Annotated in this window: 52 protein-coding genes, 1 tRNA gene and 1 pseudogene (1 of these 54 cut by a window edge); 29 read left to right on the plus strand and 25 right to left on the minus strand. The window is 67.9% G+C overall.

Going from position 1 to position 56,908, the window contains the following annotated elements; genetic code table 11:
- Positions 1–279: 279 nt before the first annotated feature.
- A complete protein-coding gene (locus AMD30_RS14925; RefSeq protein WP_055476148.1) occupies positions 280–894 on the minus strand; it encodes a hypothetical protein in 615 nt (204 codons plus the stop codon).
- Between the two features lie 61 nt (positions 895–955).
- Entirely contained in the window at positions 956–1,138 is a 183-nt protein-coding gene (locus tag AMD30_RS14930; RefSeq protein WP_010843691.1) for a hypothetical protein, read from the minus strand.
- Between the two features lie 194 nt (positions 1,139–1,332).
- Between AMD30_RS14930 and AMD30_RS14935 the strand changes: the two genes are divergently transcribed.
- The gene (locus AMD30_RS14935; RefSeq protein ID WP_010843692.1) at positions 1,333–1,752 is read left to right on the plus strand and encodes a DoxX family protein; all 420 of its coding nucleotides are present in this window, start codon (positions 1,333–1,335) and stop codon (positions 1,750–1,752) included.
- Here AMD30_RS14935 and AMD30_RS14940 read toward each other — a convergent pair.
- From AMD30_RS14940 to AMD30_RS14955, 4 genes are all read right to left on the minus strand, one after another.
- On the minus strand, positions 1,749–3,221 hold the full coding sequence (locus AMD30_RS14940) for a DHA2 family efflux MFS transporter permease subunit (protein WP_055476149.1): 1,473 nt from the start codon (positions 3,219–3,221) through the stop codon (positions 1,749–1,751). The two genes, AMD30_RS14935 and AMD30_RS14940, sit on opposite strands and share 4 nt — an antisense overlap.
- A 42-nt stretch (positions 3,222–3,263) precedes the next feature.
- Positions 3,264–3,800 (minus strand): alpha/beta fold hydrolase, encoded by a 537-nt coding sequence (locus tag AMD30_RS14945; RefSeq protein ID WP_055476150.1) that lies wholly within the window; start codon positions 3,798–3,800, stop codon positions 3,264–3,266.
- A 65-nt stretch (positions 3,801–3,865) separates the two neighbouring features.
- Positions 3,866–4,273 (minus strand): SRPBCC family protein, encoded by a 408-nt coding sequence (locus AMD30_RS14950; RefSeq protein WP_156354265.1) that lies wholly within the window; start codon positions 4,271–4,273, stop codon positions 3,866–3,868.
- Positions 4,274–4,335: 62 nt separating this feature from the next.
- The gene (locus AMD30_RS14955; protein ID WP_055476151.1) at positions 4,336–5,061 is read right to left on the minus strand and encodes a GAF and ANTAR domain-containing protein; all 726 of its coding nucleotides are present in this window, start codon (positions 5,059–5,061) and stop codon (positions 4,336–4,338) included.
- Positions 5,062–5,235: 174 nt separating this feature from the next.
- Here AMD30_RS14955 and AMD30_RS14960 point away from each other — a divergent pair, with 174 nt between their 5' ends.
- Positions 5,236–5,958 carry a cutinase family protein gene (locus tag AMD30_RS14960; RefSeq protein WP_010843699.1) on the plus strand — a complete coding sequence of 241 codons (723 nt, stop codon included), beginning with the start codon at positions 5,236–5,238 and terminating at the stop codon, positions 5,956–5,958.
- 19 nt (positions 5,959–5,977) lie between these two features.
- Here AMD30_RS14960 and AMD30_RS14965 read toward each other — a convergent pair whose 3' ends face one another.
- The 7 genes from AMD30_RS14965 to AMD30_RS14995 form a co-directional block, all read right to left on the minus strand.
- A complete protein-coding gene (locus tag AMD30_RS14965) occupies positions 5,978–6,262 on the minus strand; it encodes a hypothetical protein (protein ID WP_014928233.1) in 285 nt (94 codons plus the stop codon).
- A 146-nt stretch (positions 6,263–6,408) separates the two neighbouring features.
- On the minus strand, positions 6,409–7,827 hold the full coding sequence (locus tag AMD30_RS14970; RefSeq protein WP_055476197.1) for a cytochrome P450: 1,419 nt from the start codon (positions 7,825–7,827) through the stop codon (positions 6,409–6,411).
- A 65-nt stretch (positions 7,828–7,892) separates the two neighbouring features.
- Entirely contained in the window at positions 7,893–8,246 is a 354-nt protein-coding gene (locus AMD30_RS14975; protein WP_014928235.1) for a PRC-barrel domain-containing protein, read from the minus strand.
- Entirely contained in the window at positions 8,243–8,611 is a 369-nt protein-coding gene (locus AMD30_RS14980; RefSeq protein WP_010843703.1) for a PRC-barrel domain-containing protein, read from the minus strand. The genes AMD30_RS14975 and AMD30_RS14980 overlap by 4 nt, the downstream gene beginning before the upstream one ends.
- Positions 8,608–9,837: an Nramp family divalent metal transporter gene (locus AMD30_RS14985; RefSeq protein ID WP_055476152.1), complete on the minus strand. Its 1,230-nt coding sequence runs from the start codon at positions 9,835–9,837 to the stop codon at positions 8,608–8,610. The genes AMD30_RS14980 and AMD30_RS14985 overlap by 4 nt, the downstream gene beginning before the upstream one ends.
- 4 nt (positions 9,838–9,841) lie before the next feature.
- Positions 9,842–10,333 carry a hypothetical protein gene (locus AMD30_RS14990; RefSeq protein WP_055476153.1) on the minus strand — a complete coding sequence of 164 codons (492 nt, stop codon included), beginning with the start codon at positions 10,331–10,333 and terminating at the stop codon, positions 9,842–9,844.
- Between the two features lie 125 nt (positions 10,334–10,458).
- Entirely contained in the window at positions 10,459–11,103 is a 645-nt protein-coding gene (locus AMD30_RS14995) for a TetR/AcrR family transcriptional regulator (protein ID WP_055476154.1), read from the minus strand.
- Between the two features lie 128 nt (positions 11,104–11,231).
- On the opposite strand from AMD30_RS14995, the gene AMD30_RS15000 reads away from it, so the two are divergent.
- The 3 genes from AMD30_RS15000 (at position 11,232) to AMD30_RS15010 (ending at position 14,529) form a co-directional block, all read left to right on the plus strand.
- On the plus strand, positions 11,232–12,254 hold the full coding sequence (locus tag AMD30_RS15000) for an alpha/beta fold hydrolase (RefSeq protein ID WP_055476155.1): 1,023 nt from the start codon (positions 11,232–11,234) through the stop codon (positions 12,252–12,254).
- 64 nt (positions 12,255–12,318) lie between these two features.
- Complete coding sequence (locus AMD30_RS15005; protein ID WP_055476156.1) at positions 12,319–13,416, plus strand: Rieske 2Fe-2S domain-containing protein; 1,098 nt, start codon at positions 12,319–12,321, stop codon at positions 13,414–13,416.
- Positions 13,417–13,443: 27 nt separating this feature from the next.
- Complete coding sequence (locus AMD30_RS15010) at positions 13,444–14,529, plus strand: NAD(P)H-dependent amine dehydrogenase family protein (RefSeq protein WP_055476157.1); 1,086 nt, start codon at positions 13,444–13,446, stop codon at positions 14,527–14,529.
- Positions 14,530–14,547: 18 nt separating this feature from the next.
- Here AMD30_RS15010 and AMD30_RS15015 read toward each other — a convergent pair whose 3' ends face one another.
- The 3 genes from AMD30_RS15015 to AMD30_RS15025 all read right to left on the minus strand — a co-directional run bounded on the left by AMD30_RS15015 (position 14,548) and on the right by AMD30_RS15025 (position 17,611).
- Entirely contained in the window at positions 14,548–15,495 is a 948-nt protein-coding gene (locus AMD30_RS15015) for an oxidoreductase (RefSeq protein ID WP_055476198.1), read from the minus strand.
- A 69-nt stretch (positions 15,496–15,564) separates the two neighbouring features.
- Positions 15,565–16,923, minus strand: a complete 1,359-nt coding sequence (locus tag AMD30_RS15020) for a styrene monooxygenase/indole monooxygenase family protein (protein ID WP_010843711.1) — start codon at positions 16,921–16,923, stop codon at positions 15,565–15,567.
- A gap of 130 nt (positions 16,924–17,053) precedes the next feature.
- The gene (locus tag AMD30_RS15025; RefSeq protein ID WP_055476158.1) at positions 17,054–17,611 is read right to left on the minus strand and encodes a dihydrofolate reductase family protein; all 558 of its coding nucleotides are present in this window, start codon (positions 17,609–17,611) and stop codon (positions 17,054–17,056) included.
- Positions 17,612–17,749: 138 nt separating this feature from the next.
- Between AMD30_RS15025 and AMD30_RS15030 the strand changes: the two genes are divergently transcribed.
- Positions 17,750–19,942, plus strand: a complete 2,193-nt coding sequence (locus AMD30_RS15030; protein WP_055476159.1) for an acyltransferase family protein — start codon at positions 17,750–17,752, stop codon at positions 19,940–19,942.
- 22 nt (positions 19,943–19,964) lie between these two features.
- Here AMD30_RS15030 and AMD30_RS15035 read toward each other — a convergent pair whose 3' ends face one another.
- Positions 19,965–20,537, minus strand: a complete 573-nt coding sequence (locus AMD30_RS15035) for a SanA/YdcF family protein (RefSeq protein ID WP_055476160.1) — start codon at positions 20,535–20,537, stop codon at positions 19,965–19,967.
- Between the two features lie 154 nt (positions 20,538–20,691).
- Here AMD30_RS15035 and AMD30_RS15040 point away from each other — a divergent pair, with 154 nt between their 5' ends.
- The 6 genes from AMD30_RS15040 to AMD30_RS15065 all read left to right on the plus strand — a co-directional run bounded on the left by AMD30_RS15040 (position 20,692) and on the right by AMD30_RS15065 (position 31,316).
- Positions 20,692–22,065, plus strand: coding sequence for a WS/DGAT/MGAT family O-acyltransferase (locus AMD30_RS15040; RefSeq protein ID WP_010843715.1), 1,374 nt, complete (start codon positions 20,692–20,694; stop codon positions 22,063–22,065).
- 230 nt (positions 22,066–22,295) lie between these two features.
- Positions 22,296–25,874, plus strand: coding sequence for a (Fe-S)-binding protein (locus AMD30_RS15045; protein WP_055476161.1), 3,579 nt, complete (start codon positions 22,296–22,298; stop codon positions 25,872–25,874).
- A 130-nt stretch (positions 25,875–26,004) separates the two neighbouring features.
- Positions 26,005–27,258 (plus strand): pyridoxal phosphate-dependent aminotransferase, encoded by a 1,254-nt coding sequence (locus AMD30_RS15050; RefSeq protein ID WP_010843717.1) that lies wholly within the window; start codon positions 26,005–26,007, stop codon positions 27,256–27,258.
- A 207-nt stretch (positions 27,259–27,465) separates the two neighbouring features.
- Positions 27,466–29,247, plus strand: coding sequence for an SDR family oxidoreductase (locus tag AMD30_RS15055; protein ID WP_055476199.1), 1,782 nt, complete (start codon positions 27,466–27,468; stop codon positions 29,245–29,247).
- 6 nt (positions 29,248–29,253) lie between these two features.
- The gene (locus tag AMD30_RS15060; protein ID WP_014928249.1) at positions 29,254–30,159 is read left to right on the plus strand and encodes a metal-dependent hydrolase; all 906 of its coding nucleotides are present in this window, start codon (positions 29,254–29,256) and stop codon (positions 30,157–30,159) included.
- Positions 30,160–30,188: 29 nt separating this feature from the next.
- Positions 30,189–31,316 (plus strand): PDR/VanB family oxidoreductase, encoded by a 1,128-nt coding sequence (locus AMD30_RS15065; RefSeq protein ID WP_055476162.1) that lies wholly within the window; start codon positions 30,189–30,191, stop codon positions 31,314–31,316.
- A gap of 68 nt (positions 31,317–31,384) precedes the next feature.
- Here the strand turns inward: AMD30_RS15065 and AMD30_RS15070 are convergent, their stop codons facing one another.
- Positions 31,385–32,965: a DHA2 family efflux MFS transporter permease subunit gene (locus tag AMD30_RS15070; protein WP_055476163.1), complete on the minus strand. Its 1,581-nt coding sequence runs from the start codon at positions 32,963–32,965 to the stop codon at positions 31,385–31,387.
- Positions 32,966–33,098: 133 nt separating this feature from the next.
- Between AMD30_RS15070 and AMD30_RS15075 the strand changes: the two genes are divergently transcribed.
- Positions 33,099–33,689, plus strand: coding sequence for a TetR/AcrR family transcriptional regulator (locus AMD30_RS15075; RefSeq protein WP_055476164.1), 591 nt, complete (start codon positions 33,099–33,101; stop codon positions 33,687–33,689).
- Positions 33,690–33,728: 39 nt separating this feature from the next.
- Here the strand turns inward: AMD30_RS15075 and AMD30_RS15080 are convergent, their stop codons facing one another.
- The 3 genes from AMD30_RS15080 to dcd form a co-directional block, all read right to left on the minus strand.
- Entirely contained in the window at positions 33,729–35,066 is a 1,338-nt protein-coding gene (locus tag AMD30_RS15080) for a hypothetical protein (RefSeq protein ID WP_055476165.1), read from the minus strand.
- A 93-nt stretch (positions 35,067–35,159) separates the two neighbouring features.
- Positions 35,160–36,596 carry a UDP-glucose dehydrogenase family protein gene (locus AMD30_RS15085; RefSeq protein ID WP_055476166.1) on the minus strand — a complete coding sequence of 479 codons (1,437 nt, stop codon included), beginning with the start codon at positions 36,594–36,596 and terminating at the stop codon, positions 35,160–35,162.
- Between the two features lie 88 nt (positions 36,597–36,684).
- Positions 36,685–37,254 (minus strand): dCTP deaminase, encoded by a 570-nt coding sequence (gene dcd / locus AMD30_RS15090; RefSeq protein WP_055476200.1) that lies wholly within the window; start codon positions 37,252–37,254, stop codon positions 36,685–36,687.
- Between the two features lie 186 nt (positions 37,255–37,440).
- Here dcd and AMD30_RS15095 point away from each other — a divergent pair.
- The 3 genes from AMD30_RS15095 to AMD30_RS15105 all read left to right on the plus strand — a co-directional run bounded on the left by AMD30_RS15095 (position 37,441) and on the right by AMD30_RS15105 (position 40,306).
- A tRNA-Gly gene (locus AMD30_RS15095) sits at positions 37,441–37,514 on the plus strand.
- A 150-nt stretch (positions 37,515–37,664) separates the two neighbouring features.
- Complete coding sequence (locus tag AMD30_RS15100; protein ID WP_156354267.1) at positions 37,665–38,732, plus strand: beta-mannosidase; 1,068 nt, start codon at positions 37,665–37,667, stop codon at positions 38,730–38,732.
- A 65-nt stretch (positions 38,733–38,797) separates the two neighbouring features.
- Positions 38,798–40,306 (plus strand): amino acid permease, encoded by a 1,509-nt coding sequence (locus AMD30_RS15105; protein WP_055476168.1) that lies wholly within the window; start codon positions 38,798–38,800, stop codon positions 40,304–40,306.
- Positions 40,307–40,371: 65 nt separating this feature from the next.
- Here the strand turns inward: AMD30_RS15105 and AMD30_RS15110 are convergent, their stop codons facing one another.
- Positions 40,372–40,842, minus strand: coding sequence for an SRPBCC domain-containing protein (locus AMD30_RS15110; RefSeq protein WP_055476169.1), 471 nt, complete (start codon positions 40,840–40,842; stop codon positions 40,372–40,374).
- A gap of 172 nt (positions 40,843–41,014) precedes the next feature.
- Between AMD30_RS15110 and AMD30_RS15115 the strand changes: the two genes are divergently transcribed.
- Together AMD30_RS15115 and AMD30_RS15120 are read left to right on the plus strand one after the other, a co-directional pair.
- Complete coding sequence (locus tag AMD30_RS15115; RefSeq protein ID WP_055476170.1) at positions 41,015–41,431, plus strand: TIGR03668 family PPOX class F420-dependent oxidoreductase; 417 nt, start codon at positions 41,015–41,017, stop codon at positions 41,429–41,431.
- A 127-nt stretch (positions 41,432–41,558) separates the two neighbouring features.
- Positions 41,559–42,260, plus strand: coding sequence for an NADPH-dependent F420 reductase (locus AMD30_RS15120; RefSeq protein ID WP_084817277.1), 702 nt, complete (start codon positions 41,559–41,561; stop codon positions 42,258–42,260).
- A gap of 37 nt (positions 42,261–42,297) precedes the next feature.
- On the opposite strand, the gene AMD30_RS15125 is transcribed toward AMD30_RS15120, so the two are convergent.
- Positions 42,298–43,065 carry a LysR family substrate-binding domain-containing protein gene (locus AMD30_RS15125; protein WP_442902712.1) on the minus strand — a complete coding sequence of 256 codons (768 nt, stop codon included), beginning with the start codon at positions 43,063–43,065 and terminating at the stop codon, positions 42,298–42,300.
- A 41-nt stretch (positions 43,066–43,106) separates the two neighbouring features.
- On the opposite strand from AMD30_RS15125, the gene AMD30_RS15130 reads away from it, so the two are divergent.
- Positions 43,107–43,496 (plus strand): DUF5997 family protein, encoded by a 390-nt coding sequence (locus AMD30_RS15130; protein WP_055476201.1) that lies wholly within the window; start codon positions 43,107–43,109, stop codon positions 43,494–43,496.
- Positions 43,497–43,553: 57 nt separating this feature from the next.
- Here the strand turns inward: AMD30_RS15130 and AMD30_RS15135 are convergent, their stop codons facing one another.
- A complete protein-coding gene (locus AMD30_RS15135; RefSeq protein WP_055476173.1) occupies positions 43,554–44,162 on the minus strand; it encodes a TetR/AcrR family transcriptional regulator in 609 nt (202 codons plus the stop codon).
- Between the two features lie 79 nt (positions 44,163–44,241).
- Here AMD30_RS15135 and AMD30_RS15140 point away from each other — a divergent pair, with 79 nt between their 5' ends.
- From AMD30_RS15140 to AMD30_RS15190, 10 genes and pseudogenes are all read left to right on the plus strand, one after another.
- Complete coding sequence (locus AMD30_RS15140; RefSeq protein ID WP_055476174.1) at positions 44,242–45,417, plus strand: DUF418 domain-containing protein; 1,176 nt, start codon at positions 44,242–44,244, stop codon at positions 45,415–45,417.
- Between the two features lie 98 nt (positions 45,418–45,515).
- Positions 45,516–46,067, plus strand: coding sequence for a hypothetical protein (locus tag AMD30_RS15145; protein ID WP_055476175.1), 552 nt, complete (start codon positions 45,516–45,518; stop codon positions 46,065–46,067).
- A 208-nt stretch (positions 46,068–46,275) separates the two neighbouring features.
- On the plus strand, positions 46,276–48,492 hold the full coding sequence (locus AMD30_RS15150) for an MMPL family transporter (protein WP_055476176.1): 2,217 nt from the start codon (positions 46,276–46,278) through the stop codon (positions 48,490–48,492).
- A 37-nt stretch (positions 48,493–48,529) separates the two neighbouring features.
- Complete coding sequence (locus AMD30_RS15155; protein WP_055476177.1) at positions 48,530–49,174, plus strand: TetR family transcriptional regulator; 645 nt, start codon at positions 48,530–48,532, stop codon at positions 49,172–49,174.
- A gap of 235 nt (positions 49,175–49,409) precedes the next feature.
- Entirely contained in the window at positions 49,410–50,573 is a 1,164-nt protein-coding gene (locus tag AMD30_RS15160) for a phosphatase PAP2 family protein (protein WP_055476178.1), read from the plus strand.
- A gap of 341 nt (positions 50,574–50,914) precedes the next feature.
- Positions 50,915–52,189 (plus strand): ABC transporter substrate-binding protein, encoded by a 1,275-nt coding sequence (locus AMD30_RS15165; RefSeq protein ID WP_197282789.1) that lies wholly within the window; start codon positions 50,915–50,917, stop codon positions 52,187–52,189.
- 127 nt (positions 52,190–52,316) lie between these two features.
- The gene (locus tag AMD30_RS15170; protein ID WP_055476180.1) at positions 52,317–54,320 is read left to right on the plus strand and encodes an ABC transporter permease; all 2,004 of its coding nucleotides are present in this window, start codon (positions 52,317–52,319) and stop codon (positions 54,318–54,320) included.
- Positions 54,313–55,190 (plus strand): annotated as a pseudogene (locus AMD30_RS24605) (ABC transporter ATP-binding protein). Before AMD30_RS15170 ends, AMD30_RS24605 begins: the two are co-directional and overlap by 8 nt.
- A complete protein-coding gene (locus tag AMD30_RS15185; protein ID WP_055476183.1) occupies positions 55,187–55,924 on the plus strand; it encodes an ABC transporter ATP-binding protein in 738 nt (245 codons plus the stop codon). Before AMD30_RS24605 ends, AMD30_RS15185 begins: the two are co-directional and overlap by 4 nt.
- Positions 55,925–55,976: 52 nt before the next feature.
- Positions 55,977–56,654, plus strand: a complete 678-nt coding sequence (locus tag AMD30_RS15190; protein ID WP_010843744.1) for a TetR/AcrR family transcriptional regulator — start codon at positions 55,977–55,979, stop codon at positions 56,652–56,654.
- Positions 56,655–56,666: 12 nt separating this feature from the next.
- On the opposite strand, the gene AMD30_RS15195 is transcribed toward AMD30_RS15190, so the two are convergent.
- A protein-coding gene (locus tag AMD30_RS15195) for a cryptochrome/photolyase family protein (protein ID WP_055476184.1) crosses the window boundary here: on the minus strand, positions 56,667–56,908 show its 3' portion. Its footprint extends 1,246 nt past the window's final position; the window shows 242 of its 1,488 coding nt (coding positions 1,247–1,488); the start codon falls outside the window, past its right edge; its stop codon occupies positions 56,667–56,669.

Below are 56,908 nucleotides of genomic sequence, written 5' to 3' on the forward strand. Positions count from 1 at the left end.
CCCGAGCCCTTACACGTCACATCCGGGAACATCGCCACGACACCGGCCGGCGTTCGATCGCCCTTGTTCAGCCGGTCGGACGGTTCGACCATTCACAAGCCGCAGTTCACGTCGCGTAGCGGTCTCCTAGCAACCCGCCGCTTCAGCACTGCAACCTCGAACTATGACGCGCCGGCCGGGGAGCAGTGCTGGCCTGAGGATTCTGACAAGTTAGTGAGAACCCACAGGTGACAAGATCATGAGAAACCCCAGTTCGCGACTGACAAAGAGGATGAGATCCTACAGGGCCGTGGGCACCCACGCGAACCCGTCCGGATCGGTCAGTTCCCCGGCGTCGCCGCCGATCACCAGCCGATGGGAACCCGAACCGCCCGCGGGAACACCCGCATCCTTGGCCGCGGCCTTGCGGCCGTACAGCGCGAGCTTGATCGAGCCGGGTCCGCTCTCGAACTCCACGTACTTCCGGCCGAAACTCTTGGCCACGGCGAATCCGTGGCTCACGTAGAACTGTTTGGTGGCCGCGACGTCGTCGACGCCGAGCAGCAGGACCAGATCGTCGACCTTACGTTCCGGCGCGCCAGTCGGCTTCTTCGACGAAGTGGCGACCTTCCAGATCGTGCCGTCGGGCGCCTGGACCACGCCGCCATATCCCCAGAAGGACTTCTTGGCCGGTTTGAGGACGGTGGCGCCGGCGTCGAACGCCGGTTGGAGGAAGGAGTCGGCGACCGTCGGATCGGCGACGACGAGCGAGACCACGAAGCCGCGGAAGCCCGTCGTCGGTGAATCTCCCGCGCGAAGGCGCAACCGGTCACCGAGTCCGAAAGCCTTGTCGTAGAACGTCTGTGCCGCCGCAATGTCGGAGACTTCGAGTGTGAGTGCGTTGATGTTCGTCATGCTTCGACGCTAAGACGTCGAGCCGCCCGGATGCTTCTCGATTCCTGACCGGTCGCGAACCTCAGGTGAGGTCGACCGCGGCCCGGGTGACGACGACGACGATCTGGGCGATCACCAGGACCGCGACGGCGACGAGGAACGCCGCGGTGGTGACCACGACGCCGGCCGCACCTCGCACTACGTCGGACATCGAGTGCAGCCACGGGGCGGAAAGTCGGTGCGGCTGTGCGGTGTCGAGTGTCATGGGCGGTCCTCTGCGAGCAACGAGCAACCCCGGTCGGAGTGGCCGGGGTCACAACATGCAATCACAGGTGGGTACTTCTGTGCCAGAAAATCCCCAAGACCCACGACGACGCGAAGTCACCGATGCCGGCCGTCCGAAACCTCTTCCGCCACGAAGTGCGGTAGAACCGAACCCACCCCCATCGAGGAGCCTGCATGTCGATCGTCACGCCGACCACCACTCGTCAGCCGCTGGGCCGGGCCATCGCGCGGATCGCCCTGGGAGCCGTACTGGCGATCGCCGGCGTCGGCCATCTCACCGTCCAGCGCGAAGAATTCCAGGCGCAGGTGCCCGACTGGGTGCCGTTCAGCAAGGACTTCGTGGTGCTGGCTTCCGGCGGGGTCGAGATCGCTCTGGGCGCCGCGCTCATCGCGCTGCCCCGTCACCGCAAGGTGGTGTCGTGGATCGTGGCCGCGTTCTTCGTCGTCATCTTCCCCGGCAACATCAACCAGTACGTCGAGCACATCGACGCCTTCGGCCTCGACACCGACGAGAAGCGACTGACGCGACTGTTCTTCCAGCCCGTCCTCGTACTCTGGGCCATCGCGGCCGGCACCGGCGAACGTCGCGACTAACCCGCCCGGGTCGCCGCATCCTGGCAGGCGGTGTCCATGCCCGCCCGCACCTGGGGCCGCACGTCGGTGCTCGACCTGATCGTGCACGCCGCGACGAGACCGCCGACCGCGCAGAACGCCGCGCAGATGTACATCGCCATACGGAAACCGTCGCCGAGCGGATCCCCGGGCCCGGCATCGATCCCAGCCACGGCCGGCAGCACGGCCACCGCCAGCAGACCCGCGAGCCGCGCCACCGCATTGTTCACGCCCGACGCGGTTCCGGCGAGTTCGTCGTCGACGGCGGCGAGTGCCGCCGAGGTGAGGGGCGCGACGGTCACCGTCATCCCGAGCCCGAACAGCAACACTCCCGGCAGGACGGCATCCACGTATCCCGAGCCGGGCTCGACCCGGGACATCAGCGCGAACCCGCCGGCCGCGATGAGCGGGCCGACCGTCATCGGCAGCCGAGGCCCGGTGCGCTGCGCGAGTCTGCCGACCAGCGGCGACCCGAACAGCATGATGAACGTGCTCGGGAACATCGCCGCGCCGGCCTCCAACGCCGAGTAGCCGAGACTCTGCTGCAGTTGCAGCGCCAGCAGGAACAGCGCACCACCGAGCGCCGCATAGACGAGGAGCGTCGTCAGGTTGGCGCCGGTGAACTGCGACGAGCGGAACAGTCCGAGCGGCAGGAGCGGCGCCTCGACCCGTGACTCGATCACCACGAAACCGACGAGCGACACGACACCGGTCACCCCGGCGGCGAGGGTTGCGCCGCTCCACCCGGTCGACGGCCCCTCGATCAGCGCATAGATCACGCCGGCGAGACCGACGGTCATCGCGATCGCGCCCGCGATGTCGAGCCGGGCGTCGGACGGCGCGCCCCGCGATTCGGGCACGTGCCGGACCGCGATCCACAGCGCGCCCAGGGCGAGCGGCACGCTCAGCAGGAACGTCCATCGCCACGACGCCGCGTCGACGAGCCAGCCGCCGAGGAATGGTCCGAGCGCGGTGGTCGCGCCGGACATCCCGGCCCACAAGCCCACGGCAGCGCCCCGGTCGGACGGCTGGATCTCGGCGTTGATCAGCGCCAGACTTCCGGGGACCACGGCGGCCGCGGCGATCCCCTGCACGATCCGCGCGACGACGAGCAGCTCGACGGTCGGTGCCAGCCCGCACGCGACCGTCGCCACCGCGAACACACCCAGACCACCTGCGAACACCAGCCGGCGCCCGTACCGGTCACCGGCGACGCCACCGATGAGCAACAGCGAGCTCAGCGTCAGCAGATACCCGTCGAGCACCCACTGCTGACCGCGCAAGCCCGTGTCGAGGTCACGCGCGATGGCCGGTAGTGCGACGTTGACGACGGTCCCGTCGATGAAGGCGACGCCCGAACCGAGGACCGCGGCGACGATCAACCATCGACCCGCCGGCGACGCGGCCGGCACCCCTCGGGACCCGGTCTCGGCCGAGCCGTGCTCGCTCATCGGTTGTCGTCCATGTGTGCCCTCCGGACCTGGGTCGCGTACCTACCCAGGGTCGGGGCCACCTCGCCCGCGCGCAAGCACATCGGCGAGCCCGTCGAACTGGTGGCCGCCCATCGGGTGCCGCTGCACCGTCGCCGCCGGGAGGAGCGCCGTGTTCAGATCCAGATGTTCGACGGGCACCACGTCGTCGTCGATGCAGTGGTGGAGGGAGAGAGTCAGCCCTCCGTGGCTCGGGAGCGAGTGGTCGGCCAGTACGTACTGGGGAACATCCCAGCCTTCCGGTCCCCAGTTCGGCATCGCAAGCAGCACAACGTTTCTCGGTTCTGGTACGCCGTCCGCCGTGAGGACGTGCAGCAGTACCGTCGCACCGAAGGAATGCGCGACGACGAGATCGTCGGCACCCAACCCGACGAGGTGCTGTCGGATCGGTCGAGCCCACGCCTCGATCGACATGTCGTCGTCGGAGAACCTCGGCATGTCGAGACACGCGCCAAAGGCAGCCGACAACGAGTCCGCGAGCGGCCCGTCCTCGACGTAACCGCCCGCACCGTGGATGAAGAACAGTCGACGCTGGGGCATGGGATCTCCTCGAAGTCGCGTTCGGTCATCAAGGTTGACTTCGGCGCGTGGCCGTTCTCATCGCCTCACCGTGCAGTCGGACCGCCCGCCTCCAGCAGCGACTTGAGCTGTGCGAGGTCCTTCTCCACCATCTGGGTGTCGCGGTCGAACTCGTCGTCGGACATGGCCAGCTGCCGGATGGTGAAGACCACCTCCGCGCCCTGCGGATGCGCCAGCACGCGCAGCGGGTTGAGCACGGTGTCCCCGGTGGGGAGCACGACCTCGTGGTCGACGACGCCGAGTGTGTTCCGCGGGACGAACCGTACGGTGACGGTGCCCATCGGCGACTCGACGAGGAGTTCGTCACCACGCCGGGTCACCTCCGACGTCGCCAGCCCAGCGGCCCATCGCGGCAGGTTGTCGGGTTCGGCCGCGAAGTCGTAGACCCTCGCGGGCTCGGCGTTGATGACCACGCTCACATGCCGGCTGCGCATGAGCCCAACCTAGCCGGTGCACAGTCGACGTAAAACGGCGCCCAGTCGACGGAAGACCGGGATCAGGACGGCGAGCCGTTTCCCGCCTCGACGGGCTCGGCGAGTTCCCGCTCGATGAGCTGTTCGGCGACCTTGGCCAGCGGCGTGTTGGTGTCCTGGGACAGCCGCCGGAGCAGCGCGAACGCTTGGACCGCGTCGATGCGGAAGCGGTACATGATCATGCCCTTGGCCTGGCCGATCACGTCCCGGCTCGCCAGGGCGCTCTGGAAATGCTGCTGCTGGCGAGCCGCCCGCAGCGCCAGTGCGGCATGGGTCGCGAACAGGAGCCCGATCTCCAGGGATTCCTCCCCGAACACGTCGGTCTCGTCGGAGAAGACGTTGAGCGCACCGATGGTTCCCTTGTCGGTGAACAACTTGAACGACAGGCTCGAGCGCAGCGGCGTCTCGTCGATGACCCGGGCGGAGAACGCCGGGAACCGCTCGTCGCGACGGATGTCGTTGACGAGCACGGTGTGATGGTCCCAGGCGGCCTGCAGGCACGGACCCTCCCCGGTTTCCCGCTGGATCCGGTCGGCCTCGTTCATCAGCGGATCGGTCGGCGCGAGCGTGTCGAAGTTCTTCTTCTGGTCGACCACCAGGACACCTGCGTGCTCCGCGCCGGGCACATACTGGACAGCCCCGGCGGTGATCGACTCCAGGACCCTACCGGTGGTGTCCTCGGTGGTCTCCGGCACCGCATGCATCTGCCGCGCCAGTTCGGCGATCTTGAAATGCACATCTGCGTCCACCGGCACTCACCTCTGCTTCGAGCGGCCGGTCGAGTCCGGCACGTCACGTGATCCTACAAAATCCATGGGCTGGTCATCGGGGTCCTTCGTTGCGCACCCGGTCGCGGATGGGTGTGGACTCCCTCGTTCTTTGAGACGATGAGGCCCTTACCCCGCCGCGCTGTGATCTCTACCATGGGGCGGGTGATCAAACGCCTGAGTGTTTCCGTCCTCTGTGTCATCGCTGCGATCACGGGGGCGGTGGCCGTCGGAACACCGACCGCGCAGGCCGCACCATCGTGCTCCGACGTCGAGGTGGTGTTCGCGCGCGGCACCGTCGAGACGTCTCCGCCGCTGGGTCTCACCGGCATCTCCTTCGTCGAGGCCGTTCGCTCGCAGCTGCCGGGCAAGTCCGTCAGCTCCTACGGCGTCCCCTACCCCGCGAGCGACAAGTTCGACAATCGGCTGAAGTTCGCCCAGACGGTCGCCGACGGCGTCCGCACCACGCAGAACCGCATCAAGTACCTGGCGGCGAAGTGCCCGGGTACCAAGGTCGTCCTCGGCGGTTACTCCCAGGGCGCCGTCGTCGCGGGATACTCCGTCCACGCGGGACTCGACCTGCCGGCGCGGTACGCCACCTACGACCGGTTCGTCCCGCCGCCGCTGCCGGCGAACATGGCCCGCAATGTCGCCGCGATCGTGCTCTACGGCGCCCCGTCGGATCGGTTCATCGACGACATCGGCGCTCCCCCGGTCAAGGTCGCCGCGCCGTACCGCAGCCGCACGGTTCGCTACTGCATCCCCGGTGACACCATCTGCGACGGAGCTCCGGTCGGCGGTCCCAACGCCCTGCACGTGCTGTACTCGGTGAACGGTATGACGCTGGAGGGCGCCCGATACGTCGCCCGGCGCGTCTGACCGGAGAAGTTCACACGGCTCAGAAGTCCGGCGCCGGCACGACTTTCGCGAAAGTCCTGCCGGCGTCGGACTTCTCCGCTTGATAGACGAGAGCGAGCTCGGCACGCTCGAAGTTGCGGAACCACTCGTCCCAGCTGATGTGCTCGAGGCACTCGTCGGCGGTCCGGCCGGTGAAGTCGATACGGAGCACTCCGGTTCCGCCGACGCTTCTGACGTCGCGAACGCGCGCCGGCACACCCTGATGGGTGGTCACCCATTCCCGGATCTCGTCGTGATCGCGCGTCGTCTTGCAGTGAGACCCCATCGGTCGTCTCCTATCGTGCCGCACCGAACCCAGCCTTGGGCACCCCGGTTCTCCCGGTCACGACCAGCCCACTTCTCGGACTCCGGTGTCGTTCCCGCTCGCGAACCGCTCGTCGGTTCGGTGTCCTTACCCAACAAGCGCTTTGGTCAATCGTGCGGACGGGAGATTTCTCGCGTCGACCCCGGCACGGCTCGGAGCTCGATCCTCAGGCCGAAGTGGTCCAGCGAGTGCGGCATGTCCACGACACCGGCTCGCGCCCGTGGCGAGAGCACGTTGTCGTCGAGATCGACGTCGCGGCAGATCGCCGCCAGCACTGCCGTGGCGAACATCAGCACCACATTGCGTCCCGGGCATACGCCCGGCCCGTCGCTGAACGGGACGACGCCGGCGAGTTCCTGAGCTCGTCCATCTGTCCAGGCGTCCGGGGTGAAGCGCTGTGCGAAGTCCATCGCATCGTCGTCGCGCTGGAAGAACTCCCCGATCACGATCGTGGTCGCGCCCTCGGCGACGACGCCGCCGTCCCACGGGACATCCCGGGTCGCCTCCCGCAGGATGGCGAGGGTCGTCGGCCACAGACGCAGGGATTCGAGGACGGTCGCCCGAAGTGTCGGCAGGACCCGAGGCACCGCGGAGTCCACAACCGCGGCCTCCGTTCGGGCGGCGGCCGCGGTCACGGGGTGGGACGCGAGCAGTGCGAGTGCCCGATGGATGGCCACCGCGACGGCGTCGAACGCGAACAGCCAGTGCGGGATCTGACCGATCGGGTCCAACGAGCCGGGCTTGCCCACCGCGTCGCGGACCACTGCGGCCAACGAGTCCTCGAGAGCCGCGGCCACCAGATGGTCCAGACGTCGTCGGAAGTTGTTGTAGGTGGCGGATCGACGAGGGAAGGCGTACCCCCAGTTGGCGTCTCGTCGGAGCACCGTCAGCAGGTCCGTCACCGTCTCGTCGTCACGCGCTGCATCCCCGAAGACGAAGCGGCGCACCGTGCGCCAGTGTGCGACCACGTAGGTGTCCCAGGTGAGACGGCCCTCGGGGAGGGTCGGGAGCAGTTCCGCGACTTCGGATTCGATGATCTCCCCACACCGCCGGTGAAGAGAGTGCACGTCCGCCGATGTCTGCAGGGCGAGTTCGTTCAGCTCCCGCCTCGCCTGCCGATGCCGGTTGTCCGAGATCAGCACACCCGTCGGCTGAAACCGGGAGAGTGCTGCGACCTTCTCCTTCGACGCAGGGGTGAAGGGTTCCGGCGTGCCGTGGAGGGTTGCCGTCACCGCCGGCGGGCGCAGCGCGAGCACCATCGAGCGCGGAAAGGTCAGAGCCAGCGCGTCGGCGTCGTGGCGGGACCGCAGGCCGTTGAGTACCCGGGCGGCCCGGCCGTGGGTGTCGAATCGCCCACCGAGGCGGACCATCGTCTTCCGGCGCGCCACAACACCTTCGGCGATCACCGGGGCGAGCACGCCGAGCAGGACTCGCCCGGTGTCCCCGAGCCCCGCGCGGGCCAGGCGCGGTGTCGTTGTCACCGCACCGCCGCTGTCCTGCACGCCATCATCGCGTCCCTGCGTCATCAGCGACAACACTCCCATCGCAGAGTATTCACGCCGGGCGGACCGCGGCGTCGGCCGTCCCAGATCTACCCGTCGACCGGGCGCCCCAAACCGTCGGCGTGCGCGGTGTCCAGCGAGGCGTCGAGGCGACGGAAACCGTCCCGGACACACACCGCCCCGTCCTCGACGGAAGTCACGTCCGCCCACGGGATGAGCACCGTGCCGCGATGCAGCCAGGCGAAGAACCGGTTGAGCGCCCAGGGCCGCGAGACGCCCTGGCGCTCGTAGCCGAGGAAGGACACGCGGTTTCGGCGGTTGACGAGCAACCCGACGAGCCGCAGTTCGTCGTCCTCCACCTCGAAGCGGAGGTCGATCACGTGACCGAGGTGATCGCCGCCGGAATCGTGGACGGCACAGCTCAACAGGTCGCTGGCGATCATCGCTGCCCACTTCCCGGGATACGCGCGACGATGTGGTCCCGGCACCATCGTTCGGGCCACGCGAGCTCGAGATCGTCCTGCTTGTCGTCGATCGCGACCCGGACGTCGATGTCGCGGACGCGGTCGAACGGGATCCGGTCGAGCTCGCTCACATGCGGACCTCCGCCGATGAGTCGATAGAAGAGCGCCCGTCCGGTGAGCAGCGCGGACACCCGCGGCGGTCCGTCGTCGGGCATGTCGATCTCGACGTCGTCGACGACGCCGAGCGGCACACCGTCCCGGTCGTGGATCTGCCTGTCCAGCAGATGAAGGCGGAGGTCGATCGTGGTGCGGCGCGACAGCCGACGGTCGTCGTCGGAGCTCATCTTCCTGCCCCCGTCACGATCAGCAACGGTATCGCCGCCACCGAGGCGACCACGATGATGCCCAGATAGATGGTTCCGAAGAAGTTCAGCACTCGTCCGTTCACATTGTCTCCCATGTATTCCCGATCGTTCGCCACGACGAGGATCGGCAGGTAGGTCAGTGGCAGGGCGACCGCGGAGAAGACGACCGAGTACTCGGTGACCATGATCGGGTCGACCCCGGTGAGGAGGATCAGGACACCCCCGAGAAGGAACACGATGATCACCAGGTGGAAGCGGGCTGCCTGACGCGGCTTCTTGGCCGCGCCCCACGGCCACCCCGCGTACTGGGCGATGGTGTAACCGGTCGACAACGCCGTCTCCAAGGCCGCACCCGTCGTGGCCGCGACCAGCCCGATGATGGCGAACGACAGTGCCAGTTGCCCGCCGGCCTGGACGACCGGCAACACGACCTGCGACAACGAGTCCACCGAGATGTCGGCCGGCATCAGGTACAGCGCTGCGACACCGGCGATCGCGATCGACCCCAGACCCCCGAGCGGGAAGCCGATCAGCACATTCCATCGCTCACGGGCGAGATCCTTGCGCCGCCAGCCTTCTTCGATGCCACCGGAGGAGAAGAAGAACACCTCGTACGGTGTCATGGCCGCACCGAACAGCGCGATGGCGTAGTACCAGTACGTCGGTACCGATTCCTGCGACGGGATGGCGGGCGCGGTGATCTGATCCCAGACCTGGCCCCAGGGCGGTTGCAACAGGAAGAAGACCACGCCGAACACCGCCAGGCACAGCCCCAACAGGCCCGTCACGTTCTCCATGATCTTGAAGTTGGCGCGCCACACGATGATCCAGACGCCGAACGCGGCGACGGGCACCCACAGCAACGGTGCGACCCCACTGGCCAGCTGCAGAGCGAGAGCGATACCGCCGATCTCGGCGGTGAGGGTGAGACCGGTGACGAACAGCGATGCGACCAGGTTGGCGGCGCCCATGCGGGGACCGAGCCGTTCCCGGATGATCTCGAAAGTGCTCCGGCCGCTCACCGCGGCGACCCGTCCCGACATCTCGGCGAACAGGCAGATCCCGATGACGCCGACCACCACGACCCATACCAGGCCGAACCCGAACCGGGAGCCGACGACCGCGTTGGTCACGATGTCACCGATGTCGAGGAAGCCGCCGATGGCGGTCAGGATGCCGAGAGCGACGCCGATGACGTTCTTCACCGGCTCATCCCCTCGCACCGGCCGCGGAACGCGGATCGTCGACGAAGCGCTGCAGCCGTTCGCCGATCTCGGTGAGCGCGCCGAGCGAGTCGGACACCCGTGGGTCCGCCCGTTCGAGCAGCGTCACCGACCGCGCCGCCACGAGCACCCGGGTGGCCTCTGCCATCGCGTCCTCGGCCCCGGCCCGCATCGGCTCGTCCGCGACGTCGTCGATGTCGAGGTTGACGACCGCTCCATAGGCGGACAGCGACTGCTCGATCAGGTCGTCGAAGAGGACGCGAACGTACTGTCGCGGTGCACGACCCTCGGCCCACGAACGCAGCCCTTCCTCTCCGGAAGCAACCGCGCTGACCACGTCACCGGACGAGTGCGAGAGTTCGGCCGTCACGCCACCGGGCTGCCGGGCGCATCCGGCGAGCAGGAGGAGACACAGCACGCACGTCAACGCCCGGCGCATCGCGAACGATTCGGCCCTCGGCCCGGTCGGCAGAAGCATCACCGTCCCCTTCTGTGAAGGCGTGACATTCCGGACGCGGGATAACCCAACCGGCCTGCGACGAAACCAGACGAGGGAGCCGCCGACAGCGGCACCGGGTCCTGAACGCTGCTCCCCGCCTGCGCTCAGGCCGCGAGAAGCGCGACGATGGCCCTGGCCAGGCCGCGGCGGGCGAGTTGCTGATCCTGGAAGGTGCCGAGCTGCTTCTCCGACACCAGTCCCCGCATGGCCCCGGGGAGGAATGCCGCCACCTCGCGCACACGTTCGGGATCGACGTCCAGGTCGGCGAACGCTCGCTGGCACGAGTCGATCCACGACGGCCCCCAAGAAGCGAACTCGGCTGCGGTCTTGGGGAACTGCCGGCGCAGCTCGTCCGGATCCCGCGGCAGTGCCGCCCGAAGTGTCTCGATCGCCCGCGATTCGGGCGCGGTCAGCCCGTCGTACATGAGGTCGACGATGGCCGCGACCCGCTGGTCCAGTGGCGCTTCGGGTTTCACACTCACCGGGAGGTCGCCGCGATGCTCGGCAGTGCGGTGCAGCACCGCGGCCCACAGACCGTCGATGTCGTCGAACTGGTACTTGATCGCACCCCACGTGGCGCCGATGTCCTTGGCGATGCGGTTGCCCGACACCGATGCCGGGTCACCCGACGCCAGCGAGGTGATCGCGGCGTCGAGCATCGCGTCGCGCGTCGCCTGCCCACGACGATTGACTCGTCGGACGGCTGTCGCGGGGCCGTCGGCCGGCATGCCGGAGTCCGAGGTGGGCATGGTCGCCGATCGTAGCCGGATGGCCGACGCCGTGACCGGCGAGATGTTTCGTTTGCGAACGAGGGGTTACCCGGTTTGTATCATTGGGCGTCTGCTGTGACGCGTGTCACGGGGTCGAGGAGGACACCATGAGTGTGAGCGGAGCAGCCGTCGCCCGTCGGGCCCGGTCGCGACTGAGTCCGGCAGAAGCACGTCGACGACTCCGCCGGCGGCAGTACGTCGACGCCCTCTTCAACTCGAGAGAACCGGACAGGACGTCGTGGGCGGTCACCGACGACGGCGCACGTCTCCGGGTCCACCATCACGGCCCTTCGGGGGCTCCTGTTCTGGTGCTCATCCACGGGTGGTCGTGCTGCATCGAATACTGGAATCCGCAGATCAACGCCCTCGCCGAGCGCTATCACGTCATCGCATACGACCAGCGCGGACACGGCGACAGCACGTGGGGCCGGCGGAAGTTCGATTCCGATGTGCTCGCCGACGACCTGCACACGGTTGTCTCCCAGACGGTTCCGGACGGTTCGAAAGCGGTCTTCGTCGGGCACAGCATGGGCGGCATCACGCTCCAGGCGTGGGCACACCGGCACCGGCAACAGGCTGAGGACCGCGCCGCCGCAATGGTTCTCGCCAACACGACCTGGGGCGGGATCGCCACCGAGAGTCGTGTCCTGCCGTTCGTCAACGGCCCCATCAAGGCACCGCTGTGGTTGCTGCAGATGGCCCTGGCGGTGCCGCTCCCCCTACCCGGCGACCGATTCACGAGAAGTGTGATCCGGCATCGCATCCTGAACAGCCGGTCGGCGACCGCCGATCATGCCGCGTTCGTCCTGGCGATGACCCGCTCGTGCACGCCGAGCTCCCGCGCCAAGGCCGCGGTCGCCCTTCTGCAGTTGGCGATGGGCCCCACCGGCGCCGAAGCGATCTCGGTGCCCACCACGGTGATCGGTGGTCGGCACGACCTGCTCCTCCCACATGCGATGACCCAGCGCATCGCCCATGCGCTGTCGGTTCGCGGCCAACTCGACCGCCTCGTCGTCCTCGACACCGGCCATGCGTCGAACATCGAGGCCGCCGAGGACTTCACCGCGGAGATACACCGCGTCATGCATACGGCGTCGCCGAGTCCGGAGATCACCGAAACCGCCAGCTGACCAGGCGCGATACTTTTCATAGAACCCTCTTGCATTCTGCGGCGACGAGACCTACCGTTGCCGCATGGCGAGAACGCCCCTCTCGATGACACCCACTGGCTGGTTCCAGGTCGCCTGGTGCTCGGAGATCCCGGTGAGGTCGGTCCACACCATGAAGTACTTCGGGCGCGAGATGGTGGCGTGGCGATCCGCGTCCGGCACGGTCTCCGTCTTCGACGCCTTCTGCGAGCACCTCGGCGCCCACCTCGGACACGGCGGCCACGTCGAGGGCGAGAACCTGGTCTGCCCGTTCCACGGCTGGGAGTGGAATCGCGAGGGTCGCAACGTGTGCATCCCGTACGAACGACACCCCAACCGGGGGCGTCGCATCCGCAGCTACCCCGTCGTCGAACGCAACGAGGCCGTCTGGATCTGGCACGACATCGACGGACGCCCACCGCATTTCGACGTGCCCGACATCTTCGGCGACTTCGGCGACGACCGCACCGCGGCCGACTACTACCCGCCGGTCCCGGAGGCCACCCTCTTCCGGCCGGGACTCGAGATCCATCCGCAGTACATCATGGAGAACGGCGTCGACTTCGCCCATTTCAAGTTCGTCCACAAGACACCGTTCATGCCGGAGTTCACGCGGCACGACTTCGGCGGACCGGTGTCCTACGTCGACTTCACCATCGCCTTCGACGAAGGTGCGACGCTCGAAAATGCCACGAGCGGAGTCGAATCCATCAATGCCGGGCTGGGCTGTTCGGTCACCAAGAGCTGGGGCATGGTCGACAATCGCACGATGCCGGCGGTCACCCCGGTCGACGAGCACACCTCCGACGTCCGGTTCACCGTGTGGATCGGCCGCAAGCCGGGCGAGGAAACCGGCGAGATCACCCGCTACGGCACCATCATGGCCGATCTCGTCATCGAGCAGTTCGCCGCCGACATCGACATCTGGGCGCACCAGCGCTACTCCGATCCGCCCGCGCTGTCCCGCAAGGAGTTCGAAGGCTTCACCGCCCTCCGGAACTGGGCGCGTCAGTTCTACCCCGGCGGTGGACCCGACGGTGCCGATCCCTCGTCACCGAGCGGCGCGGTGACCCCGACGGGCGAGGAGTTCGTCCGCATCCGCCGATCCGAGCTCGACGCGCTGCGCGCCGCCGCGCAGCCCTGACAAGTCGCTCCGCCGAAAGGATCTCCCATGACCGCCGCCGAACGCATCCGGGTCTTCCAAGTCGCCACCGGAAATCTGGGCACCGAGATGATCGGACGCATCCGATCCCACCCCGACCTCGAACTGGTCGGCCTGCATTGCTACACGCCCGACAAGATCGGACGCGACGCCGGCGAGATCGTCGGGCTCGATCCGGTCGGGGTGACGGCCACGGGCACGGTGGACGAGATCATCGCCGCGCGTCCGGATGTGCTCACATTCCACGGCGTGTTCCCCGACGAGGACCTCTACGTCGAAGTCCTCGAGGCCGGGATCGACATCGTGACCACCGCGGACTGGATCACCGGCTTCCATCGCGACACCAATCACCCGCACCATTCCGGCCGCAAGGTCAGCGACGTCATCGCCGAGGCCTGCGCACGCGGTGGCGCCACCTTCTACGGCACCGGCATGAATCCCGGCCTGGCGCAGATTCTCGGCATCGTGCACACCGCCGACGTGGCCGACATCGAGAACGTCACGGTCATCGAATCCGTCGACGTCTCGTGTCACCACTCCGTCGACACCTGGAAGGCTGTCGGATACGGCCTGCCGGTCGACGACCCGAGCATCCCCGACTCGCTGTACAAGTACACCGCGGTGTTCGCTGACTCGGTCTATCTGATGGCCGACGCCTTCGAACTCGAACTCGACGAGGTGGCGTTCTCCTACGAGCTGGGCGCCTGCACCAAGGACGTCGACCTCGGCTGGTATCAGCTGCCGCAGGGTTCACTCGGTGGCAGCCACATCAAGTACCAGGGCATGGTCGACGGGGTGGCCCGCGTCGAGTCCCATCTCGAATGGCAGATGACCCCGCACACCGACCCGTCGTGGAACATCCAGGCCTGCTACATCACCCAGGTCACCGGCGACCCCAACATCTATTCCAAACACATGATCTTCCCGCGCAAGGGCTTCGACCTCTCCAAGCCGGAGAACTTCGCCTCGATCGGCATGACGGTCACCGGGCTGCCCGCCCTGAACGCCATCCGCTCGGTCGTCGAGGCCGCTCCGGGAATCGTCACGAGCACCGACCTCCCGCTGCGGTCGTTCGCCGGACGGTTCGCGATCTGACGAGAGTCGCTGCGGCCCTCAGGGAGCAGAGGATGAGCCGAGGTCGATGGTCACCCCGGTGAGCTCGGCACCGAGGTCCCACAGTCGCGCAGCGACGCCGCGGTCCTTCGCCTTCGCCGACGGCTCCACCAGCACCGGCGGACCGGCCAGCCCGAAACCTCCCACGGGACCGTAGTATTCGCCGCCCTGCGCCTTCGGATCGGTGCCGGCGCGGAGGACCGAGAGGGCTCCGTCCGGCGGATCCATGATGAAACGATCGGTGAGCCATCGCAGCGAGGACGCGTGGTATGCCCACTGCAGGAATCTGCTCTGCTCGCGCATCACCCCGGTGCGGGTGCCGCCGGGGTGGGCGGCGAGCGAAATCGCCGACACCTCGGCACTTCTCATGCGCCGGTCGAGTTCGAGCGCGAACAGCATCTGTGCGAGCTTCGCACGGGAGTACGCACCCGCGCTGCTGAAGGTCCGGTCCATGGGGATGTCGGAGAAGTCGATGGTGCCTGCTCGATGGGCGTGGCTGCCGACGGTGACCACCCGCCCGGCATCGGCCGCCAGAATCCGGTCCATCAGCAGTCCGGTGAGCGCGTAGTGACCGAGGTAGTTCGTGCCGAAGTCCATCTCGAAACCGTCGGGCGTCAGGTCACGACGCGCCCGCATGACCCCGGCGTTGTTGACCAGCAGGTCGATCCGGGTATGACGCGCGCCGATCTCGGCGGCGGCCGCACGGACGGAATCCAGACTGGCGAGGTCGAGATCGACGATCTCCAGCTCGGCGCCCGGGACCTTCCCGACGATGTCGTCGCGGGCCTCCGCGGAGGTCTCCGGATTGCGGCACGCCAGCACGACACGTGCGCCCAGTGTCGCCAGCCCGAGCGCGATCTCGCGTCCGATCCCCGAATTCGCACCGGTCACCACCGCAACCCGGCCGGTCTGCGGCGGCGCGTCGGCCAGCGTCCACCCCGACTTCACATCTGCCCCCTTCGACGCCGACTCGAACGACGGTGTCGTTCGTATCACATCGGCGCCGAGGGGCGGGTGTCAGGCGCTCACGGCCGCCGGGGTGGCGCTGCTGAACCGCCCGGCCGGCGCGAACCGGGCGAGGACCTCGTCGTGCGGCTCTCCGGCCACCGCGGAGATGAATCCCTCCACGTCCTCGCGGGTCCGCAGACCGAGGAGCGGATTCGGTTCGGACAGCAGACCGAACAGGGCCGACGCGATCGCGGGACTGACGGCGGCAGCCGGAAACGACAGCTCCAGGTGGGTCGCGTAGTCGGGATCACCCAGGTAGAGCCGGGTGACCTCGACGGCGGCCCGTCCGCGTCGTTCCCAGTGCTTCTCGAACTCAGCCGACAGCCACTCCGCGGTGAACTCGCCGTCGTGGTCCCGCGCAGCCTTCACGAGCTCGGCGACCTGGATCAGCGTGTTCTGCGCGCCCTGTCCCGCAACCGGGTCGACGGCGATCGCGGTGTCGCCGATCGCCGCGACGGGGTGCCCGCCCGCGGTGGTGGCGACGGCCTGCCGGACCGTCGGGGTGACCGCGCCCTTGAGCCACGAGACCGGGTCGGATTCGATGACCTGCAGCCGATCGATGACCGGCGCGTCCTCCGGGAAGAACTCGGCGAAGATGCCGGAGATCGTCTGCCGGGCGGACACCGCGTCGTGGACGTCGTCGATCCGGCCGGCCCACGCTCCGTCGGGCTTGGCGAAGACGATGAAGGACCACGTCGGTCCGGCGTCCTTGTGGAGGAACGGTCCGACGAAGATCTCACCGTTCTGCGCGTCGAGGTTGAACAGCGAGTGGTCACCGCCGGCGCTGCTGCGGTAGGCGAAGGACTCGGGGCCGTGATCGACTCCGGTGAGCGTGACCTGCAGCAGACGGCGCTGGGGTTCCCGGTAGTGCGTGCGCGACTCGTCGACCGGGAAGAGCGTCGAGAGCCCGCCCTTGCCGGTGGCGACGAGCGTGATGTCGGCGTCGGCGGCGATCGCGTCGAGGCGGTCGGTGTCGACCTGACCCACCTCGAATCGGCCACCGCGGTCCAGGAATCGGCCGAGACGGTCGTCGGCCTTCAGGCGCAGGTCGACGGCCTGGGCCACGTAGCCGTAGTCCGGGTTGAACTCGAGGACCGGGGCACGCTCGTCACCGACGCCCGAGTACAGGCGAGCGCTGATGCCGGTCGTGTTGCCGACCTCGTAGAGGTCTTCGATGATCTCGGCGTCCCACTCACGGGACTTGCCGAACAGGACGCCGACACCGGTCGGCGGCACCTTGTCGCGCAGCGACTCGCGGTCGCGATCGCTGTAGAGCGTGACGTCGAACCCGGCGTCGAGAAAGCCGAGCGCCGCGCTGGTACCGGCCAGCCCGGCCCCGATGATCGCTACCGATCGTCGTGCTGTCATGTGTGGATCTCCCCTGGTTGTCGGCGTGCAATGGCTGCTCGACAGGGTGCCGGGGCGATCGGTGCGGATGAAGGGTTAGACGCATCGAGAACGAATGGCTCGCGCGCCGGCGCCCGTTGGGGGTGGAGGACTACGCCTCGTCGCGCACGCGGAGATAGCGCTCGTAGACCACCTGCTCGTAGGTGCGGGTCTCGGCGAGTCGGAGCTGCACCGGGGAGGTGACCGGCGGCAGCAACGGTGTACCGCCACCGACGATGATCGGATACCGGAAGATGCGGAACTCGTCGACGAATCCCAGTTCGATGGCCTGCCGCGCCAGGTCGGCACCACCGATCTCGACGTCGGCGTCGGTCGAGTGCAGCACCGCGGTGAGTTCGTCGGCCAGCGGGCCCCGAGCCAGCCGGGCATTGCCCTCGACCGCCGTGAGGGTGCGACTGAAGACCACCTTGGGCAGCGCCGTCCAGATGTCGGCGAACGCGGCGTGGGCCTCGTTCTCACGCATCCGCGGGTCGGTCTCCCAGACCACCATCGCCTCGTAGAGACGTCGACCGCACACGAATGCGCCGAGTTCGGCCACCCGTTCGGTGTGGAAGGCGAACAGTCCGTCGTCGGGGACCGTCCAGTTGAAGTCGCCGTCGCGATCGGAGATGAAGCCGTCGACCGACACGCCCATCGACAAGAGCAGCATGCGAGGGATGGTACGGCGCTGCCGGGCCCGCGACGCGGACTTCGTGGAGAGCGTGTTCCCATGAGTCTGCTGTGAGGTCCGACGACACCCCGCTCGTGCCAGGCCGGCCTCAGGTGCCGGCAAGTACCATCGCCCTCTGTGCGTACGCCCCTGACCGAAGCGACACCCGTCGCAACCCCGAACGAGGACGCCGCGACCGGTAACACGTCCGGGTACCGGTTGGACCTCGACGGGCTGCGCGGTGTCGCGATCGCGCTGGTGGCGATCTTCCACGTCTGGTTCGGCCGGGTGTCCGGCGGCGTCGACGTCTTCCTCACCCTGTCGGGCTACTTCTTCGTCGCCTCCCTGCTCAAACATGTCCTGGCCACGCAGCCCGCGACGAGTTCGTGGCGTGCGGCGATCAATCCGTGGCCGCGGTTCTCCCGGCTCCTCCGCCGGCTGCTGCCCGCCCTGCTGCTGGTGCTCGCGGTCACGGCCGGCCTGATCGCGCTGATCATGCCGACGACCCGGTGGGGACCGCTCGGCGCCGAACTCCAGGCCAGCGCGCTGTACTACCAGAACTGGCATCTCGCGTTCGAGTCACAGGACTACGCGGCCGCCGATTCCGCCAACAGCCCGATGCAGCATCTCTGGTCGATGTCGATGCAGGGCCAGTTCTTCGTCCTCACCCTCGTGTGCGCGCTGGCGCTGGGCGCGGTGCTGCGCGCCTTGGGCCGCCGATCCGCGTTCTTCGCCGACCCCAAGGTGGTCCGTGGAGTCGTCGGGATCGCGCTCGGCGTCGTCGCACTGGGCTCGTTCGCGTGGGCGAACCACCGCCACGGGATCAACCAGCCGTTCACCTACTACGACACCGTCGCCCGCCTGTGGGAACCGCTCGTGGGTGGTCTGCTCGCCGTGTGGATGCCACGTATCCCGTTGTCGCAGCGGGTGCGTGATCTGCTCGGGATCATCGCCCTCGGCCTCATCGTCACGTGCGGGTGGTGGATCGCGGGGGTCCAGGAATATCCGGCCGCGTGGGCGCTCGTCCCGGTCGGTGCGACCCTCCTGCTCATCTGGGTCGGATCGTCGCAGACCGCCCCCATCGACCGGGCGGGCACGGCCGGCCAGACCTCCATCCGGTCCGGGGTCAGCCGGGGCCTCGCGCATCCGAGACTCGTGTGGCTCGGTTCGATCGCGTACGCGCTGTACCTGTGGCACTGGCCGGTGCTCATCTTCTACCTGGCCTGGCGCTATCAGGACGACGTCTCGTGGTTCGAGGGCACCGCCATCCTGGCCGTGTCGGTCCTACTGGCCTGGCTGACGACCAAGTACGTCGAGGCGCCGCTGCGTGCGGGCAAGGCCGACCGCAAGCGGGCGGACACGGCGCGGCCGGCGCCGCAGGACACCCGCGGCTACCGTCGCGCGCTCGTCGCGGTGCTGGTCGTCATCAGCGTCGCGGCCGGGGCTGCCGCGGTGACCTGGCAGCGCGACGCCGCGAACGCCACCCTCGACACCCAGAATCTCGACCCGCGCCTCTACCCGGGTGCGCGGGCGTTCCTCGACGGGGCGCCGGTGCCGAACGTGACCGCGCAACCGAGCCCCGACGTCGTCGACATGGACTGGCCGATCACCTCCTACGACTCGATCATCAGCGGATGGAAGGACCCGTCCATCAAGGTCGGGTACTACGGCGACGTCGACGCCACTCGCACGATCGCGCTCGTCGGCGGTTCGCACGCCGAACAGTGGATCACCGCCCTCGACGCCATCGGCAAACGCCACGGCTTCCGCGTGACCACCTACCTCAAGGTCGGGTGTGCTCTCACGACCGAGCACGTCTTCACCTGGTTCGGCCAGAAGTACTACCAGTGCAACGACTGGTCGCGCCGGGTCATGGAACGTCTGGCCGTCGACAAACCCGACGTCGTGTTCACCAACAGCACCCGTCCGGTCGAGTCGGGCGACGGCGACTACGTGCCCAAGGACTACGAGGAGATCTTCGCCGAGTTCCGCGACCGCGGCCAGCGCGTCGTCGCGGTCCGCGACAACCCCTGGGCGACCGGACAACTCAAGCCACCGGAGTGTCTCGCCAGCGGCCGCAAACCCGAGGTGTGCGGGGTGCCCCGCGACCAGGCGATGGCACCGGCCGACCCCGCGGCCCCGCTCGCCGGCGAGTTCCCCAACATGAGCTTCCTCGACTACACCGACGCCATGTGCGACGACACCTACTGCCCCGCGGTCGTCGGGAACATCCTGGTGTGGCACGACTTCCACCACCTGTCGGCGACCTTCGTCCGCAGCCTCATCCCCGCCGTCGAAGCCGACCTGCAGCGGTCGCTGCGGTGGTGGTGAGTCACCTCGGGAAGCAGCAGGGTCAGCTGACCGCGGTCAGCACCGCACGCGGTCCGGCGAACACGGTCTCGCGGATGTGATTGCGCACAAGAGTCCAGGCGGGACAGTCACATCGGGCCGCGACGCCGCGCGCGTCGACACCTTGGTACCGGCACAACGCGATGGCCCGGCGAAGGTGGAAGTCCTGCGTCACGATGACCACCTCGTCGACGCCGAACACCACCCGCGCACGCCGGCAGCTCGCGGCGGTGTCGAGACCGGCCGGGTCGCCGACGATCACCCGCGACGCCACCCCGCGATCCTCCAGATAGCTCCGCATCACCGCCGGCTCGTTCCCGGCTTCCTCGGAACCGTTGCCGGAGTTGATGATCCGATCAACACCTCCGGCGCGATACAGCTCCACCGCGGTGTCGAGGCGACCGCGCACGTAGTCGCCGGGAGACCCGTCGTCGTGGACGAGCGAACCCAACACCAGCAGCGTCGGACGGGAAGCGGGCGCGGGCGCGTCGTCGACCCTGCCCGCCGACGCGAAGTACATCCAGGTGACGGCCACGGTGATCCACAGTTCGACCAGCACCAGCAGTGCCGGCACCACCAGACGAGCACCCGATCTCACCCCTACAACGTAGGGAGCCCGTCCCCAACATGGCCATTCCAGCCCGGGCCCGGCGGTCACCCCGTGATACTTGGAGGACCCGGTCGCGCTCAGCCTGTGCGCACCACCCCGCGGTGTTGAAAGTGATGGTGCGATGCCGTACATGCCGGTCACCTCGTCGATGTTCCTGTTGGCCGAGACACGTGAACAACCCATGCACGTCGGGGGACTCCAGCTGTTCGTGCCACGCGAGGGCCAGTCGTCCAGCGAGCTCGCCGAGGAGATCATCGAGGCGTTCTGCGGCTGCACCGAGATCCATCCGCTCTTCCGCAAACGCCCGGCCTCGCCGGTGACGATACTCGGCAACGTCGCGTGGTCGTACGACGACGAGATCGACTTCGACTACCACGTGCGTCGTGCGGTCCTCCCCCGCCCGGGACGCGTGCTCGAGCTGTTGCGATACGTCTCACTCAACCACGGGGCACTGCTGGATCGGTTCCGCCCGATGTGGGAGATCCATGTCATCGAGGGCCTCGCGGACGGGCGGGTGGCGCTCTACAGCAAGATCCACCACTCGGTGGTCGACGGCGTCTCCGCCCTGCGACTCCTGCAGCGCACGCTCTCCGAGGACCCCGGCGACCGGTCGGGCACCGCACCGTGGGACCCGGCGCTCGCCGAACGTCGCCGTCCCCGTCCCGCGCCGAGTCTGCGCGGCCGGGTGTCGGGATTGGCGAACGTGGCCGGCCAGATCGCCGGCCTCGGACCGGCCGCGGCCAAGGTGGCCGTCGCCGGTCTGCGCGATCCGGACTTCGTGGCGCCCCTCGGACGAGCACCGCGCACCATCCTCGACGTCGCGATCGGCAGCGCCCGCCGGTTCGCCTCCCAGCAGTGGGAACTCGACCGTCTCCGTGCGGTGGCAGACGCCCGCAGCATCACCCTCAACGACGTCATCGTCGCGATGTGCTCGGGCGCGCTGCGGTCGTACCTCATCGACCAGGACGCGTTGCCCGACGCGCCGCTGATCGCCGCGGTACCGGTGTCGATGCACACCGACGGCGACGACGACGGAAATGCGGTGACCGCGATCCTGGTGAGCCTGGCAACCGACGAACCCGATGCCGAACGCCGGCTCGACAAGCTCGTGGATTCGGCGCGACACAGCAAGTCCGTGGTCCGCGGTCTGCGGCCGTTGCAGGCCCTTGCCCTCGGCGCGGCCAACTTCGCGCCCCTGGCCTTCGCCACCGTCCCCGGCTTCGTGCAGTACGTCCCGCCGCAGTTCAACATCATCATCAGCAATGTGCCTGGCCCGACAAAGCACCTCTACTGGAACGGCGCCCGACTCGACGGTGTGTATCCCGTCTCAATCCCGACGCAGGGACTGGCGCTCAACATCACCGTGACCAGCACCGCCGATCACATCAACTTCGGCCTGATCGGTGCTCGCGCCCAGCTCCCGAGCCTCCAACGGCTGCTCACACACCTCGACACCGCGCTCGAGGAGCTCGAGAAGGTCGCGCACACGCGGTGAACCCCCGCGGGGCTCGCGGTATAGACGTGGTGTCGCCCACCCTGACTCGACAGTAAGTTACTGGCGAGTATCATCGGTCATGAGGTAGACCTGCGTAATTAGGCCAGCCTTGGCAGCGCGCCGGTGGCGCAAGGAATTACGGTTATCTGTAGTACACCGCCCCGTGGTACCCAGCCTCGCGTTCCGCGACCCGGCGGCGGACGACCTAGACGAAAGGCCGGTACGCGCCCGTGACTACCACGACGATTGCCATCGGCACGACAGCCGCGGTGATCAGCCTGTTCTGCTGGTACCTGTTCCTCGGCGGCGTGGTGCGGATCTACCGCACCATCAAGCTCGGACACAAGGTCGACAGTTCCCGCTTCTGGCCCATCCTGCCGCGCATGATGACGATGCTCAAAGAGTTCATCGTCCACACGCGAATGGTGAAGTTCCGCACCGTCGGCTGGGCGCACTGGCTCGTGATGGTCGGCTTCCTCGGCGGCTTCCTGCTGTGGTTCGAGGCCTATGGCCAGTCCATCAACCCCGAGTTCCACTGGCCGGTCTTCGGTGACACGTTCGCGTGGCACCTGTGGGACGAGCTCCTCGGCATCGCGACCGTGGTCGGCATCATCGTCCTCATCGTCATCCGGCAGCTGAACCACCCACGCGTCCCGGAACGGCTGTCCCGCTTCGGCGGTTCGCGCTTCGGTCCGGCGTACTTCGTCGAGGGCGTCGTGCTGCTCGAGGGCCTGGGCATGATCCTGGTGAAGGCGTCGAAGATCGCGACCTACGGTCACGCGAACGTCTACTCCGACTTCTTCACCATGCAGGTGGCGAAGATCCTGCCGGCCTCCCCGACGCTGGTGTCGATCTTCGCCGTCATCAAGCTGATGAGCGGCATGGTGTGGCTGGCCATGGTCGGCATGAACATCAGCTGGGGCGTTGCCTGGCACAGGTTCTCGGCCTTCTTCAACATCTACTTCAAGCGTGAGCAGGACGGCGGCGTCGCCCTCGGCGCCGCCAAGCCGATGATGAGCCAGGGCAAGGTCCTGGACATGGAGACCGCCGACCCCGACGTCGACGCGTTCGGCGCGGGCAAGATCGAGGACTTCTCCTGGAAGGGCTGGCTCGACTTCACCACCTGTACCGAGTGCGGTCGCTGCCAGTCGCAGTGTCCGGCCTGGAACACCGGCAAGCCGCTGAGCCCGAAACTGCTCATCATGTCGCTGCGCGACCACGGCAACGCCAAGGCGCCCTACCTGCTGGCCGGCGGCCGCAAGGACATGGGCGGCGACGAGGTCGGCCTGGTCGACGCCGACGGCAACGTCGACGAGGACAAGCTCAACGCCATCCCCGAGGCGGCGCGCGCCGAGGCCGCCCGCAAGCTGGTCGGCGAGTCGAAGGGCGATCTCGGTGGCGGTCAGGTCGTCGAGGCCGTGGAAGGCGAGTTCGATCCGGAGGCCCTGGGCGCCGTCATCGACACCGAGACCCTGTGGAGCTGCACCACCTGTGGTGCCTGTGTCGAGCAGTGCCCCGTCGACATCGAGCACGTCGACCACATCCTCGACATGCGCCGCTACCAGGTCCTGATCGAGTCGGACTTCCCGACCGAGCTGGCCGGCATGTTCAAGAACCTCGAGAACAAGGGCAACCCGTGGGGCCAGAACGCCTCCGCGCGTACCGCCTGGATCGACGAGATGGACATCGAGATCCCGGTCTTCGGCAAGGACGTCGAGTCGTTCGAGGGCTTCGAGTACCTGTTCTGGGTCGGCTGTGCCGGCGCCTACGAGGACCGCGCGAAGAAGACCACCAAGGCCGTCGCCGAATTGCTCGACATGGCCGCCGTGAACTTCATGGTCCTCGGCGAGGGCGAGACCTGTACCGGTGACTCCGCGCGACGCGCCGGCAACGAATTCCTCTTCCAGATGCTCGCGCAGCAGAACATCGAGATGCTCGGCGAGGTCTTCGCGACCGCGCCGGACCAGCGCAAGAAGGTCGTCGTCACCTGTGCGCACTGCTTCAACGCACTGGGCAACGAGTACCCGCAGCTGGGCGCGAAGTACGAGGTCGTCCACCACACGCAGCTCCTCAACCGCCTCGTGCGCGACAAGCGACTCGTCCCCGTGGCACCGCTCGGCGAGGGCGTCACCTACCACGACCCGTGCTACCTGGGCCGTCACAACAAGGTCTACGACGCACCGCGTGAGCTGATGGGCGCCGCGGGCTCGACCCTCACCGAGATGCCGCGTCACGGCGAACGGTCCATGTGCTGTGGTGCCGGTGGTGCCCGCATGTGGATGGAAGAGCAGATCGGCAAGCGGATCAACCTCGACCGGGTCGACGAGGCACTCGACACCCTGGGCGACACGACCGGCGATCAGGTCAAGAAGGTCGCGACCGGCTGCCCGTTCTGCCGCGTGATGCTGACCGACGGTGTGACCGCACGGACCAGCGGCACCGAGTCCGAGGGCAAGGTCGAGGTCGTCGACGTCGCGCAGCTGCTGCTCGAATCGGTCAAGCGCGACCGGACCGAGGTCAAGCTCGGCGGCCGGTTCCTCGGACCGCGTCCGACCGTTGCGGAGCCGGAGCCCGAACCCGAGCCCGAGAAGGTTCCCGCCGCGGCGACCGCATCTGCCTCGGCGACCACCGAGGCGGCGCCGAAGCCGAAGGTCGGCCTGGGCATGAAGGGCGGCAAGAAGCCGGGTGCGACGGCCAAGACCGCAGCGCCGGAAGCCCCCGCCGAGAAGGCACCGGCCGAGAAGAAGCCGGCCTCCAAGGGCTTCGGGATGAAGGGCGGCAAGAAGCCCGGCGCCGCGGCATCGTCCGCTGCTCCGGCCACGGATTCCGCACCCGCGGAGGCCCCTGCCGAGGCACCCGCCGAGAAGAAGCCCGCCGCCAAGGGCTTCGGCATGAAGGGCGGCGCCAAGCGTCCCGGCGCGGCCGGCAAGCCCGCCGGGGGGACCGCGCAGCCGGTGCCTGCCGAGACCGAGTCGTCGGAAGCGGTCAAGGAGGAGGTCGCCGAGACCGCCACCGAGACCGCGGCCGAGAAGAAGCCCGCATCCAAGGGCTTCGGTATGGGCAAGGCGAAGCGGCCGGGTCAGAAGACCACGAACGCGGCAGCTCCGGCGGCCGGGGTGACCGCTCCAGCCGAGAGCAAGGTCGACGAGAGCGAATCGGCACCGGACGCCGCACCGACCGTCGACACCGAATCGGCGACCGCCGGGACTGCGACCACCGAGACTGCGACCGAGACATCTGTCGCTGCCGCAACGGAAGAGAAGCCGGGCAAGGCCAAGGGCTTCGGGATGTCCGCGGGCAAGAAGCGGCCCGGTGGTATCGGGAAGTCCGCAGCCAAGCCGGCTGCGACCGCTGCAGCTGCCGAGGCGGCTCCCACGCCGACCGAGGCGGAGCCGGCACCGGCCACCGAGGCCGTCGACGCCCCGGCCGAAAAGACGGCGGAGGCACCGGAACCCGAGGCACCGCAGGGTGGTTCGGCTGCCGCGCTGACCGAGGAGAAGCCGGCCAAGGCCAAGGGCTTCGGGATGGCAGCGGGCAAGAAGCGTCCGGGCGGCGCGAGCAAGGCCGCCCCGGCGGCAGCCGCGCCGGCTCCCGAGCCGGCACCGGAAGCGGCTCCCGAGCCGGAACAGGCACCGGAACCCGACGCCGCGCAGACCGACGAGACCCCGGTCGAGGAGACACCCGCGACCGAGGCACCCGATGCGTCGAGCAACGGCTCGTCCGCGGCTCGTACGGTCGCCGAGGCCGGGGCGTCGAAGGCCAAGGGCTTCGGCATCGCGGCCGGGAAGAAGCGGCCCGGCCACAAGTAGTCGCTCACCAGGGCCCGACAGATGTCGCCTGTCGTTGCGTTCACCGCAACGACAGGCGACATCTGTTTTTCGAGGGGGCCTTGCCCCCACTGGCAGAAACGCATTTGCCACCGGCTGCGACAATGTACCCGTGAGTAGGCCCCATGTTTCGCACCTCAACCAGAACCTCAAGCCGCTCGAGCAGTCGCTCAAGTTGCAGAACGTGTGCTACGAGATCCGTGGTCCCGTCCACGCGCACGCGCAGCGCCTCGAGGCAGAAGGCCACCGGATCCTCAAGCTGAACATCGGCAACCCGGCGTTGTTCGGTTTCGAGGCCCCCGACGTGATCATGCGCGACATGATCCACGCCCTCCCCTACGCACAGGGCTACTCCGAGTCCGCCGGTGTCCTCTCGGCGCGTCGTGCCGTCGTGACCCGCTACGAGCTCATCCCCGACTTCCCGTACTTCGACGTCGACGACGTGATCCTCGGCAACGGTGTCTCCGAGCTCATCACCATGACGATGCAGGCGCTGTTGAACGACGGCGACGAGGTCCTGATCCCCGCGCCGGACTATCCGCTGTGGACCGCGATGACCTCGCTGTCCGGCGGGCAGCCCGTGCATTACCGCTGCGACGAGGAGAACGGGTGGAACCCCGACGTCGCCGACATCGCCGCGAAGATCACCGACCGCACCAAGGCGATCGTCATCATCAACCCGAACAACCCGACCGGCGCGGTCTACTCGCGTGAGGTCCTCGAGCAGCTCGTCGAACTCGCACGGCAGCATTCGCTGCTGATTCTGGCCGACGAGATCTACGACAAGATCATCTACGACGACGCCGAGCACGTGAACGTGGCGTCACTGGCGCCGGATCTGTTGTGCCTCACGTTCAACGGCTTGTCGAAGGCGTACCGCGTCTGCGGTTACCGCGCCGGATGGGTCGTGATGACCGGACCGAAGGACCACGCCCGCGGCTTCATCGAGGGCATGGGCATCCTGGCATCGACGCGTCTGTGCGCCAACGTGCCGGGCCAGCACGCGATCCAGGTGGCGCTCGGCGGATACCAGTCCATCGAGGCCCTGGTCTCCCCTGGCGGCCGGCTGTACGAACAACGCAACGTCACATGGGAGAAGCTCAACGAGATCCCCGGGGTCAGCTGCGTGAAACCCAAGGGCGCGTTGTACGCCTTCCCCCGCCTCGACCCCGAGGTCTACGAGATCCACAACGACGAGCTGTTCGTCCAGGACCTGCTGCTGCAGGAGAAGATCCTCGTGGTCCAGGGCACCGGCTTCAACCTCGACGACCACAACCACTTCCGCATCGTGACCCTGCCGTGGTCGCGGGATCTGACCGAGGCCGTGGAACGTATCGGCAACTTCCTGTCGTCGTATCGGCAGTGATTCCGCGGAATCCTGCGAAAAGTCCCAGGTGAGGGCCCGGTCATGCGACCGGGCCCTCGCTGTTTCGCCAGGGTCTGGACATTTGTGTAACCGTTGGTAACGTGTACCTCCATCGGGTCCGTCGTCGAACGTTCCGCGTCTCGCCGCATGAACCCGTAGGCCATGCCGAGGATCGGCGTCGGGGCCATTCACAGCGAGGTGACACACATGTCCGAAAAGGCACGACAGCAACCGGACTGGCGGCGGGGAACCGTCACCGACGACGGCATCCGGCTGGCCACCTACGAACTGGGCGATTCGTCCAAACCCACCGTGCTGCTGGTGCACGGCTGGCCGGACAGTCACCACCTGTGGACCCACGTCGCGCCCCGACTCGCCGAAGACCACCATGTCGTCGCGTACGACTGTCGCGGCTTCGGAGACAGCGACCATCCCGACGGAGACGACGCCTATCGCCTCAGTGCGATGGCCGACGACCTGTTCGCGGTCCTCGAGGCCACGAGTCCGGACGAGCCGGCGCACGTCGTCGCGCACGACTGGGGTTCGGTGACCGCATGGGAGGCCGTCGTGCGTCCCGGCGCCGAGAACCGTATTTCGTCCTTCGTGTCCATTTCGGGCCCCAACCTCGACCAGCTGGGGACCTGGGCGCGGAACAACCTGTCTCGCCCGACGCCCCGGCGGCTCGCGCAGAGCCTCGCGCAGGGCGGCTCGTCGGCCTACACCGCATTCTTCCAACTGCCGGTCCTGCCGAAGCTCTTCTTCCGCGCGGCCGGGTCCGAACGTCTCTGGCGCGAATTCCTGTACCGGGTCGAGGGCACGCCGCGTGAGAACGCCACCTTCCAGCCGAATCTCCGCGAGGACATGATCTCGGGACTCCGCCTGTACCGCGCCAACATCCGGCCCAAGCTGCGCAATCCCGACCCCCGGCCCACATCCGTGCCGGTGCTCGAGGTGATCAACGAGCGCGACATCGCGTTGCGCCCGGCCATTTTCGACGACACACACCTCTACGCCCATCGCCTCTGGCGGCACCGCACCCCGACCGGTCACTGGCTCCCGCTGACACGTCCCGACTATGTGGCCGACGTCGCCCGTGACTTCATCTCCGCCCAGACCGCAGGCATCGACCCCTCGTCCCCACTCGGTCGGTCACGCGTCGTCGGTCCGCCGAATCGGCTGACGGGAAAGCTCGTGGTGATCACCGGCGCAGGCAGCGGAATCGGCCGGGAGACCGCGTACGCGCTGGCCGAACGCGGTTGCGAGTCGGTGCTCGCCGACCTCGACCTCGATTCGGTCGAGGAAACCGCGCGCGAGACGAAACGATTCGGCGGGCAGGCCACGGCCTACCAACTCGACGTCGCCGACACCGCAGCCTTCGCCGCGTTCGCCGAGAAGGTCCGGCGTACCCACGGAGTCCCCGACATCGTGGTCAACAATGCGGGGATCGGCTTGGCCGGCGGGGTGTTGGCCGCCTCCGACGAACAGGTCGACCGTCTCCTCGACGTCAACCTGCGCGGAGTCGTCACCGGCAGTCGTGAATTCGGCCGCCAGATGGTCGAGCGCGGGGTCGGCGGGCACATCGTCAACATCGCGTCGGCCGCGGCGTTCACCCCGTCGCGCAGCCTCGGGCTGTACTCGGCGTCGAAGGCGGGCGTTCTGCTGTTCTCGGAGTCATTGCGCGCCGAACTCGCCGAGCACCGCATCGGTGTGAGCGCGATCTGCCCCGGACTCGTCGACACCAACATCGTCTCCTCGACACCGATCGCCGGACTCGACGCCGAAACCGAGCACTCACAACGAGATCGGCTGGATCGGTTCTACCGGCGCCGGGGATTCACCCCCGACAGGGTGGCGAGCGAGATCGTCGCGGCCATCGAGCACGACAAGGCGGTGGTGCCGGTGACCGTGGAAGCCAAGGTGGGATACCGGATCTACCGCTTCGCGCCCTGGCTCTCGCGTCTCGGGGCCCGCCAGAAAGTCGCGGGGTGAACGGATATGACGCACATCGACACTCCCGCGCACCGGGACGATGCATCGGCCGATCCGGGGCCCGTCGAGCTGCACGCCCGCAATGTGGCGTTCGACTGGGACGACGTCCCGCTCCACTGGATTCCGGGTCACCCGGTCGCGTCGAACTTCATCAGCGTGCTCAACCTCCTTCTGCCCGAGGGTGAGCGCTGGTTCGTGCAGACCTACAACGAGGCCCTGCCCCTGGTCGCCGACGACGAACTCGCCGCCCGGATGCGAGGGTTCATCGGTCAGGAGGCGATGCACGCCGAGGCGCACGATCATGTCCTGTGGGAGTTCCTCGATCACCACGGCATCGACCCACGGCCCTACCAGTTGCAGATGGAGTGGATCTTCCGCAAGGTCCTCGGCCCCTTGGAGGGTGGCACCCAGGAAGCCCGCGACAAGCACCTCGTCGAACGTCTCTGGCTCATCGCGGCTTTGGAGCACTACACCGCCATCCTCGGGGACTTCGCGCTGAACAACTCCTGGACCCGGCTCGGCGCGCATCCGACGATGGCCGACCTCTTCATGTGGCACGGCGCCGAAGAGGTGGAGCACCGCGCCGTGGCCCACGACGTCGCCGCGTACTTCGGCGACGGATATCTGCGGCGCGGTCGCGCGATGTTCGCGGTGCTGCCGATCCTGCTGTTCCTCGTGCAGCGCGGCTACCGCTTCATCATGAGACAGGACACGACGCTGTCGTACAACTACTTCCAGAAGACCTGGCACTACCACCGGGGTGTGCGGGCAGGTGCGTTGCCGAAGATGCGCACGATCATCTTCTCCACCTTCAGTTACTTCCGACCGGGTTTCCGGCCCGAGGACATCGGGAGCACCGCGCAGGCCGTCGCCTACCTCGCGAGTTCCCCGGCCGCCCGCAACGCGGCCTGATCATCCACCGACCACCACCCAGAAACGTCATGAACCAACGCGCACACCCACATTCGACGACGCTCACGGCGCCCCCGCCGCACCTGCACGGCCGGTGGCGGCACGACCCGGTCATCACGCTCGGCACGATGGTGTTCCGGGCGTGGTGGCCGATGTGGCGGCCCGTGTCACCCCTGCAGCCCGGCCCGCCCAACAACGGCATCACGCAGGTGCGGGTCGTCGACCGGGAGGTCGTCGCGCAGGACGAGAACGTCATCGCCCTCACGGTCGTGGCGGCCGAGGGCGGGCGCCTGCCGGCGTGGCATGCCGGCGCCCACATCGATGTGCTGCTCCCGTCGGGCCGCATGCGTGAGTACTCGCTGTGCGGCGACACGGCCGACCGGGAGCACTACCGGATCGCCGTCCGCCGCATACCCGACGGGGGTGGCGGGTCCATCGAGATCCACGACACGCTCTCCGTCGGCGACGTCATCTCGATCAGGGGTCCGCGCAACGCGTTTCCGCTCGCCGTCCCCGGTCACGGCTCACCGGCACGCAGGCTCCGGTTCATCGCCGCCGGTATCGGGATCACCCCGATCCTGCCGATGCTGGCCACCGCCGAACGATTCGGTCTGGACTGGTCGATGATCTACACCGGCCGCAGCGCCGACTCCATCCCTTTCCTCGACGAGGTCGCCCGGTTCGGGGATCGGATCACCATCCGAACCGACGACGAAGACGGCCTGCCCACCATGGACGAGCTGGTGGGCCCCGTCGACGACGGTCGCGCCGACCTCGCCGTCTACTGCTGCGGGCCGGTTCCGATGCTCGAGGGACTGCGGCGACATCTCGCCGACCGCCCCGACATCGAACTGCACTACGAACGCTTCAGCCCGCCACCGGTGGAGAACGGGACCGATTTCACGGTGACCTTGGCCTCGACCGGCCAGAAGATCCCCGTCGCCGCAGACGAATCCGCGCTCGCCGCGATCCGCCGGGTGGTGCCGTCGGTGCCGTACTCGTGCCGGCAGGGGTTCTGCGGTACCTGCAAGGTCAGGACGTTGTCCGGCGAGATCGACCACCGCGACAACATCCTGACCGAGCCCGAGCGCGAGGCCGGAACCATGCTCACCTGCGTCTCACGCAGTCCCGGCGGGAACCTCACCCTCGATCTCTGAGCTTTTCCGCTCCCTGAGGTGCGAGGAGCGCCGGCGACAACCCTCCGCTCCCTGAGGTGCGAGGAGCGCTAGCGACGAGCCACGAAGGGCCTCCCACCGTCGACCTCGTCCGCTGCCACCGGAGGTGCCACCTGCGGCGCAGTCCCGCTGCCGCGCAACAAGAATGCCGCCGCGACACCGGCGGTCGCGGTCACGGCGACGGCAGCCCAGACCGCGTTGTGCAACCCGTCCATGAAGACCTCCTGAACCGCGACCCGCACCGCGTCTCCCAGCGCACCAGGCAACTGATCCGCCACCTCGACCCCGGCCATCACCGACTGCTTCGCGGCGTCGACCGCTTCGGTCGGTACCCCGTTGCCCGACAACCGTTCTCCGACACCGGCGACATAGGCGGACGTCAGGATCGAGCCGAGCACGGCCACTCCCAGCGTCCCGCCGAGCTCGCGCGTGGTGTCGTTGACCGCGCTACCCGCACCGGCCTGCTCCGGGCGCAGGGCGTCCATGATGAGCTGCGTGCACGGACCGGAGATGAACGCCAGACCCGCCGCCATCAGTGCCATCGACCAGATGATGAGTTCCCAGTAACCGGAAGCGCGCGAGGCGATCTCGACGAGCGCGAACCCGCCGGACATCAGGAATGCGCCGATCACCGACACGATTCTGGGCCCGAAACGGTGCGAGAGCGCCATCGCGACCGGGGAGAGCGCCGCCATCACGATCGCGAACGGAAGGGTCCGAATCCCGGCGGCCAGCGGGCCGTATCCCTTCACCGCCTGGAAGAACTGGGTGATCAGGAAGATGAAGCCGAACAGCGCGAAGAAGGCCACGCTGATCATGCCGGCAGCGGTCGCGAAGCGCCGGTTGGCGAAGAGCCGCACGTCGAGGATGGGATGTGCGATCCGCAGCTGCGTCGCGACGAAGATCGCCAAGATCATCAGTGCGGCAACGACGCCGAGAATGGTCCGCGCCTCGGTCCAGCCGACATGGGGCGCCTCGATGAGAGTGAAGGTGAGCAAGCCCAGACCGGCGACCGAGAGGACGACCCCGATGGCGTCGAACCGCGGCACCGCCAGCGGGCGGGTACCGGGGACGACGGCCAGGACCAACACCAGGGCCAGGACACCGAACGGGATGTTCACCCAGAAGACCGATGTCCACGAGAAGTGTTCGAGCAGCCAGCCACCGAGAACCGGGCCGATGGCCACCGCCACCCCGGACACCGCCGCCCAGATCCCCACCGCCATCGCCCGTTCCCGGGCGTCGACGAAGATGGTCGTGATGATCGCCAGCGTGGCCGGGAAGACCAGCGCGGCAAAGACTCCGAGACCGGCGCGGCTGGCGATGAGCTGACCGATGTCCTGCGACGACGCCGCCAGGACCGACACGATCATGAACCCCGCGATGCCGGTGAGGAGCATCCGGCGATGCCCGAAGCGGTCACCGAGGTAGCCGCCGGTCAGCAGCAGGCCCGCGAAGACGAGGGTGTAGGCGTCGACGATCCACTGCAGGCCCGAGATCCCCGCGCCGAGGTCGCGAGCGAGTGTCGGGAGGGCCACGTTGACGATCGTGTTGTCGATCATGACGAGTAGTTCGGCGAAGCTGAGGGCGCCGAGCGCCCACCAACGGGTGTGTGTGCGTTCTGTTGGCATCGGATTCTCCTGATCAGTGGGGCCGCTCGAGGCGCATGTGCTGACAGCCGGACAGAGAGTCGGTAGAACATCGTTCCAGTGTTGTAGAACAGTGTTCTATTCAAGAAGAACACTGTTCTAGTAGGTTGTCAATATGTCCCCCGCGAAGCCCCGCACCCGCACCTCGGCCGCCGAGGTGCGTTCCGCCCTGCTCCGAGCCGGCCGCACGATCCTCGAGCGCGACGGCGAGGCCGGCCTGACGGTCCGTGCCGTCGCGGCCGAGGCGCAGGTGGCCCCGATGGGGGTCTACAACCACTTCGACGGTCGCGACGGCCTACTGGATGCGCTGGTCACGGACGGTTATGCAGAGTTCGGAGACGCGATCGCAGCGACCGACGACGATCCGGTGGCACGTCTACGCAACGCCGGGCTGGCCTACCGGAGGTTCGCGCTCGCCAATCCGGTGATCTACCGTCTGATGTTCTCGGCGCAGTGCGCACCCGAGATCGAGGTCGCCGCACACGCATTCGCAGTCCTCGTCGACATCATCCGGTATGGCCAGGTCGCCGGGGTGGTCATGTCCGCCGACCCGCGCGACCTGGCCATGCAGACGTGGTCCGCCGTCCACGGCGCGGTCAGCCTGGAACTCGCCCGCGCCTATCAACCCGACGTCGATGCGTCGGCCTACTACGACAACGTCCTCGACTTCGTCGCGCGCGCGCTCGCACCGCGGCCCGGTAGCTGACGAGCCGGGGCCTCTCCCACAGGTGTCGACGACGCCGGCTCAGGGCAGAACGATCGGCGGCAGACCGGGGATCGGGTTCGGGATCGTCACCCCGCGCTGCGGACGAGGGGCTCGCGGTCGTGGGCGCGGCCGCGGCGCGGACTCGACCGAGGCCGACGTCTCCGGCGGAGGCGGCGGCGTGTATCGACGCGCGGGTTGCCGGGCCTCGGCAAGGATTGCGGGGTCGGCGAATTCGGGTTCGGGTGAGGAGATCGTGCGCTGGGGAAGCGGCGCGGCGACGGCCGGTGACGGTTCGTCGTGCGTGACGGCCAAGGCGGTGGCCACCGCCACGACGGCCACCGCGCACAGCACCCCGATCACGGCGAGAACGCGTGTGCCTCGTCGACGTCGACCGCCGGTGAGTGGGGACCCGGCGAGTGCCGAATCGGCCGTCGGGTGCTGCTCGGGGCCCACCCCGGCGTGGGGCACATTCCCATCGGGAGCCGGGCGGTCGGCGGGAGGTGGGTCCGGAAGACGTTGTCCGGCACCGTGAGAAGAGGACGGATCGTGGGGCGTGGCGCCCGATGGGGCCAGCGCCGCGAACGCCGTCGCGATCGTCGGTGGCGGCGTCGGCGGTGACTGGTTGACTGCCTCGAAGATCGGGGTGGGTTCCGGTGCGGTCACCTCCCGGCGTTCCGTCGTGGGGTCGTCGGGAACAGATCGGTCGGGGACCACTCCGGCCTCTGGCTCGTCGGGCTCGGCAGCGTGCCCGCCGATCATCACGGGCCGGGTCCCGTTCCCCGAGGGCTCGACGTCGACGACGGGCACGGGAACTGCTCGCGCGACGGCGTCCCGGAGGCCCGGCCAGGCGCTGACGCGGTCGGTGATGACGACTGCGGGGGCAGCGGCACCGGACACGGCCGCGCGGGCGAGGTCCTCGGCGCGGGCGGTGAGCGGCGCGCCCGCTTCGGCGATGTCACGACGTGCCATCCGGAACAAACGGATGTGGTCGCGGCCCATCAGGAACGTGCCGTCGGACTCGCGGAGTCGTTCGCGGCCGCGCCTCACGAGGTCGAGGACCTCCTCGTGCCACTCGCGCGAGGTCGGCGCCGCCACGCGTCCCACGCGCACGAGATGGTCGGCGGTCACCTGATCGAGGGCGTCGAGGGTGAGGCCGGAATCGGTATAGGGATCGGCGGTTGTCCCGCGGGCGGGGTCCATGCGCCCCACCGTGACACCCGCGCGCGGATCGAGATCGAACAGAACGACCTCGGCTGTCTCAGGGATTCCGCGGCCGGCGAGCTGGGCGCGCGCGGCGTCGACCACGGCAGCACTGACCGTGACCTCTGCCTGCGCAGACGTCGGCGTCACGGCCGGATCGGCCACCGTGTCGGTCATGTGATTGATTCCTGCACCTCACGTGCACCTCGCCCCAGGCCCCCCGGCGAGAACGTGCCCCTTGGACAGTCGCGAATCTCAACCTAGCACGACTCAGCGGACCGAGGCCCCCGGCGCGAGTCCGCTCACCTGCTCGGACGGGTTGTTTCGCGGTGCGGGGCGCGTGGGTGCCGGACCGCCCAGCGCACGGTAATCCCACCCTGCGTCGCGCCACATCTGCGGGTCGAGGCAGCGACGGCCGTCGACGATGCGTCTGGCGCGGACGACGCCCTCGAGCTCCTCGGGCGTGATGTGGACGAACTCCGCCCATTCCGTGGCGATGACGACGACGTCGGCACGGTCGCATGCATCGTGCGCCGAGGTGGCGTAGTCGAGGCTCGGGTGGACGCGTCGCGAGTTGTCCATGGCCTTCGGGTCGAAGACGGTGACCGACGCCCCTTCGAGTGCCAGCCTGCTGGCCACCGTCAATGCGGGCGAGTCGCGGACGTCGTCGCTCTCCGGCTTGAACGCGGCCCCCAGCACGGCGATGTTGCGCCCGAGGACCTCACCACCGAGGGCCTCGAAGACGAGTTCCACTGCCGCACCGCGGCGACGCATGTTGATGGCGTCGACCTCTCGCAGGAATCCGACGGCCCGCGGTGCGCCCATGTCCTCGGCGCGGGCGGTCAGCGCGCGGATGTCCTTGGGCAGGCAGCCCCCACCGAAACCTAGCCCGGCGTTGAGGAACTTGCGTCCGATGCGCGGGTCGTGCCCGATGGCGTCGGCGAGGGTGTTGATGTCCGCCCCGGCGATCTCGCACAGTTCGCTGATCGCGTTGATGAACGAGATCTTGGTGGCGAGAAAGGCGTTCGCCGAGACCTTGACGAGTTCGGCGGTGGCCCAATCGGTCTCGATGAGCGGGACGCCCGTCTCGAGGATCTCGCGGTAGATCTCGCGGACGACCTCACCCGCCGACGACCCGGCGCCGGGGTCGTGGACTGCGGTGTTCACGCCGTCGGGGTCGAGCGAGCCCGTGCCGAGGACGAGGCGATCCGGTTCGAGGGTGTCCTCGACGGCGAACCCCTCGCGCAGGAATTCCGGACTCCACGACAGTTCGACGTCGGCTCCGGAGTGCGACAGCACGGAGATCCGCTGCGCGAGTTCGGCGCAGGTGCCGACCGGGACGGTCGATTTGCCGATGATCAAGTGTGCGCCCCGCAGTGTCGGGACGAGCGCGTCGATCGCGGCGTACACGTGCGAGAGGTCGGCTCGGTGTCCACGGGGTTCCTGCGGTGTCCCGACGCCGAGGAAATGGACGGAGGCGTGGTCGGCGGCCGCGAGGTGGTCGGTCGTGAACCGGAGTCGTCCGGCGTCGATGTTACGGCGCAGGATGTCGGACAGACCGGGTTCGAAGAACGGGACCTCCCCGGCCTGGAGCCGTTCGATCTTGGACGCGTCGACGTCGATACCGACGACGTCGTGCCCGAGTTCGGCCATACAGGCCGCGTGGGTGGCACCGAGGTAGCCGCATCCGATCACCGTGAGCTTCATGACCGCAACGCTTACCCAGCCGGGACTGCCGGTAACCATCGACGCCGTGGCGGGTGGTGATCGGCAGGGTGAACTTCCGGCGGCGGGGTCAGTCCTTCTGGAAGTTCAGGTACGCCTTCGACGGGGTCGGTCCGCGTTGTCCCTGATACTTCGACCCGACCGACGCGCTGCCGTACGGTTCCGCCGCCGGACTGCTGAGGCGGATGAGGCAGAGCTGGCCGATCTTCATGCCGGGCCAGAGTGTGATCGGCAGGTTGGCCACGTTGGAGAGTTCGAGGGTGATGTGGCCGGAGAAGCCCGGGTCGATGAAGCCCGCCGTCGAATGGGTGAGGAGGCCGAGGCGGCCGAGTGAGGACTTTCCTTCGAGGCGGCCGGCGAGGTCGTCGGGCAGTGAACACACCTCGAGGGTGGAACCCAGCACGAATTCCCCCGGGTGCAGCACGAAGGGCTCACCGGCGGCCGGTTCGACCAGCGAGGTGAGTTCGTCTTGGCGCTGTGCGGGGTCGATGTGCGTGTAGCGGGTGTTGTTGAACACCCGGAACAGGCGGTCGAGCCGGACGTCGACGCTGGAGGGCTGGACGAGGGCAGGATCGAACGGATCGATGGCGAGGCGCCCGTCGGCGATCTCGGCGCGGATGTCGCGGTCGGAGAGCAGCACGGTGTCGAGGCTATCGAATGGTCGGGGAGGATCTGCGCCGGTGTCGGTTGGCGCCGCTTCTCCGGCGCACCAACCCATCGCCGGCCAGATGTAGCACTTCGTAGCGCCCAGCGCCACGATCCGCGACATCTGCGCGTCCCGGCGGCCTGTTTGCTAGGCTGTCGGTCGCGAGTCCAGCACTCGCTCGCCGATGTAGTTCAATGGCAGAACATCAGCTTCCCAAGCTGAATACGCGGGTTCGATTCCCGTCATCGGCTCCACCATTTGCCGGATTTGTCCACGCATTCTCCGCAGTCGAGACCTCAAGCCACGAGTACGGTACGGTCACGCGGTTCAGAAGACCGCGCCGGCGATCGAGATCCATACGGGACGCACATATGTACCTACACGTGGTGAGAAGACCGATCCTGGTGCTTGGCATCGTATTCCTCATGTGCTGGCTGCTTCCTCCGCCCGCACATGCGGCGCCCGATCGGGTGGATGCCACGCCGGCTGGACTGACGCTCGATGGACGCCAGTGGTGGCCATCCGGGTTCGACGCCTACCAGCTCGCCACCGACTGGTCGGTGAACGCCGGGTGCGGGGCGATGGTGGATCTGGACGACTATTTCTCTGTCCTACCCCCGCATTCGCTCACCCGCTTCAATCTGTTCGCTCGACTGGCGGTGAACAAGTACACACAGCAGTTGGATTTCAGGCCGATGGACGCCGTCTTCGACGCTGCGGCACGGCACGGTCAGATGGTCCTGCCGGTACTGGCCGCCGCCGATGGTGCCTGCGAGAGCGGAGATTTCAAGGAACGAGACTGGTACCGATCGGGCTGGCGAACAGCCGCCGGAGCGGGCGGACTCACGTTCGAGGAATGGGTGCAGACGGCAGTGGGACGCTGGAAGGGCAGCCCGGCACTGGCGGGATGGGAATTGGTGGGTGAACCCGAGCCGTCCGTCTGTGGCGATCAGACGTGTGCCTGGCAGCAGCGGTCGTGCCCGGCCGACGCCGAGCTGGTATTGCGGTCGTTCTTCGACACCGCCGGTGCTGTGCTCACCCGGCTGCACGGCGGTGCGGTGATCTGGTCCGGCTTCACCGGCGGTGGTCAGTGCGGCACCGCCGGGCCCGACTACCAATACGTCGCCGGCTCCCCGTACGTGGATGTCCTGGACTATCACGACTACGGTGCGGATGGTGTCGCGCTCCCCGGGGATCAGTGGAACGGACTGGCCGAACGTCTTCGGCAGGCGCGCGCAGTCGGAAAACCCCTCGCGGTGAACGAGATCGGCCAGTTTGCCGGCTCGTGCGGTTCGCGGTCCGGGCGCGTCGACGACTTCCGGACCAAGGTGGCCGGTCAGCGGGCGGCCGGGACGGCAACCGCACTGTTCTGGGCGTTCGTCCCGGACCCGCGGCACAGCATGTGCACCTACGACATCGGCCCCGACGACCCGGTGTATGACCTGGTCGCCGAACTGACCAGCCTCGACTGAGGCTCGGTACTCGGGCCGCGCTGCAACACTCGGCCGACGCGCCGACCGGCCGTTAGACTCTGCCGATGTCCAGTCCTCTGGGAATCACCCCCGACGAAACTCTGCGCAAGGGACTGCAGAGTCGTCACATCAGCATGCTCGCGCTCGGCGGCGCCATAGGCACCGGCTTGTTCGTCGCCTCCGGCGCCACCATCTCCGACGCGGGCCCGGGTGGCGCCATCGTGGCGTATCTGCTGATGGGCTGCATGGTCTTCTTCCTCATGCAGAGCCTCGGCGAGATGTCGGCATACATCCCGTGCAGCAACCCGTTCGAGGAATACGGCAAACGCTTCGTGAGCAAGTCCTTCGGTTTCGCGGCGGGGTGGAACTACTGGCTCAACTGGTCGGTCACCCTGGCCGCCGAGTTGGTGGCCGCCGGGCTGATCATGAAGTACTGGGCACCCGACGTGCCGTCGTGGATCTGGTCGGTCGTGTTCCTGGCGGGTCTGCTCGCGCTGAACCTGTTCGCGGTCAAGGCGTTCGGCGAGGCCGAGTTCTGGTTCGCGACGATCAAGGTGATCGCGGTGGTCGTCTTTCTCATCGTCGGCGTTCTGTTGATTCTCGGTGTCGTCGGCGACGGCCCGTCGCCGGGATTCAGCAACTGGACGATCGACGACGCTCCGTTCGTGGACTTCCCGCTCGGCATGCTGTCGGTCTTCCTCATCGCCGGCTTCGCATTCCAGGGCACCGAGATGATTGCGGTCGCCGCCGGCGAGGCAGTCGAACCGAAGACCGCGATTCCGCGCGCCGTGCGCACCGTTTTCGTGCGCATCCTGTTGTTCTACATCGGCACCCTGACCATCATCGCGTTCCTGATCCCGTACACCGATCCCAATCTGCTGAATGCGTCCGAGGAGAACATCGCCATCGCCCCGTTCACCCTCGTGTTCTCCGAGGCGGGGATCGCGATGGCGGCATCGATCATGAACGCCGTGATCCTGATCGCGATTCTGTCGGCGGGCAACGCAAGCCTGTTCGCGGCAACCCGCGCGTTGTACGGCCTGTCGGTTCAGGGCAACGCGCCACGTGTGTTCGCCTGGGTCACGCGATCAGGTGTGCCACTCCTCGCCGTGGCCGCGACGACGGCCATCGGTGCCCTCTGCTTCCTGGCGAGCCGGGTGGGCGACGGTCGCGCTTACGTCTGGCTTGTCACCGCCTCATCGGTGGCCGGCTTCATCACCTGGATGGGTATCGCCTGGGCTCACTATCGGTTCCGACGCGCGTGGCAGGCGCAAGGTCTGGACCTCGGCATACTCCCGTACAAGGCGTGGCTCTATCCGGCCGGCCCGATCATCGCGTTGCTCATGTGTGTTGCAGTGATCGCCGGGCAGAATCTCCCGGCGATCCGCGACGGATCCGCAGGGAATCTCGAACTGTGGCTCACCGCCTACGGCGCGCTGTTCGTGTTCCTCGCTCTGTGGTGGGGCCACAAGGTGATCACGCGCAGTCCGACCGTGGACCTGCTCACCGCCGATCTGTCACCCGCATCGGCCGCGTCGGCGCATCGCGACCCGGATCCGGACCTCGTCGGCTGACCGGCTCGTCGGGCGATCGCGGGGTGGGGCACCGGGTCTCGAACTCTGTGTGCTGACGTCGCCGATCAGCCGACGAGCTCGGCGATGTGGTTCAACGAGTTACGCAGATGGTCGTCGGCAAACGGCGGGAACTGGATGTACTTGCGGATGTGGGTGGGTACGGCCGACCAGTCGTAGGTCAAGGTGAGCTCGGTGGACGACTCCCCCACGGGCACCAGATCGTACCGCCATGTCCAGCCGCCGAACTCGAGCTCCCCCGAATCGTTGCGCTGCCCTGGTTGCCACGCTATCGCCGACAGCGGTTCGATCACCTCGACCCGGTTCTCCATCAGGTAGTCACCGTCCGGATGGTTCGGGTGGTACATGTTCATCCGGAAGACCTGACCCACCTCCCGCAGCGGTGTCGTGTCGACTGCGTCCCGAACCCAGCCGGTGCCGTCGATCGCCTGGTGGGTGCGGGGGTCAGCGAGCGTCGCGAACACCTCGTCGGGCGTGGCGGAGATCGTGAGGCTGACGGCAACGTTGTCGTGAGTCATGCTGCAGACCCTTTCTGGTCGGGTTCCCCGGAACGGGGGTGGACACAGAGGTGGACCCGAACCGGTGCCCGTGCTCATCGGTCACCACGTCGAGCCTCATCTCCTGGCAGGCGCGGCGTTCCGACCCTTCCGGCGCCCAGTTCGGCACGTGGGCGCATGTCATCCTCGTGAGATGGACCCGCGCCTGACTCGCGAACGTTTCGCCGCCGCCCGGTCGGTCAAGCTCGCCACCGTGTCACCCGGCAACAAACCGCACCTGGTCCCAGTCGTATTCGCAATCGATGACGACGTCATCTACACGTGCGTGGATCACAAGCCCAAACGAACCACCGCACTACGTCGTCTCGCCAACATCGCGGACAATCCCGCGGTGTCGCTCTTGGCTGATCTGTACTCCGACAGCTGGGATGAACTCTGGTGGGTGCGGGTCGACGGCCGGGCACACGTCGTCGACGCCGGTGAACCCGTCGGCAGTCACGGCATCGACGTGCTGGCCGCGAAGTACCCGCAGTATCGCCTCCGACGGCCCGACGGACCGGTGATCGTCGTGGAGTCTCTGACGTGGCACGGTTGGTCGGCCACCCCATAGGCACGCACATCGATGTCTGGGTCCAGCAGCAGCCGAGCACGGCGCGCCGGTCCCACGCACCCGACCGAGTCGCTCGTCACCCTTCGTCTCGCCCGGGAATGACGCGGCACACGCCCTCGTTGCGCGAATGGTCATCGACATCGTCCAACAAGAGGCAAGAGGTGCGGTTGTGAAGATCGGAATCATCGGTGCGGGATTCATCGGCGGGACGCTCACGCGTCGTCTGACGTCGCTCGGGCATGAGGTGCAGGTGGCGAACTCGCGCGACCCGGAGACGCTGGCCGAGCTGGCCTCCGAGACCGGGGCCACGGCGGTGTGGGCGGCCGACGCCGCTGCGGACGCGGACCTGGTGATCGTCAGCATCCCGCAGAAGAACACCCCCGATCTCGCGCCGGGCATCCTCGACTCCCGCAAGGCCGGCGCGCCGGTCATCGAGACGAACAACTACTACCCGCAGCAGCGCGACGGGAAGATCGAGCCGATCGAGAACGGCACACCCGAGAGCGTCTGGGTGTCGGAGCTGCTCGGCGTACCGGTGTACAAGGTGTTCAACGGCATCTTCTGGAAGCACCTGCTGAACAAGGGCGTACCCGCGGGCACCGAGGGACGCATCGCGCTGCCGATCGCCGGCGACGACGCGGCCGGCAAGGAGATCGTGTTCCGGGTCGTCGACGAACTCGGATTCGACCCGGTCGACGCCGGCCCGCTCGCCGAATCGTGGCGTCAGCAGCCGGGTACCCCGGTGTACGGCAAGGACTTCGGCGTCGAGGACACCCTCAAGGCACTCGCCGAGGCATCACCGGAACGCACCGCGGAATGGCGCGCCTGACAGAGGCTCTCAGGGGGCGGCACGCCACTGCGTGAGGTCACCGACGCTTCGGACGTCCGGGCCCTCGACGCGCACTCTTGCCGGGGATCTTCCCGGCAGCCTCGCGTGCCGCCCTCTTCGCCGCCGCCTTCTCCCGGGCCGACCGCTTGGGCACCTCGTCGGTGCGTCCACGTGACGACGTCGCCTTGCGGCCGCGCACGATCCCGACGAACTCGTCCGCCGATTCCGTTGTCGGAGCGGGCCACAGGAGTCCGACGGCCGAAGTCGGGGCATCGGTCACCGGGCGGTAGACGAGATCCTTGCGATGGTGCAGACGCGCCAGCGACTGCGGCACGAGCAACACGCCGACGCCGGCTGCGACGAGTTCGATTGCGTCACCGGTGGTCTCGGGCCGGTGCCCCACCGCCGCGCCAGGGGGTTCCGGCACCGTCAACGGCTCGTCCAGCGGCCACAGGAACTGTTCGTCGGCGAGATCGGTCAGCGTCATCTCCTCGCCCGCGGTCAGGACGTGGTCCTTCGGCACGACGACGACGGTGCTCTCCTCGTACAGTTCGATGGTGTGATGCTGCCGCGCATCGCCGTGCCGGAGCGCCTCGGGCAGCCGCGTGATCGCCATGTGCACGCGCCCCTCCCCGACCGCGTCGGCACAGTCCGCGACGTCGAGTGCGATGAGTTCCAGCGGCACATCGGGCCGTCGTTCCGCCCAGATCCGGACCCACTTGCTCGGCGTGACCCCCGGGACGTACGCCAGCCGGAAGACGGGGGCCTCGCCGGCTGTGTGAACGTCGGGTGTGGTCACGCACAAAGGCTACCGCCCGATACCCTCGACGAATGAGCTCGCAGTCGATGAAGCCGGCCACCGCCGCCAAGAAGCTGGACGTGTACCTGCCGGCCACTCCTGCGGAGTTCCAGCAGGGCCCGATCACCAGGGCCGAACTCGCCGCCCTCCAGGCCGACCCGCCGGAGTGGCTTCGCACGCTGCGTGCCGAGGGCCCCCATCCGAAGAACCTGGTCGCCGCCAGACTCGGGATCTCCAACTCGGGCCTGGTCCGTGGCGGTATCACCGAGGCACTCACGACGGCCCAGATCGACGAGCTCCTCAGCGAGATGCCGGACTGGCTTGCCGCCGAACGCGCCACCCAGATCGAGGTCCGTCGCGAGGAACGGCGCGTCAAGTCCCTCCACGCCGACAAGCGACGCGACCGCGACGAGGGCGACACGGACCCGGAGGCCTAGCTCGACGCGGGCAGATGCGCAGCAGCGCAAACATTCCCGCCGACAACCGACCACGCGTCACTGCGACATCTCTCCCGACTCGACCGCCAACCCCGTCAGGTAGTCGCCGAGTACGCGCCTGACCCGAGCCGGCGAATCGGTGTCGGCGAGGAGCAGGTGCATCGCCAGGCCGTCGACGAGGGCATGCAACGCGATCGCCTGAGAGTCGAGATCGCGGCCCGAGCCGATCAGCCCGTGCTCGTCGAGGACACTCAGCACCGTCCGGCACAGCGAGCGCAGGCCGTCGTGGGCTTCGCGCGCAGCCGTCGCGAGTCCGGGATGCGCCACCGACTCGGAGATCATGGCCATGTTGACGTGCATCTCGACGCGTCGCTCGTCGTCGAGCGGTAGGGCCTCCGACAAGACGGCCTCGGCCCAACGCAGCGGATTGCGAATCCGCTCGTGCCGGCGCAGACGAAGCTCGACCCGCTCGTAGATCAGTCGCATCGAGAATTCGAGCAGCTCTTCCTTGTCTGCGAAGACGTGGCGTAGCGAACCCACCGAGATGTCGGCCTCCGCCGCCACCTCGCGGACCGAGATCCCAGACGCCCCTTCGCGCAACACGATCCGCCACAGGGCCTCGGCTATCTCAGCGCGTCGCTCGTCTCGGTCGATCAACTTGGGCATTGACTCATGGTAGTACACCCGTGCTACGTTGATCTCGTGTTTTGATAGCACGACTGTGCCACCAAAGGACGGAGACACGATGGCGACCCGACACGCGGCACTCGACGTCCTGCGCGGTATCGCGATCTTGGGCACCCTCGCCACCAACATCTGGATCTTCACCAACCCGGAAGGGCTCATCGGCTACATCCAGGGCACACACCACGCCACCGGCTCCTGGGCGGTGGCCGAAGACCTTCTGCAGCAGCTCGCCCAGGGCAAGTTCCTGGGGCTGCTCACGATCATGTTCGGAATCGGACTCGCCATCCAGCAGCGATCGGCCGTTCGACGAGGCCGCCGCTGGCCCGGTCGGTACTTCTGGCGCGCCGCGTTGCTGTTGGTCGACGGCGTGATCAACTACTTCCTCTTCACCGAGTTCGACGTCCTCATGGGTTACGCGGTCACCGGGCTCGTCGTCGCCTACCTCCTGTCGATGCGACTTCGACGCCAGTACGTCGCCATCGCAGTCGCGGCGTCGACGCACGTGATGTTGCTGGGCCTGGTGACCTGGGCTCTCCTCGCCGCCCCGGCACCGGCCGGCTCCGGTGGCGAACTGTCCCCCAATCCCTACGCGGACGGCAGTTTCATCGATCTCGTCGCGTTCCGCGCCGAGAACCTGCTGATGTTCCGCGCCGAGGTCATCTTCATCCTGCCGATGTCGATCGCGCTGTTCCTCGTCGGCGCCGCGCTTCTGCGTGCCGGAGTTCTCGAAGCGCGCGGAGCCAGGTTGCGCCGCCGCCTGATGGTCGCCGGACTGGCAGTGGCACTTCCCCTCGATCTCGCCATCGGGCTGGCCGGCGGGGACGCCGGACTCGTCGTGGGGCGATACGGCCTGGCGCCAGTGGTCGCACTCGGTCTGCTCGCCTGGGTCGCCGGCTACTATGCCGACGGCCACACCCCCGGGCGATGCGGTCGCGCCCTGACGCCGATCGGACGAATGGCGTTGTCCTGCTACGTGCTTCAGAACGCCATCGCCGGCGCGGTCTGCTACGGCTGGGGCGCTGGACTCGCTCGGCATCTAGACGGCACGACGCTGGTGCCCGCCATGGTGACACTCTATTTAGCCATCACCGCAGTGCTCATCCTGTTCTCCCGCGTCTGGCTCAGCCGCTTCGAACGCGGCCCCCTCGAGTGGTTGTGGCACCGGAGTCACGACCGCATCACCGCCTCCGCCGATCGGCGGAGGCCGCCGGAACGCGTGGGCGCACCGCGGTGACGGCCACGCGGCCGCAGCTCAGAGCGATGTCCGGCGTGGGTTAGGCATCCCCGGTGCGGGGTACCCGACACCACCATCATCGAGGAAAAGAGTGAGCCGTGGACACCGCCATCTGGATCATCATCGCCGTAGTCGTCGTGATCGTCGTCCTTGCGCTCGTGCTGTTGCTGCTGCGCCAGCGAAAGGCGCGCCGACGGGTGCAAGCCGAGGAGATCCGGCAGAACGCCGCCCAGCAGGTCTCGTCGGTCCGCCATCGTGAGGCCGTCGCCGAGGAGGCGGACGCCCGTGCACGCCAGGCCAAGGCCGAGGCGGATGCGAAGGCGGCGGAGGCCAAGCGCCTCCAGGAGCAGGCACGACACCACCAGGGACATGCCGCGGAGTCACGGCAAGAGGTCGAGAGTGAGTTCGCTCGCGCGGATCGGCTGGACCCCGACGTGCGACGGAACGCAGAGGGACGAAACATAGACGGACGGAACGCAGACGGACGTAATGCAGACGGGCGGAGTACGGACGGACAGGACTCCGACGGATGGGGCATCGCGGCCGGTGCCGGCCAGCAGTCCGGTCGGCATTCGAACAATCCGATCGATCCGCGTCACCGTCCCGACGTCGATCCCCGTGGAGACCAGGCGCCGCCGAACGCGCGCTGACGAGACCCTTCGAGACGGCCCTCCGGCGGCGCGTCGCGACCCCAAACCACCGCGAGTGGCGATCTGCCCCACATCGACGCGCGCAGTGTGACAGAGCACATCGACAAAAGTGGTACTCAGTGCCGAGTGTGAGTGGCTATCATTTTGTCGATCACCTGCCGCGCCCGTCGGGGGCCGGTCCCGCGAAGCACCGGAGGGTTTCCACGTCATGGCGTCGTACTTGTTCGCACTCGGGAGGTTCTCCTTCCGGCACAAATGGGTGGTGATCGCGGCCTGGCTGGTCGCGCTGATCGCGGTCGCCGGCCTCGTCGGCACTCTGCAACCGAAGTTCGCGAAGGACTTCAGCCTCCCCGGCACCGACTCCGGCATCGCCACCGAACAGGTCCAGGACTACTTCCCGCAGGTGATGCAGCAGCAGGAGCGGGCTTCCACCAGCATCCTGGTCGCCGCCGAGGGTGGCCTGCAGAATCACACCGCGCAACTGGAGGCGCTGGCCGAAGATCTCCGGACCCTGCCGGATGTCATCGATCCCCAGACCGTCGCGAACCCGCTCGCCGTCGCGGCGGCCCAGCCGGCGCTCGCCCCGACGGTCGTCGGTGACAACGGCCGGGTCGGGCTGATCCAGGTCCGCCAGAACATCGAAATGCTCGACCTCACCGTCGAGAACAAGGACGAGCTGGTCAAGATCCTCGAGGAGAACAGCCGAGACGGCCTGCAGGTGGAGGCCACCGGGTCCCTCATGCAGGTGATGGAACCGGGTGGAGCCGCCGAATTGATCGGCTTCGCAGTCGCTTTCGTCGTCATGATCGTGGCGTTCGGTGCGTTGATCGCGGCGTTCATCCCACTCGTGACCGCCATCGTCGGCGTCTCGATCACGATCATGCTGCTCAACCTGTCGGCCGAGGTCCTGTCGATCAACGAGTCGGCGACGGCCATCGTCACGATGCTCGGCATCGCGGTGTCCATCGACTACGCCCTGTTCATCGTGTCGCGCTATCGAGCCGAACTCCGGCGAGGTGGTGCGCCCGAAGACGCGGCGGGCCGGGCCGTCGGCACCGCCGGGTCCGCGGTGGTGTTCGCCGGCCTGACGGTCATCATCGCTGTGGTCGCGCTCGTGGTGATCGGCATCCCGATCATCACCCAGATGGGCGCCGGTGCCGGCGTCGCGGTCCTGATCGCCGTTCTCGCCGCCCTGACGCTGATCCCCGCCCTCCTCGGCGCCTTCGGACGGTTCGCCTTCGTGCCCAAGATCCCGTGGATCAAGCATGCCGAGGAGTCCGAATCGGACGACACCGTCGGGATCCGAGTCGGCCGCACAGTGGTGAAGTGGCCGATCCCGTTCATCGTCCTGGGCCTTCTGGCGCTGACGGTGGCGGCGATCCCGGCCACCAAGATGGAGTTGGGCCTGTCGCTGACGAGCGAGGCGGAGGCGCCCGCGCAAGAACTGCTCAGCCGCGGATTCGGCGAGGGCATCAACGGCCCGCTGCTCGTCGTCGTGCATGACGACGACGGTCAGATCAAGGCCGCCGCCGACGAAACCGTCCGCCACATCGCCGGGCTCGGCGACGTCGCCAATGCCGCGGCGCTCACCTGGACGGGCAACGAGGGCGGGCAGAACGGCAACACCGCGCTCATCATCGTGACGCCGGAGAGTTCACCGTCGTCGCAGGCGACCCACGAACTGATGGAGCAGATCCGCGCATTCGCGCCGACCGTCGAAGAGCGGGGCGCCGAACTGCACGTCGGCGGCCAGACCGCGATCATGTCGGACCTGTCGCAGAAGCTCGACGACGCGCTCATCCCCTACCTGATCGTGGTCGTCGGTCTGGCGTTCCTGATCATGATCGGCGTGTTCCGCTCGCTGTGGGTTCCGCTCGTCGGCACCGTCGGCTTCATCTTCTCCGTGCTCGCGACCTTCGGCATCACCGTCGCGATCTTCCAGGAGGGCTGGCTCGGACTGATCACCCAGACCCAGCCGATCATCTCGTTCCTGCCGATCTTCCTGATCGGCGTGGTGTTCGGGCTCGCGATGGACTATCAGGTGTTCCTCGTGACGCGAATGCGCGAGGAGTACATCCACGGCATGTCGGCCAAGGAGGCGATCGTGGCCGGCTACCGGCACGGCGCGCGGGTCGTGACCTCGGCGGCGATCATCATGATCAGCGTCTTCGCCGCGTTCATGCTCTCCCCGGAGACGACCGCCAAGATGATGGGCTTCGCCCTGGCCGCGGCAGTCTTCTTCGACGCCTTCGTGATCCGCATGCTGGTGGTTCCCGCAGTGATCGCGCTGCTCGGCGACCGCGCCTGGGGGCTGCCGCGCTGGCTGGACCGCTTCGTGATCAACTTCGACATCGAGGGCGAAGCAGTCCGCCATCGCGGGCTCGAGGAACCGGACGACACCAGGACTCCGGTCCCGGCGAACTGACCAGCTGGACATGCCTTTCGACAATGAGTGAGCACGCATGGGCGATTGCCTGACGGTGCACGACACCTCCGACGCCCCGGGATCGACCCCGGGGCGTCGGATGGGCCTGCGCGAACAGAACAAACTACGCACCCGCAACGCGATCCGGCAGGCCGCGATCACGTTGATCGCCGAACAGGGGTACGCGAAGACCACCGTCGAGCAGATCGCCGAAGCCGCGGGCGTCTCGCACACGACCTTCTTCCGCTACTTCCCGTCGAAGGAACGGGTGGTCATCGGTGACGAGCACCTGCACGCCGAGGCGCGGGCGATCGTCGAGTCGATGCCGCCCGGGCTCAACCACTTCGACCTCATCCGACGCCTGATGACCGAGCTGCACCGCCTGACGGTCGACGACCCGTGGGTGGGCAATCCGCTACGCATGCAGCTCATCCGCAACGAACCGTTGCTGCAGAAGACTTTTCAGGTCGAGTCCGAGCGCATGATCTCGGACATGACCCAGCTCATCGCCGACTATCTGCGGATCGCGCCCGACGACTTCCGGCTCAAGGTCTTCCTCGACGCGGTCGCCGGGGTCACCTTCCACCTGGCCACCGAGATCGACGAGAACCGGGAGATGCCGCAGCTCGAGACAACCCTGCGCGCCATCGACCTGCTCGAGCAGGGATTGCCGCTCGGGTGAGTCGGCCGGCTGGGCACGATGCACGCGCCCGTTCGCCCCGCGAACATTCCCCTCTAGGATCGAGGGCGTGATCTCGGACAGCGCCGCCCGACCGCGAACGACGACCGGCCTTCGACTCGGCTCCTCGCTGCGCTCGTCGCCGGCTCAGGCAGCAGGGGGTCCAGTCTCCTCGCTGCGCTCGTCGCCGGCTCAGGCAGCAGGGGGTTCGGCCCGCTGGTCACGGTTTGCCGCATCCTTGGTCGGTACCGCGGCAGCCATCGCCGCGACCCTCTCGCTCGCGGCACCGGCCCAGGCCGCGCCGGCCAAGCCCGCGCCGTCGCCGTTCCCCGTCACCGACCTGGCGCGGCTCTACGCCTCGGATGTCTCGTCCTACCCCGGCGGCGTCTACCTGCCGCCCGTCGAGACCTTCACCGCGCTGCGCCGGGATCACCCGGAGGTCATGGCCCGCAACCTCGAGACCGCGGTCGCGATCAACCAGTCCGCGGCCGACGACCCGGCGTTGCAGCGTCGAGCGCTCGCCGACGCACACGACGATCCGCTGCAGACGATGTCCGACGCTTTCGGCGCACGACTCGGACGCCACTTCTCCGATGCCCTCGCCGCCGGCCGGCTGCCGAAGACGACCGCCCTCTTCAGTGACTACCTCGCCCGCGCGGGCGGGTTGGCGAACGCGACGCTGGTCGAGAAGTACGCCTTCGGCTACGAGCGACCGTTCATCGTGGCACCCCAGCGGATCCGCAAGTACATGCGCCCCGGCGCCAGCGAGTACGACGCCCTGGGCAGCAACCCGTCGTTCCCGTCCGGTCACAGCAGCCTGTTCTTCTGGCGGGGCACGCTGTTCGCGTCGATGCTGCCCGAGCTCGCGCCGCAGTTCCTCGCCCGCGCCTCCGAGGGCGGGTATCACCGCATCGTGCTGGGCGTGCACTACCCGCTCGACGTGATCGGCGGGGCGATGGTCGGGCAGGCCGCCGCCGCCGATCGCTGGAACGACCCCGAATTCCGCCGACTCCTCACCGCCTCCGCCACCGAGATCCGCAAGGAACTCGAATGGCGTTGCGGTGCAGCCCTGTCGGTGTGCATCGCGCGCGACACGCCCTATGTCACCGACGCCGAGGCCCGCACGATCTACGCGCAGCGGATGACCTACGGCTTCGGTCGCGTCGCGTCGTCGACGCATCCGATGGCGGTACCGCCCCAGGCCGTCGACCTGATCGCCTCGGCGTACCCGCGACTCACCGACGAGCAGCGACGCCAGGTCCTGGCACAGACGGCGGCACCCGCCGGGTACCCGCTCGACGACCAGCGCCCCGGCCGCACCTCCTGGCAGCGCCTCGACCTCGTGCGGGCTTACACCGCCGATGTCGCCGTCGGCCCCGACGGCCGGGTGACCGTTCGCTGACGACCGCCCCGACCTCGCGATGACTTAATCGTTTGTCCCACTGCCGGTTGCGAACTCGTTCGCAACCGGCAGTTCCGTATCGGTCTGGTGCAGTGTGTGTCCAGTTTGTCGCAACAGCTTGACACCAACGTAAGGATGTGGCTACTTTTCGAGTGGCCCACATCACATCCGACGTGGACTCACCGCCGTGACCTGGGCGGACGGTGCCGGAATCACAGACCCAGACACAGCGCTGGGTCGATGAACTCATTCCTTCTCAGCCCCGCCGGGGCGATGTCGCCATGCCCTCTCGCAGGGCGATGTCGTCGTGCCCGGAGTTCATCGGGAAAGGCAGTCGAAACATGCGTTGGTCGAATTCACGCAGGAGAGCCGGACGGTTGGCGGCGGTCGCCGTCGCCGCGGCCTGCATCTTCTCGGTCGTGTCGTGTAGCAGCGAAGACGGCGGATCGTCGGACGGCTCAGCCGCGGATGCCAGTGGCACCAAGGCCTCGGGCGAGGCGATCAAGGTGGGGTTGTTCAACCCCACCAAGGGTCCCGCGACCCAAGGCGGCGTCACCACCGGCAAGGACGCCGCCCTGGACTACATCAACAACCAGATCGGCGGCATCGGTGGCCGTCCCGTCGAGATCGTGGATTGCGGAATCGACCAGACCGCACCCGAATCGACGGTGTCCTGCGCGAATCAGTTCGTCGAGGCCGGCGTCGTCGCCGCGATCGACGGTTACAACGCCGAATCCGCCTCCGCCGTACCCATTCTCACCTCGGCGGGCATCCCGCTGGTCGGTCAGATCCCGTTCAACACCTCCACCGGCGCCTCGGCCGAGAACCGTGTCTACTTCGGCCCGCCGCCCGCCGCGTTCCTCGTCGGCTTCATGCAGCAGCTCAAGGCGGCGAACAAGACGTCGCTGACCCTGGCGAATGCCGATCTGCCGCAGGCACATCAGGTGTTCGACGGGCTGATGAAGCCGCTCGGTGCGCAGCTCGGCATCGACGTCAAGTCGGTCTACTACCCGCCGACCGGCCCGAACTTCACCTCGCTCGCCACGACGCTGGCCGAGGGCAACCCCGCTGCCGCCGGACTGATGACCTCACAGAACGACAACGTGTGCACCAAGCTCGCCCAGTCGCTGCGGTCGGTGAAGTACGAGGGCACCATGTTCATGGCGGCCTGCACCGACTTCATCGACACCCTGGGACCGCAAGCAGTTGGCGCACAAACGTACTCGCCGATCTGGCAACCCCCGGCCAAGGACTCCGCTCCGGAACCGGCCAAGGCGAACCTCGAGATCGCGCAGACGTTCATCGACGAGCAGGGCGGCACCGGGGGCTTCTACGCCTACGGCACGTTCGCGACCCTCGCGGACTTCGCGATCACGCTCAACAACGCCAAGGTGACCGACTACACCGGACCCAACGTGCTCGGTGCGCTGAAGGCCGTCACGGACTACCAGTCCTTCATCGGCCCGAAGCTCAACTGCGGTAAGCCGACCACGCCGAACTGCACCACCGAGATGCTGCTCTTCGACGTCGTCGCCGACAAAAAGACCGAACCCGCCACCGGCGGCTTCATCACCCCGCTCCCGGCTGCGCTGCAGCGCATCCCGGGCGCCTACTGAGACAGGTCTTGATGTGGCGGGGTGGACACCCACCCCGCCACATCCGACTCTGCGTCGCGACCCCGACCCTTCTTTTCTACCCCCACGCGCGTGAGATCCCTACGCGCCGAACGAATGAGTACACCACATGGGCCAGTTCCTCCAGTTCGTCTTCCTCGGACTATCCGCCGGTGCCATCTACTCGGTGCTCGCGTCGTCGCTCGTGGGCATCTACGCCGCCACCGGGATCATCAACTTCGCGCAGGGCGCCATCGGCCTGTACTCGGTCTATCTGGTTGCCGCACTACGCACCGACGGCAGTCTCGTCCTGCCGATCGGCACCCTGAGTCTCGGCAGTGAATCCGATCCCACGTCGATGGAACTGGCGGTCGTCCTGGGTGTGCTCAGCGCGGTGGTCTGGGCCCTGCTCGCGCATGTGCTCGTCTTCCGTCCGCTGCGCTCGGCCCCGGTGCTCGCGCAGGTGGTCGCCTCGGTGGGTCTCATGCTGTTCATCCAGGCACTGGTGCACTTGCGCTTCGAGACCGAGAACCTGTTCGCCGAGGCGATCCTGCCGGAGAGCACGGTCGACGTCGCCGGTGCGATCGTCAACGTCTCGGACCTGATCCTGGCCGGTGTCGCCATCGCCGTCTCGCTGGTGCTCTGGGCCTACTTCCGCCTCACCACCCTGGGTGTCGCGACCCGCGCCGGCTCCGAAGACGAACTGGCCGCGCGACTGTCCGGCTACTCCCCCGACCGCCTCGCCGGGATCGTCTGGGCGCTGACCGGAGCGGCAACCGGACTCATCGTCGTGCTCGCGTCGTACACCATCGGACTCACCGAGACCAGTTACACCTTCTTCGTCATCCCGGCGCTGGCCGTCGCGCTCGTCGGCCGGCTCACCTCCTTCGGGATAGCCTGCGCCGCAGGGCTTGTCCTCGGCGCATTCCAGTCGGTCATCACGTGGCTCACGACCAAGGACTGGTGGCCCGAATGGGCGCAGGCCGGCCTCGGCGACGCCGTCCCGTTCATCATCGTCGTCATCGCCCTCTTCCTGCTGGGCGGTCGCATCCCGTCCCGCGGTTCGCTCGGCGAGGTGCGGATGCCCGCGGTCCGGATCCCGCGCATCCGGGTGATCCCGGCGACCGTCTGCATCGCCGTCGTCGTCGCGGCCATCCTGCTCACCTCGGGCAGCTGGCGATTCGGCGTCGTGACCTCGGTGATCCTCAGCCTCATCGCCCTGTCCCTCGTGCTCCTCACCGGTTACCTCGGCCAGATCTCACTGGCCAGCATGGCCTTTGCCGGTGCGGCCGGCTTCGCTCTGTCGAAGCTGACGACCAACTGGGACGTACCCTTCCCGTTCAGCATGATCTTCGCGGCCCTGATCGCGACCGGTCTCGGTGTCCTGGTCGGCGTACCCGCACTCCGGATCCGGGGTGCACAGCTCGCCGTCGTGACGCTGGCCGCGGCGCTGGCGATCCAGAGCTTCATCTTCAACAATCCGGCGATCACGTCCTTCGAGGGCAACCTCATCGAGGACCCGACGATCTTCGGCCTCGACCTCGGCGTGCGTGACGGCACCAACCTGGTCACGATCCGCTTCTCGCTGATGGTCCTGATCGTCGTCGCCATCGCGACCCTGGTGGTGCTGCGCTTCATGGGCGGCTCGACCGGCCGGGCCTTCCTGGCCGTGCGGTCCAACGAGCGCGCGGCGTCGTCGGTCGGGATCAACGTGGCCGCAACGAAATTGCTCGGTTTCGCGCTGTCGGCCTTCCTCGCCGGCATCGGCGGCTGCCTCATCGGGTACAGCCGCGGTCAGCTGTCCGCCGGCTCGTTCACGGTCATGATCGGGCTGACGCTGCTCGCGATGACCTACGTCGGCGGTATCACGTCGTTCGCCGGCGCGGTCCTCGCCGGCATCATCGGACCGCTGGGCGTGGGTTATGTGTTCCTCAATCAAACCCTCGATCTCGGTGAGTACTACGAACTCTTCGCCGCCGGCAGCCTGCTGCTGATGGCGGTGCTGAACCCGGTCGGGGTCGCGGGCGCGGTGTCGGAGTTCGGCGACCGGATACGCGCCCAGAGGCACCGGCCATTACCCCATCCGGAAGCACCGGGCGCGGCCCAGAACGAACAGGAGGGTGCACATGTCTGAGTCGACAGCCGAACCGCACACCGCGCCGACGACGCTCCTCGAGACCGGCGGACTGTCGGTCCGGTACGGCGGCGTCAGCGCCAACACCGACATCGACATCACGGTCTCGGCAGGCGAGATCGTCGGGCTGATCGGCCCCAACGGTGCAGGCAAGACCACGTTCGTCGACGCCGTCACCGGGTTCACGAAAGCCACCGGCACGGTGTCGCTGCGCGGGGAGCGACTCGACAAGGCGAGCTCACATCGCCGCCGCCGGGCGGGCATGGCCCGTACGTGGCAGGCAGGCGAACTGTTCACCGACCTGACCGTCGCCCAGAACCTCGCGGTGGCAGTGCAACCCGTCGGTCTGCGGGCCATGTTCGCCGACGTCGTCAACGGTTCCCGGCCGCCCGCCGACGTCATCTCGTCGGCGCTCGAACTCGTCGGCCTCGCCGGTGCCGCCGATCAGCTCCCCGGCGAGTTGGCCCTCGGACAGCAGAAGCTCGTGGGTGTGGCCCGCGCGCTGGTCGGTGGGACGCAACTCGTCCTGCTCGACGAGCCGGCCGCTGGACTCGACACCCATGAGAGCCGTGAGTTCGGTACCGAACTACGCCGGATCGCGGCGACCGGCATCGGCATCCTGCTGATCGACCACGACATGTCCCTGGTGCTCGACGTGTGCGACCGCCTGTACGTGCTCGACTTCGGTCGCGTGATCGCCAGCGGACCACCCGCCGCCATCCAGGACGACCCCGCGGTGATCTCGGCCTACCTCGGCAGTCCCGAGGTGGATCCGGACGCCGTCGTCGAGGCACCTGTTCCGGCGGCCGGCCCGTCCGACGGCGGCATCGACACCGAACGACCGGGCACGCCCCGAAGGAGACGAGATGAGCACGACGGACCCGACGGCACCGGTGCTGGAGATCGACCAGATCACCGTCGGTTACGGCGGGGTGCCGGCGGTGCGTGGCCTCAGCGCGTCCGTACGCCCCGGCGAGATCCTGGCCCTGCTCGGCCCGAACGGGGCGGGAAAGACGACGAGCCTGCTCGCCGCGGTCGGCGCCCTCGGCGTGATGTCGGGCACGGTGACCGCCCTGGGGGTCCCGATCGACCGCCGGGTCGAACGAAACGCGCGTCGGGGTGTCACCCTGGTGCCCGACACGCGAGGCGTGTTCCACCGCCTGTCGGTGTCGGACAACCTCCGCCTCGCGAAGCGTCGCAACGGACCCGACCTCGACACCGTCTATCAGTACTTCCCCAAGCTCAAGACGATGCGGGGGCGGCGCTGCGGCAACCTGTCCGGCGGCGAACAGCAGATGCTGGCGCTCGCGAAGGCGCTGCTCGCGAACCCGAAGGTCCTGCTCATCGACGAGCTGAGCCTCGGCCTCTCCCCGGTCGCGGTGCAGGACCTGCTGCCCCGCTTGCGGTCGATCGCCGACGAACACCAGATGGCGGTCGTCCTCGTCGAACAGCACATCGATCTGGCCCTCGGCATCGCCGACGCCGCGATCGTGCTCCATCATGGTCGTGTCGCACTCTCGGCACCCGCGAGCGAACTCCGCAGTCGCCGAGACATGGTCGAGGCGGCCTACTTCGGCCGCACCGTCGGGGATCTCGCCTCGTAGGCCGCGACGGTCAGCAGGCGCACGGACGAGACGAACGGGGACCGGGAGCGACGTGGCCACCGGAGCAGAGAACCATCCGGTACCAACCGACGCCGGTACCGCACGACCGACACGCAACACGCGCAACCGGCCCACCGACGACGAGTTGCTCGACGCCGCGTGCGCGGTCATCGCCGAGGTCGGTGCCGAGCGCACCACGATGACCGCCATCGCCGAACGCGGCGGCACCACCCGGGTGACGCTGTACGCGCACTTCGGGTCCCGGGACGAGCTGGTCAATCGCGTGATGACACGCGAGCTGGACACGTTCACCTCGTTCATGTTCGAGGTGTACGACGCGAGTGAGGACATGCCCTACGGTGCCCGCGCCCGCTACTCGGTGCAGGCGCTGTTCGACTACGCCCGACGCCACCCGGCCGGTTTGCGCGTCCTCATCGGCCATCGTGAGGGCGGTGGCGACCGTCGGCTCTACGCCGCGCTCGAACCGCGGATCGCCGCACGCCTGCGGGACAACTACGCCGAACGCGGCGCGGGCATCGCCGCCAGCGCGGACACCCTCGCCTCACTCCTGCTCGGCATGAGCCTGGACGTCGCGCACCGCGCCCTCATCGTCGACGGCGCGGGCGTCGACGAGGCCTGCGACCTCGCGATCACCGCGACCCTCGCCGTGCTCCGCGACGTGCGGCCCGAACAACTCGAGGCACTCGACGCCTCGCTCGAACAGCGCTGAGCCGCGCGGTCGTCAACCCAGCCAGCGGCCGGCCCGTCGGCTGTGCGCCGCCTTCGTACCCGCCGGCAGCCGGTCGTAGGCCCGCGCGAGGAAGTTCGAGCGGGCGTTGGCCTCGAAGACGTCCCGGTGGTCGCGGACGAACGTCCAGTAGAGACCGTCCCACTCCTCGGCCCACTCCCCGGGCGGGATGTCGGACATCTTTCGCAGATAGTTGCTACCCGAGACGTAGGGCTTGGTGGTGATCGCCTCTCCCG

Source organism: Gordonia sp. HS-NH1 (genome assembly GCF_001418765.1).
Lineage (GTDB): Bacteria > Actinomycetota > Actinomycetes > Mycobacteriales > Mycobacteriaceae > Gordonia.

What these genes read in the sequence shown, in the direction of transcription:
- AMD30_RS15075 (WP_055476164.1), top strand. Translation starts at nt 33,099, where the DNA reads ATGTCCCCCGCGAAGCCCCGCACCCGCACCTCGGCCGCCGAGGTGCGT.
- AMD30_RS14940 (WP_055476149.1), bottom strand. Translation starts at nt 3,221, where the DNA reads ATGAGCGAGCACGGCTCGGCCGAGACCGGGTCCCGAGGGGTGCCGGCC.
- AMD30_RS15150 (WP_055476176.1), top strand. Translation starts at nt 46,276, where the DNA reads ATGGCGTCGTACTTGTTCGCACTCGGGAGGTTCTCCTTCCGGCACAAA.
- AMD30_RS15010 (WP_055476157.1), top strand. Translation starts at nt 13,444, where the DNA reads ATGACCGCCGCCGAACGCATCCGGGTCTTCCAAGTCGCCACCGGAAAT.
- AMD30_RS15165 (WP_197282789.1), top strand. Translation starts at nt 50,915, where the DNA reads ATGCGTTGGTCGAATTCACGCAGGAGAGCCGGACGGTTGGCGGCGGTC.
- AMD30_RS15170 (WP_055476180.1), top strand. Translation starts at nt 52,317, where the DNA reads ATGGGCCAGTTCCTCCAGTTCGTCTTCCTCGGACTATCCGCCGGTGCC.
- AMD30_RS15055 (WP_055476199.1), top strand. Translation starts at nt 27,466, where the DNA reads ATGTCCGAAAAGGCACGACAGCAACCGGACTGGCGGCGGGGAACCGTC.
- AMD30_RS15105 (WP_055476168.1), top strand. Translation starts at nt 38,798, where the DNA reads ATGTCCAGTCCTCTGGGAATCACCCCCGACGAAACTCTGCGCAAGGGA.
- AMD30_RS15135 (WP_055476173.1), bottom strand. Translation starts at nt 44,162, where the DNA reads ATGCCCAAGTTGATCGACCGAGACGAGCGACGCGCTGAGATAGCCGAG.
- AMD30_RS14930 (WP_010843691.1), bottom strand. Translation starts at nt 1,138, where the DNA reads ATGACACTCGACACCGCACAGCCGCACCGACTTTCCGCCCCGTGGCTG.
- AMD30_RS15040 (WP_010843715.1), top strand. Translation starts at nt 20,692, where the DNA reads ATGCCGTACATGCCGGTCACCTCGTCGATGTTCCTGTTGGCCGAGACA.
- AMD30_RS15120 (WP_084817277.1), top strand. Translation starts at nt 41,559, where the DNA reads ATGGTCATCGACATCGTCCAACAAGAGGCAAGAGGTGCGGTTGTGAAG.
- AMD30_RS15000 (WP_055476155.1), top strand. Translation starts at nt 11,232, where the DNA reads ATGAGTGTGAGCGGAGCAGCCGTCGCCCGTCGGGCCCGGTCGCGACTG.
- AMD30_RS14950 (WP_156354265.1), bottom strand. Translation starts at nt 4,273, where the DNA reads ATGCGCAGCCGGCATGTGAGCGTGGTCATCAACGCCGAGCCCGCGAGG.
- AMD30_RS15025 (WP_055476158.1), bottom strand. Translation starts at nt 17,611, where the DNA reads ATGCTGCTCTTGTCGATGGGCGTGTCGGTCGACGGCTTCATCTCCGAT.
- AMD30_RS15115 (WP_055476170.1), top strand. Translation starts at nt 41,015, where the DNA reads ATGGACCCGCGCCTGACTCGCGAACGTTTCGCCGCCGCCCGGTCGGTC.
- AMD30_RS14960 (WP_010843699.1), top strand. Translation starts at nt 5,236, where the DNA reads ATGGGGCGGGTGATCAAACGCCTGAGTGTTTCCGTCCTCTGTGTCATC.
- AMD30_RS14965 (WP_014928233.1), bottom strand. Translation starts at nt 6,262, where the DNA reads ATGGGGTCTCACTGCAAGACGACGCGCGATCACGACGAGATCCGGGAA.
- AMD30_RS14935 (WP_010843692.1), top strand. Translation starts at nt 1,333, where the DNA reads ATGTCGATCGTCACGCCGACCACCACTCGTCAGCCGCTGGGCCGGGCC.
- AMD30_RS14925 (WP_055476148.1), bottom strand. Translation starts at nt 894, where the DNA reads ATGACGAACATCAACGCACTCACACTCGAAGTCTCCGACATTGCGGCG.
- AMD30_RS15110 (WP_055476169.1), bottom strand. Translation starts at nt 40,842, where the DNA reads ATGACTCACGACAACGTTGCCGTCAGCCTCACGATCTCCGCCACGCCC.
- AMD30_RS14945 (WP_055476150.1), bottom strand. Translation starts at nt 3,800, where the DNA reads ATGCCCCAGCGTCGACTGTTCTTCATCCACGGTGCGGGCGGTTACGTC.
- AMD30_RS15155 (WP_055476177.1), top strand. Translation starts at nt 48,530, where the DNA reads ATGGGCGATTGCCTGACGGTGCACGACACCTCCGACGCCCCGGGATCG.
- AMD30_RS15085 (WP_055476166.1), bottom strand. Translation starts at nt 36,596, where the DNA reads ATGAAGCTCACGGTGATCGGATGCGGCTACCTCGGTGCCACCCACGCG.
- AMD30_RS15070 (WP_055476163.1), bottom strand. Translation starts at nt 32,965, where the DNA reads ATGCCAACAGAACGCACACACACCCGTTGGTGGGCGCTCGGCGCCCTC.
- AMD30_RS15020 (WP_010843711.1), bottom strand. Translation starts at nt 16,923, where the DNA reads ATGACAGCACGACGATCGGTAGCGATCATCGGGGCCGGGCTGGCCGGT.
- AMD30_RS15185 (WP_055476183.1), top strand. Translation starts at nt 55,187, where the DNA reads ATGAGCACGACGGACCCGACGGCACCGGTGCTGGAGATCGACCAGATC.
- AMD30_RS15130 (WP_055476201.1), top strand. Translation starts at nt 43,107, where the DNA reads ATGAAGCCGGCCACCGCCGCCAAGAAGCTGGACGTGTACCTGCCGGCC.
- AMD30_RS15005 (WP_055476156.1), top strand. Translation starts at nt 12,319, where the DNA reads ATGGCGAGAACGCCCCTCTCGATGACACCCACTGGCTGGTTCCAGGTC.
- AMD30_RS14980 (WP_010843703.1), bottom strand. Translation starts at nt 8,611, where the DNA reads ATGAGCTCCGACGACGACCGTCGGCTGTCGCGCCGCACCACGATCGAC.
- AMD30_RS15060 (WP_014928249.1), top strand. Translation starts at nt 29,254, where the DNA reads ATGACGCACATCGACACTCCCGCGCACCGGGACGATGCATCGGCCGAT.
- AMD30_RS15065 (WP_055476162.1), top strand. Translation starts at nt 30,189, where the DNA reads ATGAACCAACGCGCACACCCACATTCGACGACGCTCACGGCGCCCCCG.
- AMD30_RS14975 (WP_014928235.1), bottom strand. Translation starts at nt 8,246, where the DNA reads ATGATCGCCAGCGACCTGTTGAGCTGTGCCGTCCACGATTCCGGCGGC.
- AMD30_RS14995 (WP_055476154.1), bottom strand. Translation starts at nt 11,103, where the DNA reads ATGCCCACCTCGGACTCCGGCATGCCGGCCGACGGCCCCGCGACAGCC.
- AMD30_RS15140 (WP_055476174.1), top strand. Translation starts at nt 44,242, where the DNA reads ATGGCGACCCGACACGCGGCACTCGACGTCCTGCGCGGTATCGCGATC.
- AMD30_RS15080 (WP_055476165.1), bottom strand. Translation starts at nt 35,066, where the DNA reads ATGACCGACACGGTGGCCGATCCGGCCGTGACGCCGACGTCTGCGCAG.
- AMD30_RS14970 (WP_055476197.1), bottom strand. Translation starts at nt 7,827, where the DNA reads ATGACGCAGGGACGCGATGATGGCGTGCAGGACAGCGGCGGTGCGGTG.
- AMD30_RS14990 (WP_055476153.1), bottom strand. Translation starts at nt 10,333, where the DNA reads ATGCTTCTGCCGACCGGGCCGAGGGCCGAATCGTTCGCGATGCGCCGG.